This is a genomic window from Pseudomonas sp. NBRC 111139, from assembly GCF_001753955.1.
Lineage (GTDB): Bacteria > Pseudomonadota > Gammaproteobacteria > Pseudomonadales > Pseudomonadaceae > Aquipseudomonas > Aquipseudomonas alloputida.
The window spans coordinates 1-57,671 of sequence record NZ_BCBP01000046.1 but is presented as its reverse complement, the minus strand read 5'-3'; the positions used below and the strand labels follow the sequence as shown (position 1 = coordinate 57,671).

The 57,671-nt window shown below is 61.9% G+C and carries 51 protein-coding genes and 1 pseudogene (1 of these 52 running past the window's edge); 28 read left to right on the top strand and 24 right to left on the bottom strand.

The genetic code is table 11. The features are described from left to right. On the top strand, window positions 1-29 hold the final stretch of the coding sequence (locus BJQ17_RS18610) for a LuxR family transcriptional regulator (RefSeq protein ID WP_218188954.1). Its footprint begins 913 nt before the window's first position; 29 of the gene's 942 nt are visible here — the last part of the coding sequence; its start codon lies off the left edge, out of view; it ends in the stop codon at window positions 27-29. Between the two features lie 76 nt (window positions 30-105). Then, window positions 106-831, top strand: coding sequence for an HNH endonuclease (locus BJQ17_RS18605; RefSeq protein WP_070096434.1), 726 nt, complete (start codon window positions 106-108; stop codon window positions 829-831). Between the two features lie 113 nt (window positions 832-944). On the opposite strand, the gene BJQ17_RS18600 is transcribed toward BJQ17_RS18605, so the two are convergent. The 6 genes from BJQ17_RS18600 to BJQ17_RS18575 form a co-directional block, all read right to left on the bottom strand. After that, window positions 945-1,505, bottom strand: a complete 561-nt coding sequence (locus tag BJQ17_RS18600; RefSeq protein WP_070096433.1) for a hypothetical protein — start codon at window positions 1,503-1,505, stop codon at window positions 945-947. Window positions 1,506-1,630: 125 nt separating this feature from the next. Beyond that, window positions 1,631-2,842: a tyrosine-type recombinase/integrase gene (locus tag BJQ17_RS18595; RefSeq protein ID WP_070096448.1), complete on the bottom strand. Its 1,212-nt coding sequence runs from the start codon at window positions 2,840-2,842 to the stop codon at window positions 1,631-1,633. A gap of 308 nt (window positions 2,843-3,150) precedes the next feature. Further along, on the bottom strand, window positions 3,151-4,728 hold the full coding sequence (guaA, locus tag BJQ17_RS18590; RefSeq protein WP_003255024.1) for a glutamine-hydrolyzing GMP synthase: 1,578 nt from the start codon (window positions 4,726-4,728) through the stop codon (window positions 3,151-3,153). 78 nt (window positions 4,729-4,806) lie between these two features. Next, a complete protein-coding gene (guaB, locus tag BJQ17_RS18585) occupies window positions 4,807-6,276 on the bottom strand; it encodes an IMP dehydrogenase (RefSeq protein WP_003255025.1) in 1,470 nt (489 codons plus the stop codon). An 86-nt stretch (window positions 6,277-6,362) separates the two neighbouring features. Continuing rightward, a complete protein-coding gene (locus tag BJQ17_RS18580) occupies window positions 6,363-6,920 on the bottom strand; it encodes a sugar ABC transporter ATPase (protein ID WP_070096432.1) in 558 nt (185 codons plus the stop codon). A 47-nt stretch (window positions 6,921-6,967) separates the two neighbouring features. Further along, window positions 6,968-7,723, bottom strand: coding sequence for a sulfite exporter TauE/SafE family protein (locus BJQ17_RS18575; protein WP_003255029.1), 756 nt, complete (start codon window positions 7,721-7,723; stop codon window positions 6,968-6,970). A gap of 97 nt (window positions 7,724-7,820) precedes the next feature. Here BJQ17_RS18575 and BJQ17_RS18570 point away from each other — a divergent pair, with 97 nt between their 5' ends. The 4 genes from BJQ17_RS18570 (at window position 7,821) to leuA (ending at window position 13,211) form a co-directional block, all read left to right on the top strand. Next, window positions 7,821-8,699 (top strand): LysR family transcriptional regulator, encoded by an 879-nt coding sequence (locus BJQ17_RS18570; protein ID WP_003255031.1) that lies wholly within the window; start codon window positions 7,821-7,823, stop codon window positions 8,697-8,699. 205 nt (window positions 8,700-8,904) lie between these two features. After that, a complete protein-coding gene (gene xseA, locus BJQ17_RS18565) occupies window positions 8,905-10,284 on the top strand; it encodes an exodeoxyribonuclease VII large subunit (protein WP_070096447.1) in 1,380 nt (459 codons plus the stop codon). 3 nt (window positions 10,285-10,287) lie between these two features. Continuing rightward, window positions 10,288-11,115, top strand: coding sequence for a M23 family metallopeptidase (locus tag BJQ17_RS18560; RefSeq protein ID WP_003255034.1), 828 nt, complete (start codon window positions 10,288-10,290; stop codon window positions 11,113-11,115). 422 nt (window positions 11,116-11,537) lie between these two features. Further along, on the top strand, window positions 11,538-13,211 hold the full coding sequence (gene leuA, locus BJQ17_RS18555; protein ID WP_003255035.1) for a 2-isopropylmalate synthase: 1,674 nt from the start codon (window positions 11,538-11,540) through the stop codon (window positions 13,209-13,211). A gap of 400 nt (window positions 13,212-13,611) precedes the next feature. Here the strand turns inward: leuA and BJQ17_RS18550 are convergent, their stop codons facing one another. Genes BJQ17_RS18550 through zwf form a run of 3 tightly spaced genes read right to left on the bottom strand, consistent with a single transcriptional unit; the run spans window position 13,612 to window position 16,479 of the window. After that, entirely contained in the window at window positions 13,612-14,292 is a 681-nt protein-coding gene (locus BJQ17_RS18550; protein ID WP_003255037.1) for a bifunctional 4-hydroxy-2-oxoglutarate aldolase/2-dehydro-3-deoxy-phosphogluconate aldolase, read from the bottom strand. A gap of 17 nt (window positions 14,293-14,309) precedes the next feature. Continuing rightward, window positions 14,310-15,023, bottom strand: a complete 714-nt coding sequence (gene pgl, locus BJQ17_RS18545; RefSeq protein WP_019750580.1) for a 6-phosphogluconolactonase — start codon at window positions 15,021-15,023, stop codon at window positions 14,310-14,312. Further along, window positions 15,010-16,479 (bottom strand): glucose-6-phosphate dehydrogenase, encoded by a 1,470-nt coding sequence (zwf, locus tag BJQ17_RS18540; protein ID WP_010952201.1) that lies wholly within the window; start codon window positions 16,477-16,479, stop codon window positions 15,010-15,012. Before zwf ends, pgl begins: the two co-directional genes overlap by 14 nt. Window positions 16,480-16,690: 211 nt before the next feature. Here zwf and hexR point away from each other — a divergent pair, with 211 nt between their 5' ends. Next, window positions 16,691-17,554 carry a DNA-binding transcriptional regulator HexR gene (gene hexR, locus BJQ17_RS18535; RefSeq protein WP_169774905.1) on the top strand — a complete coding sequence of 288 codons (864 nt, stop codon included), beginning with the start codon at window positions 16,691-16,693 and terminating at the stop codon, window positions 17,552-17,554. On the opposite strand, the gene BJQ17_RS18530 is transcribed toward hexR, so the two are convergent. The 12 genes from BJQ17_RS18530 to BJQ17_RS31235 form a co-directional block, all read right to left on the bottom strand. Then, window positions 17,547-18,401: a D-hexose-6-phosphate mutarotase gene (locus tag BJQ17_RS18530; RefSeq protein WP_070096431.1), complete on the bottom strand. Its 855-nt coding sequence runs from the start codon at window positions 18,399-18,401 to the stop codon at window positions 17,547-17,549. The genes hexR and BJQ17_RS18530 overlap by 8 nt on opposite strands. 117 nt (window positions 18,402-18,518) lie before the next feature. Beyond that, entirely contained in the window at window positions 18,519-19,862 is a 1,344-nt protein-coding gene (locus BJQ17_RS18525; protein WP_070096430.1) for a carbohydrate porin, read from the bottom strand. A 40-nt stretch (window positions 19,863-19,902) separates the two neighbouring features. Then, window positions 19,903-21,057 carry an ABC transporter ATP-binding protein gene (locus BJQ17_RS18520; protein WP_004575642.1) on the bottom strand — a complete coding sequence of 385 codons (1,155 nt, stop codon included), beginning with the start codon at window positions 21,055-21,057 and terminating at the stop codon, window positions 19,903-19,905. 3 nt (window positions 21,058-21,060) lie between these two features. Further along, the gene (locus BJQ17_RS18515; protein WP_070096429.1) at window positions 21,061-21,906 is read right to left on the bottom strand and encodes a carbohydrate ABC transporter permease; all 846 of its coding nucleotides are present in this window, start codon (window positions 21,904-21,906) and stop codon (window positions 21,061-21,063) included. Continuing rightward, a complete protein-coding gene (locus BJQ17_RS18510; RefSeq protein ID WP_003255050.1) occupies window positions 21,899-22,807 on the bottom strand; it encodes a carbohydrate ABC transporter permease in 909 nt (302 codons plus the stop codon). Before BJQ17_RS18510 ends, BJQ17_RS18515 begins: the two co-directional genes overlap by 8 nt. A 133-nt stretch (window positions 22,808-22,940) precedes the next feature. Beyond that, on the bottom strand, window positions 22,941-24,227 hold the full coding sequence (locus BJQ17_RS18505) for an ABC transporter substrate-binding protein (RefSeq protein ID WP_003255052.1): 1,287 nt from the start codon (window positions 24,225-24,227) through the stop codon (window positions 22,941-22,943). 107 nt (window positions 24,228-24,334) lie between these two features. Beyond that, window positions 24,335-25,588, bottom strand: a complete 1,254-nt coding sequence (locus BJQ17_RS18500; RefSeq protein WP_070096428.1) for an AGE family epimerase/isomerase — start codon at window positions 25,586-25,588, stop codon at window positions 24,335-24,337. A 215-nt stretch (window positions 25,589-25,803) separates the two neighbouring features. Continuing rightward, a complete protein-coding gene (locus tag BJQ17_RS18495; protein WP_004575644.1) occupies window positions 25,804-27,258 on the bottom strand; it encodes an ATP-binding protein in 1,455 nt (484 codons plus the stop codon). Further along, window positions 27,239-27,964, bottom strand: coding sequence for a two-component system response regulator GltR (gltR, locus tag BJQ17_RS18490; protein ID WP_003255055.1), 726 nt, complete (start codon window positions 27,962-27,964; stop codon window positions 27,239-27,241). Before gltR ends, BJQ17_RS18495 begins: the two co-directional genes overlap by 20 nt. 78 nt (window positions 27,965-28,042) lie before the next feature. Next, a complete protein-coding gene (locus BJQ17_RS18485; RefSeq protein ID WP_004575645.1) occupies window positions 28,043-29,002 on the bottom strand; it encodes a glucokinase in 960 nt (319 codons plus the stop codon). Further along, window positions 28,999-30,825, bottom strand: coding sequence for a phosphogluconate dehydratase (edd, locus tag BJQ17_RS18480; RefSeq protein WP_003255057.1), 1,827 nt, complete (start codon window positions 30,823-30,825; stop codon window positions 28,999-29,001). The genes BJQ17_RS18485 and edd overlap by 4 nt, the downstream gene beginning before the upstream one ends. A 77-nt stretch (window positions 30,826-30,902) precedes the next feature. Then, window positions 30,903-31,091, bottom strand: coding sequence for a hypothetical protein (locus BJQ17_RS31235; protein WP_127644126.1), 189 nt, complete (start codon window positions 31,089-31,091; stop codon window positions 30,903-30,905). Between BJQ17_RS31235 and gap the strand changes: the two genes are divergently transcribed. From gap to BJQ17_RS18450, 6 genes are all read left to right on the top strand, one after another. After that, window positions 31,090-32,091, top strand: a complete 1,002-nt coding sequence (gene gap, locus BJQ17_RS18475) for a type I glyceraldehyde-3-phosphate dehydrogenase (RefSeq protein WP_070096427.1) — start codon at window positions 31,090-31,092, stop codon at window positions 32,089-32,091. The genes BJQ17_RS31235 and gap overlap by 2 nt on opposite strands. A 392-nt stretch (window positions 32,092-32,483) precedes the next feature. After that, window positions 32,484-32,996, top strand: a complete 513-nt coding sequence (locus BJQ17_RS18470; protein ID WP_003255059.1) for an RNA polymerase sigma factor — start codon at window positions 32,484-32,486, stop codon at window positions 32,994-32,996. Between the two features lie 88 nt (window positions 32,997-33,084). Further along, window positions 33,085-34,047 (top strand): FecR domain-containing protein, encoded by a 963-nt coding sequence (locus tag BJQ17_RS18465; protein WP_070096426.1) that lies wholly within the window; start codon window positions 33,085-33,087, stop codon window positions 34,045-34,047. A gap of 124 nt (window positions 34,048-34,171) precedes the next feature. Then, entirely contained in the window at window positions 34,172-36,760 is a 2,589-nt protein-coding gene (locus BJQ17_RS18460; RefSeq protein ID WP_070096425.1) for a TonB-dependent receptor, read from the top strand. A gap of 140 nt (window positions 36,761-36,900) precedes the next feature. Further along, entirely contained in the window at window positions 36,901-37,494 is a 594-nt protein-coding gene (locus BJQ17_RS18455) for a biliverdin-producing heme oxygenase (protein ID WP_003255063.1), read from the top strand. 54 nt (window positions 37,495-37,548) lie between these two features. Further along, entirely contained in the window at window positions 37,549-37,962 is a 414-nt protein-coding gene (locus tag BJQ17_RS18450) for a YbaN family protein (RefSeq protein ID WP_003255065.1), read from the top strand. Here the strand turns inward: BJQ17_RS18450 and arcD (BJQ17_RS18445) are convergent. Next, window positions 37,942-39,369 (bottom strand): arginine-ornithine antiporter, encoded by a 1,428-nt coding sequence (arcD, locus tag BJQ17_RS18445; RefSeq protein WP_003255067.1) that lies wholly within the window; start codon window positions 39,367-39,369, stop codon window positions 37,942-37,944. The two genes, BJQ17_RS18450 and arcD (BJQ17_RS18445), sit on opposite strands and share 21 nt — an antisense overlap. Window positions 39,370-39,805: 436 nt before the next feature. On the opposite strand from arcD (BJQ17_RS18445), the gene arcD (BJQ17_RS18440) reads away from it, so the two are divergent. The 7 genes from arcD (BJQ17_RS18440) to gltS all read left to right on the top strand — a co-directional run bounded on the left by arcD (BJQ17_RS18440) (window position 39,806) and on the right by gltS (window position 48,132). After that, the gene (arcD, locus tag BJQ17_RS18440) at window positions 39,806-41,233 is read left to right on the top strand and encodes an arginine-ornithine antiporter (protein WP_070096424.1); all 1,428 of its coding nucleotides are present in this window, start codon (window positions 39,806-39,808) and stop codon (window positions 41,231-41,233) included. 33 nt (window positions 41,234-41,266) lie between these two features. Then, entirely contained in the window at window positions 41,267-42,520 is a 1,254-nt protein-coding gene (arcA, locus tag BJQ17_RS18435; RefSeq protein ID WP_003255072.1) for an arginine deiminase, read from the top strand. Window positions 42,521-42,589: 69 nt separating this feature from the next. Beyond that, the gene (locus tag BJQ17_RS18430; RefSeq protein WP_003255074.1) at window positions 42,590-43,600 is read left to right on the top strand and encodes an ornithine carbamoyltransferase; all 1,011 of its coding nucleotides are present in this window, start codon (window positions 42,590-42,592) and stop codon (window positions 43,598-43,600) included. 183 nt (window positions 43,601-43,783) lie between these two features. After that, window positions 43,784-44,713, top strand: a complete 930-nt coding sequence (gene arcC, locus BJQ17_RS18425) for a carbamate kinase (protein ID WP_070096423.1) — start codon at window positions 43,784-43,786, stop codon at window positions 44,711-44,713. A gap of 56 nt (window positions 44,714-44,769) precedes the next feature. Beyond that, complete coding sequence (locus tag BJQ17_RS18420; protein WP_003255077.1) at window positions 44,770-45,138, top strand: DUF5064 family protein; 369 nt, start codon at window positions 44,770-44,772, stop codon at window positions 45,136-45,138. A gap of 152 nt (window positions 45,139-45,290) precedes the next feature. Next, the gene (locus BJQ17_RS18415; RefSeq protein ID WP_003255078.1) at window positions 45,291-46,799 is read left to right on the top strand and encodes a sigma-54-dependent transcriptional regulator; all 1,509 of its coding nucleotides are present in this window, start codon (window positions 45,291-45,293) and stop codon (window positions 46,797-46,799) included. A gap of 127 nt (window positions 46,800-46,926) precedes the next feature. Next, window positions 46,927-48,132, top strand: coding sequence for a sodium/glutamate symporter (gene gltS, locus BJQ17_RS18410; protein ID WP_003255079.1), 1,206 nt, complete (start codon window positions 46,927-46,929; stop codon window positions 48,130-48,132). A gap of 61 nt (window positions 48,133-48,193) precedes the next feature. On the opposite strand, the gene BJQ17_RS18405 is transcribed toward gltS, so the two are convergent. Together BJQ17_RS18405 and BJQ17_RS18400 are read right to left on the bottom strand one after the other, a co-directional pair. After that, complete coding sequence (locus BJQ17_RS18405; protein WP_003255080.1) at window positions 48,194-48,835, bottom strand: DUF1109 domain-containing protein; 642 nt, start codon at window positions 48,833-48,835, stop codon at window positions 48,194-48,196. After that, window positions 48,825-49,409, bottom strand: coding sequence for a sigma-70 family RNA polymerase sigma factor (locus BJQ17_RS18400; protein WP_003255081.1), 585 nt, complete (start codon window positions 49,407-49,409; stop codon window positions 48,825-48,827). Before BJQ17_RS18400 ends, BJQ17_RS18405 begins: the two co-directional genes overlap by 11 nt. A 224-nt stretch (window positions 49,410-49,633) precedes the next feature. Here BJQ17_RS18400 and BJQ17_RS18395 point away from each other — a divergent pair, with 224 nt between their 5' ends. The 8 genes and pseudogenes from BJQ17_RS18395 to gcvT form a co-directional block, all read left to right on the top strand. Then, a complete protein-coding gene (locus tag BJQ17_RS18395) occupies window positions 49,634-49,921 on the top strand; it encodes a DUF2282 domain-containing protein (RefSeq protein ID WP_003255083.1) in 288 nt (95 codons plus the stop codon). A 16-nt stretch (window positions 49,922-49,937) separates the two neighbouring features. Continuing rightward, window positions 49,938-50,771, top strand: a complete 834-nt coding sequence (locus BJQ17_RS18390; protein ID WP_004575649.1) for a DUF692 domain-containing protein — start codon at window positions 49,938-49,940, stop codon at window positions 50,769-50,771. Continuing rightward, window positions 50,768-51,541 carry a DNA-binding domain-containing protein gene (locus tag BJQ17_RS18385; protein WP_070096422.1) on the top strand — a complete coding sequence of 258 codons (774 nt, stop codon included), beginning with the start codon at window positions 50,768-50,770 and terminating at the stop codon, window positions 51,539-51,541. The genes BJQ17_RS18390 and BJQ17_RS18385 overlap by 4 nt, the downstream gene beginning before the upstream one ends. Further along, complete coding sequence (locus tag BJQ17_RS18380) at window positions 51,534-52,001, top strand: DoxX family protein (protein WP_004575651.1); 468 nt, start codon at window positions 51,534-51,536, stop codon at window positions 51,999-52,001. The genes BJQ17_RS18385 and BJQ17_RS18380 overlap by 8 nt, the downstream gene beginning before the upstream one ends. 302 nt (window positions 52,002-52,303) lie before the next feature. After that, window positions 52,304-52,687, top strand: coding sequence for a glycine cleavage system protein GcvH (gcvH, locus tag BJQ17_RS18375; protein WP_003255087.1), 384 nt, complete (start codon window positions 52,304-52,306; stop codon window positions 52,685-52,687). 11 nt (window positions 52,688-52,698) lie between these two features. Next, window positions 52,699-55,554 carry an aminomethyl-transferring glycine dehydrogenase gene (gcvP, locus tag BJQ17_RS18370; protein ID WP_003255089.1) on the top strand — a complete coding sequence of 952 codons (2,856 nt, stop codon included), beginning with the start codon at window positions 52,699-52,701 and terminating at the stop codon, window positions 55,552-55,554. Window positions 55,555-55,704: 150 nt separating this feature from the next. After that, window positions 55,705-57,081: an L-serine ammonia-lyase gene (locus tag BJQ17_RS18365; RefSeq protein WP_004575653.1), complete on the top strand. Its 1,377-nt coding sequence runs from the start codon at window positions 55,705-55,707 to the stop codon at window positions 57,079-57,081. A 27-nt stretch (window positions 57,082-57,108) separates the two neighbouring features. Continuing rightward, window positions 57,109-57,671: pseudogene (gene gcvT / locus BJQ17_RS18360) on the top strand (glycine cleavage system aminomethyltransferase GcvT); the annotation flags it as partial.

The window sequence follows — 57,671 nt, the reverse complement described above, 5'->3', positions numbered from 1 at the left end:
CTGATAGCTTTCGACTTCCGACAGCGTGAGCACGCCTAAGCGTCTGGCACTGCCTTGCGCCGATTTATTATTAAAAATTAAGTTCAACCAACCCTTGGAAATTACATGGCATTCAAACCAAAAGTTGCGGATCTTCTGGCCTATCGCTCAGGTTACATCTGTAACAATCCAGATTGCAATGTGCTCACAATCGGCCCTGCATCTTCCGACCCACATCTAAAAACCAAGAAGGGAGAGGCCGCACATATTTTGGGAGAGAAGCCCGGCGCAGCACGCTATAAAGTCATGGACAAAGAAATTATTGAAAGTGATAAAAATGGAATTTGGCTTTGCGTCGCATGCCATACCTTAATCGATAAGAACAATGGAATAGATTACCACGAGGACGAACTTTTTAAATGGAAGCAGAGCCACGAGGAACTGATGGAGGTTTTGTTAAGGACACATCGCAGCCCCCTCCCGCTAGTGCGAAGATTCAGCTTGAGCAAGAAAATTGCGCAGGATATCGTCGACACTCTCGCTCATAAAGGCGTGATGTTTCAGCCAGCTGCCATGGAAAATACAGCGTTCGCTCTCAAGTCAATTGACCAGATCAGGTTAAAGCTAATGCGACATTTGCGCGACATTGATCTTGACAAGCGACTTAAAGATATCTGCAATAATTTGATTAACGCTTTCCGGGAAGTCATGAACGAAAACTCGAAAGATCCAAGCGGTCTGTTTTCTTACCTTGAAGTACTTCGAATAAAGGTTGGGAGATTACTGTACCAGCTACAGCAGGAATATGGCTGCCAGATCAGCGGACACATCGTAAGTATTGTTCGTCCATAAGTGGCAGATCCCTGCCCCCTAATACTCCAGATAGCTCGATCAGCGGGCGCCTGATAGACGACCGCTGATCGATTTTACTTCCAGTCGCACAAAGCGCTAATCATGCACATACATTAAATTTCAGAAACCATTTCGCCAACGATAAAATCGCCACTGATAAGCACTTCTAAAAGTGTTCCACGCTTTTCATGGCTTGCCAAATGAGGATCTTGGTCGATTCGAGCACCCTTCCAATACTGGCGGTAATAATACCCAAACTCATTCATATCCCTAGGAAACTCTTGATCAAGCCACGTCATATCAAGAATTTGAACCTCACCTTCCGTATGGATTTCAAATATTCTTGCTGGCGTATTATTTTGACTGCGTAGCTTATATTTTCTAGCATCATCGATTGTTTTGACAGCAAAAAAACAATTAAGCCTAGATTTGTTTTCTAAGTGATAAAGTTCCGGATCATGCAACCTAAAAAGCTCTAGGAAAAACTCTCTATAATGAGGCGGTGGCAGGTTTTCCACCAAACGAGGTAAACCGGGACCAATTTCATCAGCGCCAATCAGCTTAAAAAAGGGCTGGTAAACCTCCCCGAATCTTGATCGATTATTCCCGTCAAGTTTGATCTCCATGCCGGTCTTTAGAAGACCAGCGTTGTCAACATGATAGTACGTAGCCATCGGTGAAGCTTCCTAGCTTATGAATGGTCACGCTAGCATAAAGCCATCATTAGCGCGACGGCTCTAGATCAGAAGCACACTTCAGCGTTTCATCTGGGTGCCCCTCAGTGTTCGGCGGCGGGAAGCTACCCATTTGTTTTCCGAGGTTTACTAAGCGTCCATTCATCAATCATATCCGCCCAATCTTGCAACATCGCTCGGCGCTGATCCCGGTACTCAGCCTTGTTGTAGACGGCGCGCACACCTTTCTGCTCGTGCGCGAGACATTTCTCGATCCAGTCGGAGTTGTAGCCCGCCTCATGCAACAGCGTGCTGGCCGTGCGTCGCAAGTCGTGGGGGCCGAATTTGCCTAGTGGCACCCCTTCCTTTTGGGCAAGGCGATAAGTAAGCGTCAGTACCTGGTTGATCGTGGCTGCACTCATTGGCAAGTCGGAGTCGTAGCGTGACGGCAGAACGTACTCAGAACCTCCTGCCAGGGTCTTCAACGCAATGAAGAAATCCAATGCTTGCCGTGACAGAAACACCAAATGAGGGTTTCGGCGCTTCATCCGTTCTTTGGGGATCGTCCATAGCGCCTCGCTGAAATTGATTTCACTCCACGTTGCGTTGGTCAGCTCGCTCTTGCGCACCAACGTCAGCAGCAGAAGCTTGGCTGCGGCGCGAACCGACGTCGCGGTACCAATCCTGTCCATGTACTGATACATCAGCGCAATTTCATCAGGCGTCAACGCCCGGTCGCGTGGCTCGAATTTAGCGATGCTGGCAGACCTTACTAGATCCGCGGGGTTTTCAACCTTCTGACCACGCTCAATGGCCCAACGAAAGACCTGCAGCACAATCTCACGCGAATGGACGGCGGTTGCAGGCGCCCCCCGCTCCACTATCGCATCAGTCAGCGCTCGCAGATCCTCATGAGTGATTTCAGCCAGCTTCTGATTGCCAAACTTCGGCTTCAATTCGCGCTCGTAGACTGAACGGCGCATATCTCGTGTCGAGTCCGCCATCTGATAGCCGCGCAGCCATTTTTCAGCCCAATCATCAAAGGTCTCAGCACCTTTGGTGCGCGCCTTCGCACGCGCCTTTTCCTTAGCAGGCGACTTGCCTGCGGCAATCATCTTCTTCGCCTCCCCTAGCCGCTCGCGTGCCTCGGCCAAGGTGATCCCACCTAAGCCATAACGACCGAAGGTGACGGTCTCCTGCCGGCCATTGATGGAGTAGTTGTAGCGAAAGGAGATAGAGCCAGCCGGGGTGACGGCGACGTACAAACCGTCACGATCAATCACCTTGTAAAGCTTGTCTTGCGGCTTGAGGTTTCTGAGCTTGGTATCAGTGAGCATGACTTCCATTTATTCCATGAAAAAATACCATGCTCTGAAAAGCGCGGAAGAATGGGGCTTAACCCCAGTAAAACCGGGCCTCTTGGCCACCTCGATACCATGCCCATCCTGAAACAAGGGACATGGCATCAAGCGTCATGCATGGCATCGGATGCAGTTGGTACCCCGTACCATGCCATAAAAAAACCATGCTTGGCGATGCAGAACGCTACCTGAACGTGCCAGACCCAAAAAAGCCAAAAGCCCGCAATTACGCGGGCTTCAGGGCATTTTTTGCTAGATCGTGCCGGGCAGTGCCGGACGTGGGATCATTCCCACTCGATAGTGGCAGGCGGCTTGCTCGACACGTCGTAGGTAACGCGCGAGATACCGTCGATTTCGTTGATGATACGACCGCTGACGGTTTCCAGCAGCTCGTACGGCAGGTGTGCCCAACGCGCGGTCATGAAGTCCACGGTCTCGACGGCACGCAGGGCCACAACCCAGGCGTAGCGACGGCCGTCGCCAACGACGCCGACCGACTTGACCGGCTGGAACACCACGAATGCCTGGCTGGTCTTGTGGTACCAGTCGGCCTTGCGCAGCTCTTCGATGAAGATGTGGTCGGCGCGACGCAGGATGTCGGCGTATTCCTTCTTCACTTCACCAAGGATACGCACGCCCAGGCCCGGGCCCGGGAACGGGTGGCGGTAGACCATGTCGTACGGCAGGCCCAGCTCCAGGCCGATCTTGCGCACTTCGTCCTTGAACAGCTCACGCAGCGGCTCGACCAGCTTGAGGTTCATCTCCTCCGGCAGGCCACCAACGTTGTGGTGCGACTTGATCACGTGGGCCTTGCCGCTCTTGGCGCCAGCCGACTCGATCACGTCCGGGTAGATGGTGCCCTGGGCGAGGAACTGGATGTTCTCCAGCTTGCTGGCTTCGGCATCGAACACGTCGATGAAGGTGCGGCCGATGATCTTGCGCTTCTTCTCAGGGTCGGCTTCGCCGGCCAGGTTGTCGAGGAACTGCTTTTCAGCGTCGGCGCGGATCACCTTGACGCCCATGTTCTCTTTGAACATGGCCATCACCTGGTCGCCTTCGTGCAGGCGCAGCAGGCCGTTGTCGACGAATACGCAGGTCAGCTGGTCGCCGATGGCGCGGTGCAGCAGCGCGGCAACCACCGAGCTGTCAACGCCGCCGGACAGGCCCAGCAGGACGTTGGCCGAACCGACTTGCGCACGCACCTGGGCGATGGCGTCTTCGACGATGTTGGACGCCGTCCACAGGGCTTCACAGCCGCAGATGTCCTGCACGAAGCGGGACAGGATGCGACCCCCTTGCTTGGTGTGGGTCACTTCAGGGTGGAACTGCACGCCGTAGTAGCCGCGGACGTCGTCGTACATGCCAGCGATCGGGCAGCTTGGGGTGCTGGCCAGAATGTTGAAGTTGCCAGGCATCTGGGTGACCTTGTCACCGTGGCTCATCCACACGTCCAGGCCCAGCACGCCGTCGTCGTCAACGTGGTCTTCGATGCCGTCGAGCAGGCGGCTCTTGCCGACAACGTCCACGCGGGCATAACCGAACTCACGCAGGTCGGAACCTTCTACCTTGCCGCCCATCTGCTCGGCCATGGTCTGCATGCCGTAGCAAATACCCAGCACAGGCACATTCAGGTCAAACACGGCTTGCGGAGCGCGCGGGCTGTTGGCTTCGTGGACCGACTCGGGGCCGCCGGCAAGGATGATGCCGCGCGGGTTGAATTCGCGGATCGCTTCATCGTCCATGTCGAACGGGTGCAGTTCGCAGTACACGCCGATTTCGCGCACGCGGCGGGCGATCAGCTGGGTGTACTGGGAACCGAAATCGAGGATCAGGATGCGGTGAGCGTGAATGTCGAGGGCCATGACTCAATCTCGTCAGTGGAAATCGGAAACGACGCGGGGCTGTCATGACAGCCCCGCTTTATGTTGTAGCTGGAAGCCTCAGCCTACGCGGTAGTTAGGGGCTTCTTTGGTGATTTGCACGTCGTGCACGTGGGATTCGGCCATGCCGGCACCGGTGATGCGCACGAACTCCGGCTTGGTGCGCATTTCTTCGATGGTTGCGCTGCCGGTGTAGCCCATGGACGAACGCAGGCCGCCCATCAGCTGGTGGATGATCGCGGCCAGGGCGCCTTTGTAAGGAACGCGGCCTTCGATGCCTTCCGGTACCAGCTTCTCGGCGCCGGCCGAGGAGTCCTGGAAGTAACGGTCGGACGAGCCTTGCGCCTGTGCCATGGCACCCAGCGAGCCCATGCCGCGGTAGGCCTTGTAGGAACGACCCTGGAACAGCTCGACCTCACCCGGGGCCTCTTCGGTACCGGCGAACATCGAACCCATCATCACGCAGGACGCACCGGCAACGATGGCCTTGGACAGGTCACCGGAGAAGCGGATACCGCCGTCAGCGATCAGTGGCACGCCAGTGCCTTCCAGTGCTGCGGCAACGTTGGCGATGGCGCTGATTTGCGGCACGCCGACACCGGCAACGATACGGGTGGTGCAGATAGAGCCAGGGCCGATACCGACCTTGACCGCATCAGCACCCGCTTCGGCCAGGGCCTTGGCGGCAGCGCCGGTGGCGATGTTGCCGCCGATCACCTGCACTTGCGGGTAGGTTTCTTTCACCCAGCGTACGCGGTCGATCACACCTTTGGAGTGGCCGTGGGCAGTGTCGACGACGACGACATCAACGCCAGCTGCCACCAGCGCAGCAACGCGCTCGCCGGTGTCCTTGCCGGTGCCGACGGCGGCGCCGACGCGCAGGCGACCTTGGTCGTCCTTGCTGGCCAGCGGGTAAGCCTTGGCTTTTTCGATGTCCTTGACGGTCATCATGCCCTTGAGGTTGAACTTGTCGTCAACGATCAGGACTTTTTCCAGGCGATGCTTGTGCAGCAGCTCGCGAACTTCGTTTTTATCGGCGCCTTCGCGGACGGTGACCAGGCGCTCTTTCGGCGTCATCACGTCGCGAACCTTGGCGTCCAGGCGATTTTCGAAGCGCACGTCACGGGAGGTGACGATGCCGACCAGGTCGCCGTTCGCCAGTACCGGCACGCCGGAGATGTTGTTCAGGCGGGTCAGCTCGAACAGGTCGCGCACAGTGGCATCGGCGTCGATGGTGATCGGGTCCTTGACCACGCCAGCCTCGAACTTCTTGACCTTGCGCACTTCGCCGGCCTGTTGTTCGATGGTCATGTTCTTGTGGATGATGCCGATACCGCCTTCCTGAGCCATGGCAATGGCCAGACGCGCTTCGGTCACGGTATCCATGGCAGCGGAAACCAGCGGAATGTTCAGCTCGATGCCACGGGTCAAACGGGTCTTGAGACTGACTTCATTGGGCAGTACCTCGGAATAGCCAGGTACAAGGAGGATATCGTCGAAGGTCAGGGCTTCTTGGCTGATACGCAGCATCGCGGGGGCTCCCGGGCGGGAAAAATGGAAGCGCGCCATTATACTCATGCATGGCGCGCCGCTCAATGCAAAATAAGGGCCTTCGGTCAGGCTTGTGGCAGTTTTACCTGCACCACGGCCACCGGCTGGTCGAGCCAGTCGGCGAAGCTGTCGAGAAAGGCCTGGGTGAACCCGGCCTCGCCCCAGTTGTTGAAGATGAACCCCAGGTTGGAAAAGGCACATGGCTGCAGGTAAATGAAGCCATTGATGTCATCTTCGAAGCCGCACAGTGGGCAGGTAAAGTTGTCGCTCACTGCCGGCATCCACTCTTCCAGGCTTTCGAACAACGGCTCGCCTACCTCGCGCCGGCACTCCGGGCAACCGGCTTCTTCGAGGAAGCCTTCGGTGGGGGTATAGATGCAGCGCTTGAGCATCATTTCCAGGCCGTTGACCGGTTCGCCGAAGGGCAGTTTTTCCGGGTGCAGGGCCACTTTGCGCGCCCCTGCCGCCAGGGCATGGCCCATGCGGTTACCGGTGCGGCCACAGGTGGTCAGCTGCTCCTCGACGACCTTTTCGCGCACCAGCCAGCGCAGGATGGCGCGGGCACGGGCTTCATGCACCGGGACGGTAGACAGCTTTGGAACGATGATGCTCTGGGTGTTCATGAACGGGACAAGCCTGAGAAACGCCGGTAATGACGCAATTCTACCGCTCAGGCGCTCAGGTAGCGACCAATCAACGCCAGCCCACTGGCCAGCACCAGCCAGGTGACCAGCCGTACGAACGCTTCACGGGATAACCGGTGGGTCAACCGACGCCCTACCCACAGGCCAATGAACATGACAGGCAGCAGGCAGGCGGCGAGCAGCAGCAGGCTTTGGTCGGCATAGACACCGGCGATCAGGAACAGCGACAGACGCACTATCGTACTGCAACTGATCAGCGCGCTCTGGGTGGCGCGTACCTGTTCCTTCACCTCCAGCCGTGCGCTCAGGTAAAGGGCATAAAGAAACCCGCCGCTGCCGAACAAAGCCCCGAACAACCCGCCTGCCGTGCCCATCGGCACCGCCCAGAAGCCGGACAGGCTGGCTGGCCTCACTTTCACTGCCAGCCCGTAAAGTGCATAGGCAGTCACGAATACCCCCATCAACAGCAGCAACAGGTCGGACTTCAGTTGCAGCAGGAACACCACGCCCAACGTACAACCCAAGGCCATGAAGGGCAGCAGCCGCAGCAATTCACTGCGTACCACATCCCGGCGCGACGGCAGCAGGTTGCCGAACGCGGCCACGAAATCCAGCAGCACCAGCAACGGGATGATGCGTGACAACGGCATGAAGTGAATCAGCACCGGCCCCGCCACGAGTGCAGTACCGAAGCCGGCGATGCCGAAGACGATGTAGGCCGCAGCGATGGCGAACAGGATCGGCAGCCAGTCAAGGCCGGAAAACGACAGTTGGGCAAGCATGGCAGCAGTTCCTGGGAAGACAGGCAAAGGTTAGCCAGCCATGAGCCATGCCGACTAATATGCCTTTATCCCAAAAGCCATCTCAAAAAGGCATGACATGACGTCGATCCGACAGTTGCGTTACTTCGTGGAAATCGCCGAGTGTGGCAGTTTCAGCAGTGCAGCCGAGCGACTGTACGTTGCCCAGTCGGCCCTTAGCCGGCAGATCAAGGAGCTGGAGCAGCAACTGGGCACGCCGCTGTTCGAACGCACGGCGCGCCTGCCTCGCCTGACGCTGGCCGGTCAGGCCTTTCTTGAACGGGCGCGACGCTTGCTGGCTGACCTGGCACAGGCGGAGCGGGTTACCCGTGACATTGGCCAAGGGTTGCAAGGCAGCTTGCGCCTGAACCATTCCAGCACCGTGCCGCTGACCGGCGGGCTTCTGGCTCGCCTGGGGAACTACCTGAAGCACAACCCAGGGGTTTCGCTGGAGATTGCGCAGCAGTCGTCGGAGGCACAACTGGAAGACATTGCTGCCGGACGGCTGGATATCGGCCTGTTGCGCTTGCCGGTGCTGCGCCAGCATGAAGGCGTGGTGCTGCATGAACTGTTCGACGAACCCTTGTTGCTGGCGGTCGCCGCTGGGCACCCCTTGGCGGGTACTCGGCACGTGCAACTGGAACAATTGAAGGAAGAACGCTTCATTTCCATCCCGCACCGGGATCGCGGTGGTTTGAGCTACCTGTCTGCCTCGTTGTGCATGGGGGCAGGGTTCTTCCCGCAGGCGGCGCAGGTACTGTCGCGCAAGACTACGCAGTTGCAGCTGATACAGGCGGGGTTTGGGGTGGCGTTGTTGCCGCGGTGCATGTGCGAGATTGCCCCGGCTTCAGTCAGCTTCGTAGCGCTGGAGGGTGATTGCCAGAGCACGGTGGCACTGGCCTGTCGCCGTGATGCGGGGCAACTGGTGCGGCAGTTCGTGGCGACGATGCAGGGCTGAAGGCACCGGTTGCGGTCTTGTGGGAGCGGCCTTGCGTCGCGAAAGGGCTGCGATGCGGCCCCAGGTTTTCAGCTTCGCCGCATGAAGTGCCGGGGCCGCGTTGCGGCCCTTTCGCGACGCAAGGGCGCTCCCACAAGGATTGGGTCAAGGCTGACAGTAGGGGCAAGACAGACAACCGGGGCCGATGTCATTTATGATGCCTGCCATGATCAAAGACCCTTTCGAACGACTCGGGCTGGACCGCGAGGTCCTTACCGTCAGCCAACTCAACGGCCGCGCCCGCGTGCTGCTGGAAGACGTTTTCCGCAGCGTGTGGGTGGAAGGCGAAATCTCCAACCTCGCCCGCCCGGCGTCCGGCCACATGTACTTCACCCTCAAGGACAGCGGCGCCCAGGTGCGTTGCGCGTTGTTCCGGCAGAACGCCACGCGGGTACGCCAGGCACTGCGAGACGGCCTGGCGGTGCGGGTGCGCGGCAAGGTTTCGCTGTTCGAGGGACGTGGCGACTACCAGCTGATTCTCGACACCGTCGAGCCAGCCGGTGATGGCGCGCTGCGCCTGGCTTTCGAGGCCCTGAAGGAAAAGCTCGGTGCCGAGGGACTGTTCAGCACCGAACGAAAGAAGCCACTGCCGGCTCACCCGCAGCGCATCGGCATCATCACCTCGCCCACTGGCGCGGTGATCCGCGACATCATCAGTGTGTTCGGCCGCCGTGCCCCGCAGGTGGAGCTGAACCTGATCCCTACGGCGGTACAGGGCCGCGAAGCCATCGCGCAGATCGTATGCGCCATCCGCCTGGCCGACAGCCTCGGCTTCGATGCGCTGATTCTGGCGCGTGGTGGTGGTTCGCTGGAAGACCTGTGGTGTTTCAACGAGGAAGCCGTGGCGCGTGCCGTGGCCGCCTGCGTCACGCCAATTGTCAGCGCCGTGGGCCATGAAACCGACGTGTCGATCAGCGACTTCGTGGCTGACGTGCGCGCGCCCACCCCGTCGGCTGCCGCCGAGCTGCTGGCCCCTGACAACAGCGGCCTTCGGCAACGCCTGGATGGCCTGCAACGGCGCCTGCTGCTGCGCATGCAGAACCGCCTGACCCACGACCGCCTGCGCCTGGAGTCACTCACCCGCCGCCTGCGTCATCCAGGCGAGCGTTTGCGCCAGCAGGCTCAACGCCTGGACGACCTGGACATGCGCCTGCGTCGCGCGTTCATGCTCAACCTCAACCAGCGCCGCGAACGCCTGGCACGCCTGGACGCCCGCCTGGCCGCGCAGCATCCGGGGCGTAACCTGAAACTGCTGAACCAGCGCCTGGACAGCCTGGCCGAGCGCCTGCCACGGGCCATGCGTGAGGTGCTCAAGGACCGTCGCCAGCGGTTCCAGGCCCAGTTGCAGACACTGCAGGTGGTCAGTCCGCTGGCCACCCTGGCCCGCGGATACAGCATTTTGCTGGATGAACAAGGCCAGGCCATTCGCAGCGCCCAACAGACCCGCAACGGCCAACGCCTGACCGCCCGCCTGAACGAAGGCGAGCTGCTGGTGCGGGTCGAAGACAACCACCTGACCCCGGTCACCCTCTCACTACTGGACTGACACATGCCCCGCGTGCTCGCGCCCCTGCTTGCCCTTTCCCTGTTGCTGCTGGCCGGCGGCGCCCAGGCCAGCTACATCACCCGCACACTGAACAAACCGGTACCCGGCGGTGTGGCAGTCGTCGACCTGGGCCCCGCCGCCAACGCACCCAGCGCCCGTTTCGACGGCAAACCGGTGCTGGTGGTGAAGGAGCAGGACAACTGGCTGGCCATCGTCGGCATCCCGCTGACCCAGAAGCCCGGTACCGCAGTGCTGAACCAGGGCGGGCGCACCCTGCCTTTCAGCGTAGGCAGCAAGAAGTACCCTGAGCAGCGCATCACCCTGAAGAACACGCGCCAGGTCAACCCGAACCCGGCCGACCTCAAGCGCATCGACCGCGAACTGGCCGAGCAGATCAAGGCCTACCGCAGCTTCAGCCCTAACCTGCCGAGCAACCTGGTTCTCGACAAGCCGGTCAACGGCCCGCTGTCGAGCAAGTTCGGCGTGCGCCGCTTCTTCAACGGCGAAGAACGCAACCCGCATGCGGGGCTGGATTTTGCGGTGCCGGCAGGCACGCCGATCAAGACACCCGCCAACGGAAAAGTGATTCTGGTGGGGGACTATTTCTTCAACGGCCGCACGGTGTTCGTCGACCATGGGCAGGGCTTTATCAGCATGTTCTGCCACATGTCGAAAATCGATGTGCAGGTGGGCCAGCAACTGCGTCGTGGCGAGGTGGTCGGGCGCGTGGGCTCGACCGGGCGGGCTACCGGGCCGCACATGCACTGGAACGTCAGCCTGAACGATGCGCGGGTGGACCCGGCGATTTTCATTGGGGCGTTCCAGCCCTGAACGGTGCGCTGCCTGGGCCGGCCCATTCGCGGGTAAACCCGCTCCTACAAGGGGCGGCGTACCTGTAGGCGCGGGGTTACCCACGAATGGGCCAGCACCGCTGGCATTTCTTCCATTGTGTTGCGCCATCGAAAAATACCGCGCAAAAGCAACGAAGCACTCAGCCCAATCAAGCCATAAAATCTCGCCTAATGGCTTTTTTTAAGCATTTCTCTCAATTTTCCCCGAACGCTTGCCATCCCCCACCCCACTGGTTAAGTTTGAAGGCATGAAAACCTTCAGCACCCTCATCCTGCTCCGACAACATCGCAGCCTCTGCCTGGTCAGCGCCCGACTACCAGGCTGAATCGCGTCGCCTCGCCTCTTCATATCGTTATCGCTCGGCAGGCCCGATCTCGGCCGCACACAAAAGGATTGCTTCCATGACCATGCTCAAAGACCCTTCGAAGAAATACCGCGCTTTCCCGACCATCGACCTGCCTGACCGTACCTGGCCGTCGAAGACCATCACCCAGGCACCTATCTGGTGCAGTTCCGACCTGCGTGACGGCAACCAGTCGCTGATAGAGCCGATGGACTCGGAGAAGAAACTGCGCTTCTGGAAGACCTTGGTGCAGGTTGGCGTGAAGGAGATCGAAGCCTCGTTCCCGTCTGCCTCGCAAACCGATTTCGACTTCGTGCGCACCCTGATCCAGGACGGCCACATCCCGGATGACACCACCATCCAGGTGCTCACCCAGGCACGTGAAGACCTGATTGCCCGCACCTTCGAATCGCTGCGCGGTGCGAAGAAGGCCATCGTCCACCTGTACAACGCCACCAGCCCGTCGTTCCGCCGCATCGTCTTCAATCAGGACAAGCAAGGCGTGAAGGACATCGCGGTGAACGCGGCCAAGCTGTTCGTCAAGTACGCCGCCCAGCAGCCGGAAACCCAGTGGACCTTCCAGTACTCGCCAGAAACCTTCAGCGCCACTGAAATGGAGTTCGCCAAGGAAGTCTGCGACGCGGTCATCGAGGTGTGGAACCCTACCCCTGAACACAAGATCATCCTCAACCTGCCGGCCACCGTGGAAGTGTCCACGCCAAATATCTACGCCGACCAGATCGAGTGGTTCTGCCGCAACGTCAGCCGCCGCGACAGCGTGATCATCAGCCTGCACTGCCACAACGACCGCGGCACCGGCATCGCTGCCACCGAACTGGGCCTCATGGCCGGCGCCGACCGTGCCGAAGGCTGCCTGTTCGGCAACGGCGAGCGTACCGGTAACGTCGACCTGGTGACCTTGGCACTGAACCTCTACACCCAGGGCATCGACCCGTTGCTGGACTTCTCCGACATCGACGGTGTGCGCAAGGTGGTCGAAGAGTGCAACCAGTTGCCGGTGCACCCACGTCACCCGTATGTGGGCGACCTGGTCCATACCGCGTTCTCCGGCTCGCACCAGGACGCCATCCGCAAGGGGTTCGCCAAGCAGCAGGATGGGGAACTGTGGGAGGTGCCTTACCTGCCGATCGACCCGGCCGACATCGGCCGCAGCTACGAAGCGGTAATCCGCGTCAACAGCCAGTCGGGCAAAGGCGGTATCACCTACCTGCTCGAGCAGGAATATGGCATCAGCCTGCCGCGTCGCATGCAGATCGAATTCAGCCAGGTGGTGCAGGGTGAGACTGACCGCCTGGGTCTGGAAATGACCGCCCAGCAGATCTACAGCCTGCTGCACAAGGAATACCTCCAGGCCAACGCGCCATACGCACTGGTCAGCCATCGCCTGCAGGAAGAAAACGGCCACAGCGCCGTGGAAGTGGAAGTTGCCGGTGAAGGCGAAACCACCCTGCACTGGCGCGGCAAGGGCAACGGCGCCCTGGAAGCACTGGTGGCCGGCCTGCCGATTGCCGTGGAGATCATGGACTACAACGAGCACGCCATTGGCGCTGGCACCAATGCCAAGGCCGCGGCCTACATTGAACTGCGTGTAGCCGGTGGCCGTCCGGTGCATGGCGTGGGTATCGATGAGAACATCACCACGGCCAGCTTCAAGGCCCTGTTCAGCGCGCTGAACCGCTCGCTGAGCCAGCAGGAAGCCAAGGCGGCCTGAAGCCTGGAATGAGGGATGAGAAAGCCCGCATCGTTTGATGCGGGCTTTTTTGTTGGCCTGCACTGGCCCTTTCGCGGGTAAACCCGCTCCTACAACGGCCTGTGTCCAATCACCAATGTGTGTCCACCACCGATCAGGTGTAGGAGCGGGTTTACCCGCGAATACGGAGGCCACGGCAACGGTGAACGGCCAGGGATATTGGCCAGCAGGCCCGGCCCATTCGCCGGTGACCCCGCTCCTACAACGTCCTGTGTCCACCCCCCGGTGTATGTCCACCGCAGATCGGTGCGTAGGAGCGGGTTTACCCGCGAAAGGGCCAGCACAACCACTGCAAATACCCCAGGCAAAAAAAAGGGGCGCCGACCAAGCGCCCCACAAGCCGTAAAGCACACAACAGTTTTCAGTTGGCGTCCAGCAGTGCCATCGCCTCGGCACTGCACGCTTCGATCCGCGCCCAGTCACCGTTCTTGATCCAGCTGCTGTCGAGCATCCAGGTTCCCCCCACGCACATCACGTTTGGCAGTGCCATGTAGTTGCGCACGTTGGCCGGGTTTACACCACCGGTAGGACAAAAACGAATATCGCCGAACGGGCCACCAAAGGCCTTGATCGCCGCTACGCCGCCGCTGATTTCCGCCGGGAACAACTTGAACCGGCGGTAGCCCAGGGCATAGCCCATCATGATTTCGGACGGCGTGCTGATGCCCGGCAACAGCGGGATTTCACTGTCCACGCCAGCCTCGAGAATGTCCTGGGTAATACCTGGGGTAACGACGAACTGCGCGCCCGCAGCTTCAACCGCCGCGAACATGCTGCGGTCGAGCACGGTACCGGCGCCGACACACAGCTCCGGGCGCTGCTCACGCAGCACCTGAATGGCCTTGAGGCCATGCTGTGAGCGCAGGGTCACTTCCAGGGTACGGATACCGCCAGCGGCCAGGGCGTCAGCCAGCGGCAGGATGTCTTCCTCACGAGCAATGGTGATTACCGGCAGGATGCGCGCCTTTTTGCAAATGGCGTCGATCCGCGCGGCTTTATCAGCCATCGAGAGCTTGGGCTGTGGGCGTTCAAGGGTGGTCATGACTGTGGATCCTTGGCTCATGGGCACCAGTAGATGTCCAGGGGGTCGTGAAGAAAAGCGCGAATCGGCATTTCAGTAAGGTCGTTGCCCGCCAGCGCGGCGCGCAGGGTAGCGAGTTTGCTCTGGCCTTGCACAGACAGCGCGATGAAGGCCGCGCTGGCCAGCAGCGAACGGGTCATCGACAGGCGCTGGTGCGGCACGCTTGGCGCCAGCAATGGCAGGCAGCGGCGTGGGCCGGCCGGGTCCAGGCCTGCTTCCAGGTTAGGACTGGCGGGGAACAGCGAGGCGGTATGGCCATCATCGCCCATACCCAGCACCAGCACGTCGATCGGCGGTAGCTCGGCCAAGGCCTGGTCAGCTTTGAGCGCAGCTGCATCAAGGTTCTCCGCCTGCTGGTACAGGCCAACGAAGCGGGCCTTGGCCGCTGCGCCCTTCAACAGGTGGCGAGCCAGCAGGCCGGCATTGCTGTCAGCGTGCTCCACTGGCACCCAGCGCTCATCAGCCAGGCTGACGATGACCTTGGCCCAGTCCAGCTGCTCGCTGGCCAGCTTCTCCAGGAACGGCACCGGGCTGCGGCCGCCAGACAACACCACACAGGCCTGCCCCTTGGCGGCAATCGCGGCGCGCAGGCGCTCAGCCACATCATGAGCCAAGGACACGGACAGTGCCTTGGCATCCGCCAGTTCATGAGCCTTCACGGCCGCTGGCAGTTTCAATTCAGATATCCCCATACCACGCCCTCCCATCGCGTGTGATCAGTGCAATCGAGCTCATCGGCCCCCAGGAGCCCGCCGCGTATGGCTTGGGCGCATCGCCCGCATTACGCCAGCCGGCGATCAACTGGTCGCACCACTTCCAGGCATACTCGATTTCGTCCTTGCGCACGAACAGGTTCTGGTTGCCGCGCATCACTTCGAGCAACAGCCGCTCGTAGGCATCCGGAATTCTTGCACTGCGCCAGGCATCGGAAAAATTCAGCTGCAATGGGCCACTGCGCAGTTGCATGCCCTTGTCCAGGCCCTGCTCCTTGGTCATCACCCGTAAAGAAATGCCTTCGTCCGGTTGCAGGCGGATGATCAGCTTGTTACCGATCTGCAAACGCTGTTCCGGGGCGAAGATGTAATGCGGCGTTTCCTTGAAGTGAATGACGATCTGCGACAGTTTTTGCGGCATGCGCTTGCCGGTTCGCAGGTAGAACGGCACGCCCGACCAGCGCCAGTTACGGATGTCGGCGCGCAGGGCGACGAAGGTTTCGGTGTCGCTCTGGGCGTTGGCGTTGTCTTCTTCCAGGTAACCAGGTACCGGCTTGCCTTCGCTGTAGCCGGCAATGTACTGGCCGCGCACCACACTGGTGCTCAAACCGTCACCAGTGATCGGTGCCAGGGCTTTAAGCACTTTCACCTTCTCGTCGCGGATGGCATCGGCGGACAGTTCGCTGGGCGGGTCCATGGCGATCAGGCACAGCAACTGCAGCAGGTGGTTCTGGATCATGTCGCGCAGTTGGCCGGCCTTGTCGAAATAACCCCAACGGCCCTCGATACCGACCTTTTCCGCGACGGTAATCTCCACATGGGAGATGGAGTTCTGGTTCCACTGGGTTTCGAACAGGCTATTGGCGAAGCGCAGGGCAATCAGGTTCTGCACCGTCTCTTTGCCCAGGTAGTGGTCAATGCGGTAAACCCGGCTTTCAGGGAAAAACCGCGCAACGGCATCGTTGACCCGGCGCGACGACTCCAGGTCGTGGCCAATCGGTTTCTCGAGCACTACCCGGGTGCGCGCAGCCAGCCCGACCTTGTCGAGGTTTTCGCAGATGGCCCCATACACCGCCGCCGCCGTGGCGAAGTAGGCAATCAGCGGCAGCTCGCCCGGCAGTTGCTCGGCCAGGGCCTGATAGCCCTCGGGCTGAAGGAAGTCCAGATGCTGGTAATTCAGGCGGGCGAGGAAGCGACCCAGCGCGGCAGGCTCGATATCTGCCTCGGGCACGTGCCGGCGCAGGTGGGCTTCGATGCTGTCCAGGTGCTCCTGCGCACTGCCGACCTCACGGGCGAGGGCCAGCAGGCGAGTGTCCGGGTGCAACAGGTTGGCCCGGTCGAGCTGGTAGAGCGCAGGAAACAGCTTGCGCAATGCCAGGTCGCCGAGGGCGCCAAACAGGGCAAAGGTGCAAGGTTCGACACTGATTGCAGCCATGATGTTGGTTCTTTCCTAAAGTTGGTCTAGGAATACCGCTTTCACACACGGTTTTCAAGGGATAATGTAGTAAAAACCACAACATTACACACAAGTGTTACAGACAAGTGGTGCGCCAACCGCACCGACAGTACGATAGACGACCGTGCAAAAAGCCTGCTGCTCCCACAGCCGGCTGTCTTCCCGACCCAAGGACACACCCATGGACCGCGTGCGAAACCTCCTGGAACAGATCCAGGGCCGCCTCGACGAGCTGAACAAGGCCGAACGCAAAGTCGCCGAAGTCATCCTGCTCAACCCGCAACAAGCCACCCGTTTCAGCATCGCTGCGCTGGCCCAGGCGGCCAAGGTCAGCGAACCGACCGTCAACCGCTTCTGCCGCTCGTTCGGCGTCAGCGGCTACCCCGAGCTCAAGCTGCAACTGGCGCAGAGCCTGGCCAGTGGTGCTGCGTATGTCAGCCGCGCAGTGGAGGCCGACGATGACCCGGCCGCCTATACCCAGAAGATCTTCGCCAGCGCCATCGCCTCGCTTGACAGCGCCTGCCAGCAACTGGACCCGCAACAGGTCAGCCGCGCTGTGGACATGATGATCCAGGCCCGGCAGATCCACTTCTTCGGCCTCGGTGCCTCGGCCCCGGTGGCCCTGGATGCGCAGCACAAGTTCTTCCGCTTCAACCTGGCCGTGTCGGCCCACGCCGATGTGCTGATGCAGCGCATGCTGGCCTCGGTCGCCCACACCGGCGATCTGTTCGTGATCATTTCCTACACCGGGCGCACCCGCGAACTGGTCGAAGTGGCGCGCCTGGCACGTGAAAACGGCGCTTCGGTGCTGGGCCTCACCGCCGCAGGCTCGCCACTGGCCAATGCCTGCAGCCTGAGCCTGCACATTCCGCTGCCGGAAGATACCGACATCTACATGCCAATGACCTCGCGGATCATCCAGCTGACCGTGCTCGATGTACTGGCCACCGGCATGACCTTGCGCCGCGGCGTGGACTTCCAGCCTCACCTGCGCAAGATCAAGGAAAGCCTCAACGCCAGCCGCTACCCGATCGAGGACGACGAACTCAACTGAGCCGGTGCGCCTGCAAACGCAGGTGCGCACGCTGCCCAGGCGCCAGGCTCAGGCCTTCACCACTGCCGCTGGTCGCCTCGACGCAGACAAAACGCTGCGACTCGCGGCCAGTCACCCCCATCAGCGGGCGATTGCCAGGGTGCCAGACCACGGTGTCGTCGCTGTCACCGGTGTCGATGCACAGCTCGCGCTGCCAGGCCGGGTCCTGCAATTGCACCCGTGGCGTACCGGGGTAGACCTTCTGGCAGCCGCCCTTGAGCTTCAGCGCGCCATCTTCACGGCAAGCCTGACGGTTGAGGCGGTCGTAACCCTCGATTTCTTCCAGACCAGACAGCGCTATCTCGGACACGTCACTGATGCGCCAGTACGCCAGCAGTGCATGGCTCAACTGGCAGGGTTCGCTGTCCTGATGCTCGGTGCTCAGGCTCAGTTCCATGCGGCTACCCAGCCGGGCGTGCAGGTCGACCTGCCAGTCGCACAGGTCCAGCCGCCATTTCAGGGTCACGCCCTCCTCGTCCTCACGGCTGTCCACCAGCTTCCAGTCCAGCAGCCGCGCCCAACCGTGGGCCGGCCACAGGTCTTCGCTGGGATGACGGCCATACCAGGGCCAGCACACCGGCACACCCCCCCGGATCGCCCCAACCTGCGGCCACTGTTCGGCGCACCACAGCCACGGCCGTTCACCCGCTGGTTGAAAGTGCAACAACTGCGCGCCCTGGCGGCTGAACACCGCCTGGCAACGGGGGTGATCGATGATCAGGACATCGCGCTGCTGATAACGCTCCCACTCGAATGTCGGCCGGGGCCGCTGCGAGGAAAAGAAGCGATGGAGCGGATGTTCGGGCATGGTTCAGAGCTCTTGTTGTTTGAGATAGCGCTGTCTCGGCCTATCCCCAACACCCACTGCAGACCAGTGGGTGCCGGGAACCGAAAATGGATTGGCGTAAATTTACAACAAGTTGCCTCAGAATGACGACTGAATCTTCAAGCCAGCGACCAGCGCGTTATCCACCTCGTCCACCCCGCCAGGGCTCTTGATGTACTGCAGGTTGGGCCTCACGGTCAGCCAGTTGGTGACGTGGAAGCCGTAGTAGAGCTCTGCGTTGTATTCGGTACGCTGCAGCGGTACGAAACCAGGGTTGTCGTAATCGTTGATGCCGCTCTGTGCGTTGAGCAGTTCGGCGCGCTTCTTCACGTCGTCATTCACATGAATTCGCGCCACGCCGAAGCCGATATCATCCTTGGGCCGAGCGTCGAAAGCGCCTTTGTAGACCAGCCCCACCTGCTGGTAGTTGTCGACCACGTTGGTGGCCTTGTCGTGCACGGTGAAGTTGGCGAACAGGCTGAGGCCCCGGTTGACGTCGCCGCCATGGGCAGTGACCTGCTGCTGCGCCACCACCCACCATCCGTGCTTGCTGGAATGCGACTTGAAGGCCTCATCGGTCAGCGCCTGCGGGTTGCCGTTGACGTCGTCGTACACATCGTCAGCCTTGGCCGTGCTGTAGTAGTAACCCAGGCGGTACTCGCCCGGCAGGCCATTGACCTTGGGCGACCACACCGCTTCCACCGGCAGGATCGCACCCTTGGTACCGCTACCGCTCAGCTTGAAGCCGTTGCCGGTTTCCAGGTTGGAGGGGTTCTGCTCGAAGGCCCCGACCTGCACGAAGAACGCCGGGGTGATGTTGTACTTCACCCGCAGCGCCCACTGGCTGACCGGCCAGTTGTACCAGATGCCGCCCACCCAGTTGCCCACCTGCGAGCCGCAGAAGGCCAGGTTCTGGAAGTCGCAAGGGAAGCTGTTGAAGTCCTCCCCCTCGCCAAAACGGCCAAATTTCACGTCCAGCGCGCCGTCAAAGTACTTCTGCTTGATCCACATCTGGGTCAGTCGCCAGGTCTGGCCACGGCCCCACACCTCCTGCACCGAGCTGAACTGCCCGGCGCGCGGGTCGCTGATGCGGTCGTTGGACAGGTTGCGACCGCTTCGCTCGGTGATTGCCAGCTTGAACTCGGCATCATGCCAGCCCAGTATCTTCTGCAAGTCCAGATGCGCGCCGAGGGCGAACTGGTCGCTGTAGCGTGCCGTCTTGTCGTCGTTGTAGCCGCCATGCAGGTTGCCAGCCACCTCACCCACATAATCGAGGGTGAAGTCATAGCCCTTGTCCAGCAGCTCGGTCCGGGTGCCGCCCCAGTCGCCGGTCATCCATTTGGATTCGCTGGAAAAAGCCTCGGCAGCCTGTGTACCGCTGCTGCCTACAATTGCAAGCAGGGCCAGCGATCCCAGTGTCTTGATGCGTTTGCGCTGTTCCATCCCTTTGCGTCCTCTTTTTCTTATTGATGGTGTAGACGATTCAACGGCCTTTGAAGTGAGCCACGTTGTCCTTTGCGGTTGCGCCAGTACCGGCCAGGTGCAGGCGCTCGCCATTGGCAGCGTCGAACAGCAGCACCCGGGCCGGGTCGAATTGCAGGTTGAGGGTGTCACCCACCCGGCACGCCACATCTGGCGCCAGGCGGCAGCACACCTTGGTCTGGTTGAGCGTGACGAACACCAGCAGGTCCGGCCCGGTGGGCTCTGTGACCTGCACCTCGGCGCGGATAGCCGGCAAACCATTGCCGTCAGCAGCGCCCAGGGCAATCTGCTCAGGGCGGATGCCGAGGATGATCTCGCGCCCCTCAAGCGCGTCAGCAGCCCCCCCCAAGGGCAGCTCGCAGCGCGCCTGGCCGCTGTCGAGCAACGCCAGCAAGCGGCCGTCCTGCCTGGCCAGACGCACCGGAATGAAGTTCATTGGTGGCGAACCGATAAAGCTGGCCACGAACTGGTTGGCCGGGTCGTTGTAGATCTGCTGCGGGGTGCCGAACTGCTGGATGATGCCGTCCTTCATCACCGCCACCTTGTCGCCCAGGGTCATGGCCTCGATCTGGTCATGGGTGACGTACACCGTGGTGGTCTTCAGGCGCTGGTGCATCAACTTCATTTCGGTGCGCATTTCGACCCGCAGCTTGGCATCGAGGTTGGACAGGGGTTCATCGAACAGGTAGATCTTGGGTCGCCGCGCCAGTGCCCGGCCCATGGCCACGCGCTGCTGCTGGCCGCCGGACAGCTGCGCCGGCTTGCGCGCCAGCAAGTGTTCGATCTGCAGCAACTTGGCCACCCGCGCCACTTCCTCATCGATGGCGGCCTGGGGCAGCTTGCGGATCTTCAGGCCGAATTCGATGTTCTCGCGCACGCTCATGGTGGGGTACAGCGCATAGGACTGGAACACCATGGCGATATCGCGGTCCTTGGGGCTCATGCCACTGACGTCCTGCTCGTCAATGAGGATGGCGCCGCCGGTGATCTGCTCCAGGCCGGCGATACAGTTCATCAAGGTCGACTTGCCGCAGCCCGACGGGCCCACCAGGATCAGGAACTCGCCATCCTTGATCGACAGCTGGATGTCCTTGAGGGTATCCGGCAGGCCGCTGCCGTAGGTCTTGTTCACATTGCGAAGTTCGAGCGTTGCCATGGCTTACCCCTTGACCGCGCCGGCCGTCAGCCCGCGCACGAAATATTTGCCTGCCACCACGTAGACCAGCAGGGTTGGCAGGCCAGCGATCATCGCTGCCGCCATATCGACGTTGTATTCCTTGGCCCCGGTGCTGGTATTGACCAGATTGTTCAGGGCTACGGTAATCGGTTGCGAGTCGCCGCTGGAGAACACCACGCCGAACAGGAAGTCGTTCCAAATCTGGGTGAACTGCCAGATCAGGCAGACCATGATGATCGGCGTGGACATCGGCAGGATGATGCGGCGGAAGATGGTGAAGAACCCGGCGCCGTCCAACCGTGCGGCCTTGACCAATGCGTCGGGGATGCTCACGTAGAAGTTGCGGAAGAACAGCGTGGTGAAGGCCAGGCCGTAGACCACATGCACCAGCACCAGGCCACCGGTGGTGCTGGCCAGGCCAAGCTTGCCGAGGGTGAACGAGGCCGGCAGCAGCACAGTCTGGAACGGCAGGAAACAGCCGAACAGCAGCAGGCCGAAGAACAGTTGCGAACCTCGGAAGCGCCACATCGACAGCACATAGCCGTTCAGTGCACCAATCGCGGTGGAGATCAGCACCGCGGGCACGGTGATCATGATCGAGTTCCAGAAGTAACCGCTGACCGCTCCCCAGGCCTTGACCCAGCCTATGCCGGTAATCACTGCAGGCCAGCTCAGCAGGTTGCCGGTGCTGATGTCTTCGGGGGTCTTGAAGCTGGTCAGCAGCATCACCACCAGCGGTACCAGATACAGCAGCACGGCGATCAGCAACATGGCATGGATGGCCATGCGGCTGAGGCTGAGCACCGGCTTGTCGACAGGACTATGCATGGCGTTTGCTCCGCAGCTCCGAGTACAGGTAAGGCACGAGGATCGCCAGGATTGCCCCGAGCATCAGGATGGCGCTGGCCGAGCCCATGCCCATCTGGCCGCGGCTGAAGGTGAACGAGTACATGAACATTGCCGGCAGGTCGGAGGAGTAACCCGGGCCGCCGGCCGTCATTGCCGCCACCAGGTCGAAGCTCTTGATGGCAATGTGCGAGAGGATCATCAGTGCACTGAAGAAGACCGGGCGCAGGCTGGGCAGCACCACGGTCCAGTAGATACGCGGCAGGCTGGCACCATCCATCTGCGCAGCGCGGATGATCGACGGGTCAACGCCACGCAAGCCGGCAAGGAACATGGCCATGATGAAGCCCGAAGCCTGCCACACGGCCGCGATCACCAGGCAATACACCACCCGGTCGGGATCGATCAGCCAGTCCAGGCGAAAACCCTCCCAGCCCCAGTCGCGCAGCAGCTTGTCCAGGCCCATGCCGGGGTTGAGCAGCCACTTCCAGGCCGTGCCGGTGACGATCATCGACAGTGCCATGGGGTACAGGTAGATAGTGCGGATGAAGCCCTCGCGACGGATGCGCTGGTCGAGCAACACTGCCAGCAACACACCGATGGCCAGGCTGATGGCGATGAACAGGCCGCCGAACAGAAGCAGGTTCTTGCTCGCCACCCACCAGCGGTCGTTGTCGAACAGACGGGCGTATTGCGCAAGGCCCGCCCACTTGTAGGTAGGCAGAAAGGTCGAGGTGGTGAAGGACAGCACGAAGGTCCAGAGGATGTAGCCGTAGAAACCCACCAGGACGATGAACATGCTGGGTGCCAGCACCAGCTTGGGCAGCCAGCGCTGAAGCGCGTCCAGGGGTGAGGCCCGCAGTTGGGCGGTGGTCGTAGTCATGTCTTGGATCCCGAGGTAGTGGCGGTGCTACGCACCGCTTCGCGGGCAAGCCCGCTCCCACAGGTCCGGCGTCATGACCAGGAACAGTGGTGAGCAGGGCCCATCTGGGAGCGGGCGTGCCCGCGAACAGCCGTTACTGGGCAGCCTTGATCGCCGCCGCCAGCTTCTTCGCCGCATCGGCCGGGTCGGCCTTGGGGTCGTTGATGTAGTTGGTCACCACATCGAAGAACGCGCCCTGCACGGCCAGCGTGGTGGCCATGTTGTGCGCCATGCTCGGTTGCAGGCCGCCGGTCTTGGCATCGGCAAGGAAGTCCTTGGCGGAGGTTTGCGCGCAGGCATCAAAACCGTGCTTGCCCATGTCGGCGAGCATGTCGTTACGCACCGGGATCGACCCTTTGTTGGTGCTGAAGACCTTCTGGAAGTCCTCCCCCAGCACTTTGCGCGCGATGTCCTGCTGCCCGGCAGAGGTGCCGGCGTTGTTCTGTTTGAACACCACCAGCGAGTCGATGTTGTACAGGAAGGCCTTGTCGGTACCGGGGAACGGCACGCACTGGTAATCCTTGCCGGCGGTTTTCTTCGCCAGGGTCCATTCGCTCTTGGCCCAGTCGCCCATGATCTGCATGCCGGCCTTGCCGTTGATGACCTTGGCGGCTTCCAGGTTCCAGTCCTGGCCCTTGCCGTCCGGGTCCATGTAGGTGGCGACCTTCTTCAGCTCGGTCAGCGCCTTGACCATCTGCGGCCCGGTCAGCGTTGCGCTGTCGAGGTCGACCATGGCCTTCTTGTAGCCGTCGGCGCCCATCACTGCCAGCACCACGCTTTCGAACACGGTGCTGTCCTGCCACGGCTGGCCACCATGAGCCAGCGGGATGAAGCCGGCCGCCTTGAGCTTGTCGGCGGCGGCGTAGAATTCGTCGAGGGTGGTAGGCGCCTTGTCGATGCCGGCTTTTTTGAACACCTCGGGGTTGATCCACAACCAGTTGATGCGGTGGATGTTCACCGGTACGGCAACGTAGTCACCGTCGTACTTCACGGTGTCGGCCACTTTCTTGTCGAGCAGCGAGTCCCACTTTTCGGCCTTGGCCACATCCTTGAGCACATCGGCGTCGAGCAAGCCGGTGGCCGCCCAGTCCTGGATGTCGGGGCCTTTGATCTGCGCGACACCGGGCGGGTTGCCTGCGACGGCGCGGCTTTTCAGCACGGTCATGGCCGTGGCACCACCACCACCGGCAACAGCGCCGTCCTTCCAGGTGAAGCCGTCTTTCTCGACCTGCGCCTTGAGCACATCGACCGCCGCCTTTTCACCGCCAGAGGTCCACCAGTGCACGACCTCGACACTGCCTTTGGATTCGGCAGCCGAAGCCCCCAAAGGAAGTAAAGAAGCCAGAGAGATTGCGGCAGCGAGACGGAGCGTGGAATTCATCGGAGCACCTTTCTTGTTGTTATGCCGTGCAAGTCGATCGCTTGCGTAGCATGAAGTCTAAACAGCGTGCCCGCCTCGTCAGGTAACGAAGCGATGCGTGAATGTCATCATCTGGTTACATAGCTGGAGCTGGCCAGGTTGCTGGCCAGGCTGGGTGCCAGCGGCAAGCCTGGCAGCAGCAGCGCCTGGTAGGCGTGGTAGAGGTCGGGCTTGCCCGGCCAGATGGTCCCCGCTGGCCGGTTGCGGGCATCGAGTTCGTGGTGCCAGCTGCCAGCGACAGGGTCGATGAAATGGTTGGCGATAAAGTCCCAGCAGTTGCGGTACCACTGCTCGTACTGGGCTTCGCCGGTGCGCTGCAACAAGGCTGCTGCGGCGGCGCAAGCTTCGGCGTGCACCCAGTGCAGGCGTGCATGCACCACCGGGCGATTGGCCCAGTCCAGGGTGTAGACGAAACCTGCAGCGCCATCGACGTTCCAGGCATGCTGGCAGGCGGCATCGAACAATCTGCAGGCACTGTCTGGAAGCCACTGCGGGGCGAGCAACCCGGCCCGTTGCAGGCTGGCCTCCAGGTGCAACAGTAGCCGTGCCCATTCCATGGCATGCCCGGGCGTAGTGCCATAGGGCCGGAAGTGGTCAGCGGGGTGCTCGCGGTTGTAATCCGGCAGCGGCTGCCAATGGGCGTCAAAATGTTCGATGACCCGATAACCGTTGGCGGCGGCATGGGTATGGATAATGCGCTCAGCAATGCGCAAGGCGCGTTGCAGCCAAAGGCTGTTGCCGGTGGCATCGGCCAGGGCCAGGAAGGCCTCGGTCGCGTGCATGTTGCTGTTGGCGCCACGGTACGGCTCAGGCAGTTGCCATGCGCGAGAGAAGGTCTCTCGAAGGGCACCCTTGGCTTCGCTCCAGAAGTGCGTTTCGAGCACCTCGGTTGCATCGGCCAGCAACAGCTGGGCATCGGCTGCACCGGCCACCACTGCAGAGCTGGCGGCAAGGGCGACGAAGGCATGCAGGTAGGCAGCCTTGCCGCTGTCTTCCTGGCCGCCGGGGTGGGCGAACCAGCCACCGTAGCTGGCGTCCTGCATGGCCCCACGCAGGGCGGCCACACCGTGTTCGGCATAGGCCAGGCTGCCGGGAATGCCCTGCAGATGGGCCAGGGCGAAGCAGTGGGTCATTCGCGCGGTATTCATGGTTTCGGCGCAGGCGCCGGGAGTGAGCTGGCCTTTGGCATCCAGGTTGCCGAAGCCGTCGGGCAGTTTCGCGGCTTTGGCGAATGCCAGCAGGCGCTGCGCTTCGGCCAGGCGCCAGGCGGCGTGGGCCGGGGCATTGAGCCAGCTGTGAGCGGACAGGTTGAGGGAAATCATGGGCCAGCTTGATCCTTGCCAGTCGTTTGCGAATTCTAGCCAGCGGGGTCATGGCGGATGTCACGAAGGACGACGGGATTGTCACCGGGCAGTGACATTTTGGGTGCCTGTGCGGGCCTCTTCGCGGGTGAACCCGCTCCTACGACGTAAACCTGACTCGGTCGTTGCAGGAGCGGGTTCACCCGCGAAGAGGCCCGCACAGGCACCCCAAAAACTCAATCCATACCCCGCGGCAGATACAGGGTCACCCGCAGCCCGCCCTCACGCAGGTTCAGCAAGCTCACCTCGCCCCCATGGCTATGGGCGATGTTGCGCGCAATGCCCAACCCCAGCCCATAGCCCTGCTGCTGCCCGGCCAGACGGAAATGCGGCTCGAACACCTGTTCCAGCTGCTGTTGCGGCACCCCGGGCCCCTGGTCATCCACCTGCAGCACAAAGCCCTCTGCCCCGTCGATGATGCGCAGCCGCGCCCGTTCGCCGTACTTGATGGCGTTGTCGATCAGGTTGCCGATGCAGCGACGCAACGCCAGCGGCTTGCCCGGGTAAGGCGCCAGCGCCTGGCCCTCGACGGTGATGCGACCATCGCCCAGGTAAGGCTCGGCCAGAATCTCCAGCACCTGGTTAAGGTCGACCGGCTCGATGTTTTCGTGGATGTCGGTGTCCTTTACACACTGCAAGGCGCCTTTGACCAGCAACTCCAGCTCGTCCAGGTCCTGGCTGAACTTGGCCTGCAGGCGCTCGTCCTCCAGCAGTTCGACGCGCAGGCGCAGGCGCGTGATCGGCGTGCGCAGGTCGTGGGAAATGGCGCTGAACAGCTGGCTGCGTTCGGTCAGGTAACGGCTGATACGCTCGCGCATGCTGTTGAATGCCCGACTCACCTCGACCACTTCGCTGCCGCCAGCTTCAGCCACTGGCGCCACATCGGCACCCAGCGACATCTCTCGGGCGGCCCGCGCCAGGCGCTTCAGTGGCCAGCTTTGCCAATGCACCAGCAAGCCGATGAACAGCAACAGCAAGGCCGTGGTCAGCACGATGAAGCCGATCTGCTGGCGCGGCAGGCGTTCGGCTTCCAGCCCCGTGTACGGTTCGGGCAACAGTGAGGCGATGTACAACCATTCGCCCTCGCCCAAGCGGATCTGCGTGACCAGTACCGGGGGTTTCAGCGGCTCCAGGGTCAGCGAATAATGGGCCCATGAGCGCGGCAGCTCGTCGAGTTTGAGGCCGCTGTTGAAGATGCGCAGGTCGTCAGGCCCGACAAACTCCACGGAAATTTCCATCTGCGAACCCAGGCGCTCGTGCAGCACCTGCTGGAATTCATCGATCACCGCCTGCTTGCGAGGGGTGACGGGCAGTGCCTGCATGTCCAGCGGCGTGGCGTTGAGCGACACGAAGAAACGCGTGCCACCCATGCTGCGCAATTGGTCGAGCACCAGCGGCCGATAGGCCACCGGCAGCGAGCGGAAGTAACTGACGCTGGCACTCATGGAATGGGCCAGGCTGCTGGCGCTGGCACGCAGCCCCTGAAGCTGGCTGGCCCGCAGCTGGGACACCCAGATGATGCTGGACAACCCCTGGGCCAGCAGGACAACCAGCAAGGTCAGCAGCAGCATGCGCCCCAGCAAGGAGCGCGGCAGCAGGCGCCAGCGCCGCTCAGGGCGCACAGCAGACATGCGCCGCCAACAAGTAGCCACTGCCACGCACGGTGCGGATCAGCCGGGGAGGTTTGTCGGTATCGCGCAGGCGCTGGCGCAGACGGCTGACCGCCATGTCGACGATACGGTCCAGCGGCATCGGTTCGCGGCCACGGGTGGCGTTGCCGATGGTGTCGCGGTCGAGGATTTGCTGCGGGTGATCGAGGAACAGTTTGAGCAGGGCAAAGTCGGCGCCAGAGAGGATCACCTCCTCTCCATCACGGTGGAACAGGCGGTGGCTGACCGTGTCCAGGCGCCAGTCGTCGAAGGCCAATACGGCACTGCCCGGCGCCGCCTGGCCGAACTCGGAGCGGCGCAACAAAGCCTTGATTCGCGCTTGCAATTCGCGGGGGCTGAACGGCTTGCCCAGATAGTCGTCAGCGCCCAGCTCCAGGCCGATGACCCGGTCGGCCTCGTCGGAGCTGGCGGTGAGCATGATGATAGGTACGCGCGCCTGGCGTGGGTGCTGGCGTACCCAGCGGCACAAGCTGAAGCCGTCTTCGTCGGGCAACATGACGTCAAGAATGACCAGGTCGCAGGGCGTGGTTTCCAGCGCGTGGCGAAAGCCCTTGCCGTCAGCCTCGGCATGTACCTGGAAGCCGGAGCGGCTCAGGTAGGTTTGCAGCAGTTCACGGATTTCCTGGTCGTCGTCGACCATCAGGATCGATTTGCCGGCAGTGCTCAAGGTGGTCCTTCCTCTTGTTGATTGCAGGTCTTTTTGCCTGCTGTCGGGTAGTGCCATTGGCGCCGCAAAGCGGCTCCATCAGTGATCCAACGCCTGCTGCAACGCTACCCCTGCCCCCTCCAATCCGGAAAATTCCGCCGTCACCAGCCACACCGGCACCCCGGTAAAATAGCCACTCATACACCCCTTGTCGGCAAAACTCGCGGCAAACCCGCTACGCAGGAACAGCTCGGCAAAGCGCGGAATCACACCGCCCACAATATAGACCCCGCCTCGCGCGCCCAGCGTCAGCACATTGTTACCCGCCACTCGCCCAAGGAAACGACAGAACTGCTCGACCACCGCCAGCGCCCGTGGCTCACCGCCCAGTGCGGCATCGGTGATATGCGCCGGGGTCTTGTGCCTGGGCGTGTCGCCGTCCAGCGCACAGATCGCCTGGTACAGCCGCACCAGGCCACCCCCACTGAGCACGGCCTCGGCGCTGACATGGCCGATCTGACTGTGGATCTGCTGGTGGATTGCCGCTTCGCGAGCATTGCCTACCGGCAAGTCAACATGCCCGCCTTCACCCGGCAGGGCCTTCCAGTGCTGTTCGCCCAGACGCAGCAGCGAGCCCACACCCAGGCCAGTACCTGGCCCGATCACCAGTGCCGGCCTCGAGGGGTCGGCCTGGCCGGGGCACACCTCGCGGAACTCGCCTTCGCGCAGACGCGTCATGCCCAGCGCCATCGCGGTGAAATCATTGATCAGCAACAGTCGCTCGACCTGCAAGGTCTTGCAAAATGCCGTGCGGCTCAGGCGCCAGTGGTTGTTGGTGAAGCGAAATTCATCGCCATCGACCGGGCCGGCCACCGCCAGGCACACCGCCGCCAGGCCACCGCGGGCGATACCTTGGCTTTCCAGGTAGGCCTCGATGGCCTGCTCGGGGTTGGTGTAGTCCGCGGTGGCGAAAACATTTACTTCATGCAGCTGGTTGTCACGCCACAACGCAAAACGGGCATTGGTGCCGCCAATATCACCAACCAGCAGGTGCTTCATTTGAGGTGCTCCAGGGCCGAGGTAAAGGCACTGGCGCCCTGCTCTGCCGGGCTGAACGCCATGCGCATGAAGCCGAACAGCTCGCGCCCACACCCCAGGTCGTTGCCCTGGGGGGCTGGCGGCAGCTCACGGCTGGCCAGTTCTTCGGCCGACACCATGATCCGCAACGTGCCTTCGACTCCGTCGACCCGCACGATATCACCATCGCGCACCCGCGCCAGCGGGCCGCCGTCGTAAGCCTCCGGGCAAACGTGGATGGCCGCGGGGATCTTGCCCGAGGCACCGGACATACGCCCGTCGGTAACCAGCGCCACCTTGTAGCCACGGTCCTGCAATACACCGAGGAACGGGGTGAGTTTGTGCAGTTCCGGCATGCCATTGCAACGCGGACCCTGGAAGCGCACCACCGCGACAAAGTCACGCTCCAGCTCACCGGCCTTGAACGCGTCGGCCAGCGACTGCTGGTCCTGGAACACCCGCGCCGGGGCCTCGACCACCTGGTGCTCGGGGGCAACGGCAGACACTTTCATCACGCCACGGCCCAGGTTGCCCTCCATCACACGCAGGCCGCCTTCGGCCGAGAATGGTCGCGACACCGGGCGCAGGATGCTTTCGTCCAGGCTGTGTTGCGGCCCTTCGCGCCACACCAGCTTGCCATTGTCGAGGAAGGGTTCCTGGGTGTAGCGGCGCAGGCCATGGCCGGCCACGGTGTTCACATCTTCGTGCAGCAGGCCGGCATCGAGCAGTTCACGAATCAGGAAGGCCATGCCGCCGGCAGCCTGGAAGTGGTTGATGTCGGCCTTGCCGTTGGGGTACACGTGCGACAGGGTCGGCACCACTTCGGAGAGGTCGGCCATGTCCTGCCAGGTCAGCTGGATACCGGCAGCCTGGGCAATCGCCGGGATGTGCAGGGTGTGGTTGGTCGAGCCGCCAGTCGCGTGCAGCGCGACGATGGAATTGACCAGCGCCTTCTCGTCGACGATTTCGCCCAGCGGCATGAAGCTGCCGCTGGCCTTGGTCATGCGCGTCACCTGCTGCGCAGCCTCGGCGGTGAGTGCGTCACGCAGCGGCGTGTACGGGTTGACGAACGAGGCGCCCGGCAGGTGCAGCCCCATCACTTCCATCACCAGTTGGTTGGTGTTGGCGGTGCCGTAGAAGGTGCAGGTGCCGGGGCTGTGGTAGGAATTCATCTCGGACTCCAACAGCTCTTCGCGGCTGGCCTTGCCTTCGGCATAGCGCTGGCGCACATCGGCCTTCTGCTTGTTGGAGATGCCGGAAACCATAGGCCCACCCGGGACGAAGATGGTCGGCAGGTGGCCAAAGCGCAGCGCGCCCATCATCAGCCCGGGGACGATCTTGTCGCAGATGCCCAGCATGAGTGCTGCGTCGAACATGTTGTGCGACAGCGCTACCGCCGTGGACATCGCGATCACTTCACGGCTGGCGATCGCCAGCTCCATGCCCGGCTCGCCCTGGGTCACCCCGTCGCACATGGCCGGCACGCCACCGGCGAACTGGCCGACCGAGCCGACCTCGCGCAGGGCCTGCTTGATCTGCTCGGGGAAGTGCAAGTAAGGCTGGTGGGCAGACAACATGTCGTTGTAGGCCGAGACGATGGCCACGTTGGCCGCGTTCATCAGGCGCAGAGTCTGCTTGTCTTCGCTGCCGCAACCGGCCACGCCGTGGGCGAAGTTGGCGCACTGCAGGCTGGCACGCATGGGGCCTTCACTGGCCGCACCGCGAATCAGTTGCAGGTAGCGTTCGCGGGTGGCGCGGCTGCGTTCGACCAGCCGCTGGGTGACCTCAAGGATGCGCGGATGCATGTACTGGACTCCAGGCTAATTGTAAGGGCGGTTTACCGGGCATTTCCCCTCCAAACGATTGCGGCCTAGGCTCATGGTTAGGAGCCCGCTGCATCGGTGGAGGCACGTTGCCCAACCACTCGTTGTATATTTAAACAAAATACTGCCACTAAAAAGGCTTGTTTTCTATCAGCCAGTGAATAATCTTGTAATTCCAACAACAAAACCGTTTCAGTGAAGCTCCTTTGTGCCACAGGTTTCACTCGAACTGCCAGAGGTACTGCCATGACCCTTCGCATCGCCATCAATGGATTCGGCCGAATCGGGCGCAACGTCCTGCGCGCACTGTATACCCAAGGCTACCGCCAGGACCTGCAGGTCGTCGCCATCAACGACCTGGGCGACAGCACCATGAATGCCCACCTGCTCAAGTACGACAGTGTCCACGGCATATTCGACGCGACCGTCGAGGCCGACCACGAAAGCCTGACGGTCAACGGTGACCGTATCGCGGTCAGTGCCATTCGCAATCCGGCCGAACTGCCCTGGAAGGCCGAGGCGATCGACGTGGTGTTCGAGTGCACCGGGCTGTTCACCGACCGCGCCAAAGCCGCTGCGCACCTGGCTGCCGGGGCGGGCAAGGTGATTGTCTCGGCTCCGGCCAAGGGTGCCGATGCCACTGTGGTGTACGGGGTCAACCACGACATCCTGCGGGCCTCGCACCAGGTCATTTCCAATGCTTCCTGCACCACCAACTGCCTGGCGCCGATCGCCCAGGTGCTGCACCGGGAGTTCGGCATCGAGCAAGGCCTGATGACCACCATTCACGCCTACACCAACGACCAGGTGCTGACTGACGTTTACCACAGCGACCCGTACCGTGCGCGTTCAGCCACCCAGTCGATGATCCCGAGCAAGACCGGTGCCGCCGAGGCCGTGGGCCTGGTGCTGCCGGAGCTGGCCGGCAAGCTGACCGGCATGGCGGTGCGGGTGCCCGTCATCAACGTGTCGTTGGTGGACCTCACCGTCAACCTCAAGCGCGAGGCCACGGCCGAGCAGGTCAACCAGCTGTTCCTCGAGGCCAGCAAGCATTCCAAGGTATTGGGCTACAACGCCCTGCCATTGGTTTCCTGCGATTTCAACCACAACCCGCTGTCGTCGATCTTCGATGCCAACCATACCCGGGCCAACGGGCGGATGCTCAAGGTGCTGGCCTGGTATGACAACGAGTGGGGGTTCAGCAACCGGATGCTGGATAACTGCCTGGCGCTGCACCGGGCTGGCTGACGCGACCCGTGTGGGGGCAACTGCCCTGCTCAATTTCTAAAAGCTGGCGCGATCCCTGTGGGAGCGGCCTTGCGTCGCGATAGGGCCGTGCAGCGGCCCCAGGATCTCCGCATCATGCATAGATTGCTGGGGCCGCTTTGCGGCCCTATCGCGACACAAGGCCGCTCCGACAAGGGTTGCTCAGGCCTCGTGGCAAACGTGGTCGTCGACCAAGGTATAACGCACCGTGACCGATGAATGGTTGGGGCAGGCTCAAGGTTGCAGGCCGCTCCCACAAAAAAGCACACGGCATCCCGCGACTACAATCTTTACCTTTTCCTGATAATTCCACACTTGACCTGCAGCACGGATGATAAGCATTATCATTAACCTTTCGTCGGCCAGGTCCCCCCGTGAGTCAGTCCCGGTTCAATTCCGTCTTCCTCGTTCAGCGCCTCACCCTGCTGCGTACCCTGCAGCGCATGGTCGGTAACCCCAGCACGGCCGAAGACCTGCTGCAGGAAACCTACCTGCGGGTGTCCCGCGCGCTGGGCGAGCGGCCCATAGAGCACATCGAGCCGTTTGTGTTTCAGACCGCGCGCAACCTGGCGTTGGACCACCTGCGTGCACGCCGGGTGCAGGCACGCATGCTGGTCGACGACGTGCCCGACGAAGTGCTGCACAGTGTCGCCGCGCCCGCCACCAGCAGCGAGGATGCCGCGCACGCCGAGCAGTTGCTCAAGCACCTCAGCGTCAGCCTCAATCAACTGAGCGAGCGCCAACAACGCATTTTCATCCTAAGCCGCCTGCATGGCGCCACCTATCTGGAAATCGCCGAACAACTGAGTGTTTCGCCCAGCACGGTACAAAAGGAACTGAAACTGATCATGGCAATCTGCATGGGTGTTGCCGAACGACTCAAGTAAGCTGACCGCAGGCGAACGGCAACGCAAAGCCCTTGCCACACCCCGCCTTAGTCTTGATCATTCGCAAAAAACCATTCAAGGATTCACCGTGACCGACAGCCCCGCCCCTCGCCCGTCACCTGCCAGGCCTATTGCCCGTGCTCGTGCCATGGACGAGGCGCTGGACTGGCTGGTGCGCCTGCAATGCGCAGATGCCGAGGACACCCGGGCCTTTGAAGCCTGGCTGAGCGCCGCGCCCGAAAACGCCGAGGCCTATGTCGAGGCTGAGGCACTGTGGAACGGTGCGCCGTTGCATCAGGTGGCCACGCACATGCACCAGCGGCAACGCCGCTCATTACGCGGGCGCCTGCGCAGTCACTGGAAACCCCTGGCCACCGCGGCGATGCTGCTGGTCGGGCTGTTCACCGTCGGTAACCTGCCCATGCGCCTGCAGGCCGACCACCTTACGGTGGTCGGCGAGCGCCAGCGCTTGCAACTGGAAGACGGCGCAAAAGTGCTGCTCAACACCAATTCAGCGTTTGCCAGCGAACGCCAGGACGGCCGCCAGGTCGCCCGCCTGCTACAGGGCGAGGCTTACTTCCAGGTCCCCGAGGGCGCTCAGTTGCCGCTGGAGGTTGAAGCCGGGCCGTTGCGCGCACAGGTGCGCGACACCGACTTTGCCGTGCGCTACCTTGACGGCGAGGCCCAGGTACGGGTGCAACGCGGTGATGTCGACCTGCAGGGGGATCGTGACCAGCGCATCCGCTTGACTGCCGGCGACAGCATCAGCGTCGGCCCCCAGGGCTTTGGCCAGCGCCAGCGCCCCGACATGCACAAGGACCTGGCCTGGATCGACGGCCGTCTGGTGTTCGAGAACTGCCCGTTGAGCCAGGTACTGGCCGAAGTGCAGCGCTACTACCCGGGCTGGATCATCAACCGCAATGCGCAGCTGGAGAACGTTGCCGTCACCGGTAACTACCGCCTCGACCAGCCGCTGGAAACCCTGCGCGCACTGGCCCACATCACCTCGGCACAACTGCATGAGTACCCGGCGCTGGTCATCCTGAACTGACCCCTGAATTATTTTTACGCGATCGCACTTGCCCGCCCGTCTCGTTATAGCAATGCAACTGATTCTTGTTTAAAGCAAGAGCAGCCATCACCTATAACAGCCCGCGCGTCTGGGAGCGCTTCCGATGTCCACTGGTCCTACCCGCTCGTCCAACCTTCCCCGCCGTACAGGACAACTGTCCCTGTTGACCCTTGCTCTGCTCGCCAGCGGCGCCTGCAGCCTGCCGGCGCTGGCCGCCGAGCCGGCCCAGGCCAGCAGCCCGCGCATGGGCGACTACCGCTTCAGCATCGACCAGCAGCCGCTGGTGTCGGCGATCAACGCCTTCAGCCAGGTCACCGGCTGGCAGGTCGGTTTCAGCGCCGAGCTGGCCGACGGCGTGGCTTCGCCAGGCGTACAAGGTTCGCTGCCGCCAGATGCTGCCCTCAAGCGCCTGTTGCGGGGCACCGGGCTGAGCTTTCGCAAGATCAGCAACGGCAATGTGGTACTGGAGCGCCAAACCGCAAGCAACGTGATCGCCCTGCAGCAGGTGACCGTCAGCGCCACCCGCAGCGCACAGGACGTCAGCCAGGTGCCGAGCACTGTCAGCGTGCAGACCCGTGAGCAACTGGACCGGCAGAACGTGAACAATATCCAGGATCTGGTGCGCTACGAGCCGGGGGTGTCGGTATCCGGAACCGGCCAACGCAGCGGGCTGAACGGCTACAACATCCGTGGTATCGACGGCGAGCGGATCCTCACCCAAGTCGACGGCGTGTCGATCCCCGACAGCTTCTTCTACGGCCCTTACGCCCAGACCCAGCGCAACTACGTCGACCCGGAAATCGTCAAGCGTGTGGAAATCCTCCGCGGCCCGGCCTCGGTGTTGTATGGCAGCAACGCCATCGGCGGTGCGGTGAGCTACTTCACCCTCGACCCGGACGACATCATCAAGCCCGGTAAAGACGTGGGTGCACGCCTGAAAACCGGCTACAGCTCGGCCGACGAAAGCTGGCTGACCTCCGCCACCGTCGCCGGCCGCCAGGGTGATTTCGACGGCCTGCTGCACCTGAGCCAGCGCAACGGCCACGAGACCGAAACCCACGGCAGCCACAGTGGCGACGGCCTGTCGCGCACCGAAGCCAACCCGATGGACGTGCGCACCACCAACGTGCTGGCCAAGCTGGGCTGGAACTACGCCGACGACGCGCGTCTGGGGTTCACCTACGAGCGCTACAAAGATGACCGCGACCAGAACATCCTCAGCGCGGTGGGTGGGCCGTTCATCCCCGGCTTTGGTGGCATGAACTCGTACCGCATGCGCCAAGGCAACGACACGATCACCCGTGAACGCTTCGGCCTCAATCATGAATTCGACCTCGATAGCGTGGTCGCAGATCACGTCAAATGGAGCCTCAACTACCAGATCGCGAAGACCGACCAACGTACCGATGAGCTGTATGTCGCCTCGGGACGCCAAGTGCTTCGGGACCGGCAGACTACCTACAAGGATCGCCAGTGGGTATTCGACGCCCAATTGGACAAGGCCTTCAGCATTGGCCAAACCGACCACCTGTTTACCTACGGCACCACATTCAAACAGGAGAAAGTAACGGGTTCACGTAGCGGCACCGGCACTTGCCTGAACATCGGGGGTACCTGTACAGCCATCGGACAGGACAGCGCGCGTGACGGCCAGGCCTTGGTCAGCGACTTCCCGGACCCGACCGTGAATACCTACAGCCTGTTCGCGCAGGATGAAATCCGCTGGAACAACTGGACCTTCATGCCCGGCGCGCGCTACGACTACACCCGTATGGAGCCCAAATTCACCGAGGAATTCCTGCGTGGCCTGGAGTCCAGCGGTACAGCGCCTACCTCCCAGGACGATTCGGACAAGAAGTGGCACCGCGTCTCGCCCAAGTTCGGCCTGACCTACGCCTTCAACGACAATTACACCTGGTACGGCCAATATGCAGAGGGCTTCCGCACGCCGACCGCCAAAGCCATGTATGGCCGCTTCCAGAACCTGGACCAAGGCTACCGCGTGGAGGGCAACCCGAACCTTGAGCCTGAAAAGAGCAAAAGCTACGAAACCGGCCTGCGTGGCAACTTCGACGCCGGCAACTTCGACGTGGCAGTGTTCTACAACAAGTACCGTGATTTCATCGACGAAGATGCCGTGCAAAGCGCCAACCTGGAACAGACCTTCCAGGCCAACAACATCAAGCACGCCACCATCAAGGGTGCCGAATTCAAGGGCCGCCTGAACCTCGACCACTTCGGCGCACCGCAGGGCCTCTATACCCAAACCTCGATTGCCTACACCTATGGTCGTAACGATGACACCGGTCAACCGCTGAACAGTGTCAACCCGCTCAAGGGCGTATTCGGCCTGGGCTACGAGCAGCAGAACTACGGTGGCTTGCTGAGCTGGACGCTGGTCAAGCGCAAGACCCGTGTCGACGACAGCACCTTTTATTCGCCTGACGGTTCTACCTCGAAGTTCCGCACCCCGGGCTACGGTGTGCTGGACCTGACCGGCTACTACAAGGTCACCGACGACGTCACCATCAACGCCGGGCTGTACAACCTTACCGACAAGAAGTACTGGCAGTGGGATTCGGTGCGCAGCTACGACGGCCAGGGTGAGGCGGCTGTGACCCAGCCAGCCAACATCGACCGCCTGACCATGCCGGGGCGCAACTTCGGTATCAATGTGGTTTGGGATATCTGAGGCGTTACGTCTGTACCGGCCTCTTTGCGGGTAAACCCGCGAAGAGGCCGGTACTGGCAACACAAATACCGGCTTTTTTTACTGTCCCGCTCCCGCTGTTTCGTCTTGTATCTAGACGCCCTCTTTCCAAGGACTGCCCCATGACCGAACGCCCATCCCTGCGCTCCCAACGCCTGAACCAGATCACCCACGCCCCGCACGCCGAGCTGGATGCCCTGGTCAAATCCCACGCGCCTTTCGACAGCCGCGAAAGTTTCGCCCGCTTCGTCGTCGCGCAGTACCTGTTCCAGTCCGAGCTGCAGGCCCTGTACAACGACCCTCAGCTGATCGCCATCGTCCCTGATCTGGCTGAGCGCTGCCGTGCCGACCAGGCCCGCCTGGACCTTGCCGACCTCGACACCGAAGTACCGGCCGCCGTACCGGGTGCCGTGGGCAAGCTGAGCCTGGGCGAGGCAATGGGCTGGATCTTCGTCTCCGAAGGCTCCAAACTGGGCGCTGCGTTTCTGATCAAGCGTGCCGTGGCCCTGGAACTGTCCGACAGCTTCGGTGCCCGTCACCTGGGGGAGCCCGCCGGTGGCCGTGCCGAAGGCTGGAAGCAGTTCACCCGCATCCTCGATGGCCTGGCGCTCTCGCCGGAAGAGGAAGCGGCTGCCGAGCGCGGTGCAGTGGCCGCTTTCGAGCGCTTCACCGAGCTGCTCAAGCACGCCTACGCTGCGGATGCCGCGCTGGTCTGATACGCCGAAGCCGGCCACCCCTCCGGTGGCCGAACCGTTTTATGCAGTGAGAACATGACCCGACCAGCCCGCTCGAAACTCGCCCGCCTGTTGTATGGAATCCTGGCCTACGTGAGCCTCGGGGTGGGCCTGGTCGCCATTGTGATTCCTGGCTTGCCGACCACCGAGTTCATCCTGCTGGCCGCCTGGGCCGCCACGCGCAGCTCACCGCGCCTGTCGGCATGGCTGGAGAACCACCGGCTGTTCGGGCCAATTCTGCATAACTGGCGCAACGGCAAAGTGATCCAGCGCCGGGCCAAGGTCAGCGCAACCATCAGCATGCTGCTGTGCGCGGGCCTGATGCTGACCTTTCTGGAACATCACTGGCCGGTATTCCTGGCAATCGCCGGCATGACCCTGGGCAACCTGTGGATCTGGTCACGCCCGGAACACGCCTGCCCTGCCCCGTCACAAGCTCAGCAGCCCTGAATACAAGGCGTAGGCCGCCAGCGCGGCACCCACCAGCACGGCGGCGAAAATCAGCTTTTCCCAGGCCGTGAACAACGTCTGCCCCTGCTCATGCTTGGCCCTCGCGAACAAGATGACGCCGGGGGCGTACAGCAGCGCCGAAAGCAGCAGGTACTTGAGCCCGCCGGCATACAGCAGCCACACGGCATACAGCAGGGCAACCAGCGCCACCAGCAGGTCCTTGCGCCGCAACCTCGGCTGCCCGGCATAGGTTTCTGCGCGCATCGCCAGCAGCACGGCATACGCCGCAGACCACAGGTAGGGCACCAGGATCATCGACGAGGCCAGGTAGATCAGACTGGTGTACGTACCGGCGGAGAACAGCGTAATCAGCAGGAAACCCTGAATCATGCAGTTGGTCAGCCACAGAGCGTTAGCCGGCACATGGTTGGCGTTTTCCTTGGCCAGAAAGCGCGGCATGGTCTTGTCCCGCGCCGTGGCGTAGAGGATTTCGGCACACAACAACGCCCATGAAAGCAAGGCGCCAAGCAGCGAGACCGCCAGGCCGAGGCTGATCAGCAAGGCGCCCCAAGGGCCGACGATATGCTCCAGCACCGAGGCCAGTGAGGGGTTCTGCAGCCCGGCCAGTTCCGGTTGGGTCATGATGCCCAGCGACAGCACGTTGACCAGCACCAGCAGCGCCAGCACACCCAGAAAACCGATGACCGTGGCCTTGCCCACGTCTGACCGACGCTGGGCACGCCCGGAATACACGCTGGCGCCCTCTATGCCGATGAACACGAATACGGTCACAAGCATCATATTGCGCACCTGCTCCAGCACGCTGCCGAATTGTGGGTTGCTCAAGCCCCAGATATCCCGGGTGAAGATATCGGCGCGGAAGGCAAATGCAGCGATCACCACGAAAATCAGCAAAGGCACCACTTTGGCGACGGTGGTGACCTGGTTGATGAAGGCCGCCTCCTTGATGCCGCGCAGTACCAGGAAGTGCACCGACCACAGCAGCAACGAGGCACATCCGATGGCGATGGGCGTGTTGCCTTCGCCGAACACCGGGAAGTAGAAACCCAGGGTGCTGAACAGCAGTACGAAGTAGCCGACATTGCCCAGCCAGGCGCTGATCCAGTAGCCCCAGGCCGAGGAAAAGCCCATGTACTCGCCAAAGCCGGCCTTGGCGTAGGCATATACCCCTGAGTCCAGTTCCGGCTTGCGGTTGGCCAGGGTCTGGAACACGAAAGCCAGGGCCAACATGCCGACAGCGGTGATCCCCCAGCCGATCAGCACTGCACCCACATCAGCACGCGCGGCCATGTTCTGCGGTAGCGAGAAGATCCCGCCGCCAATCATCGACCCGACCACCAGCGCGATCAGCGCGCCCAGGCGCAGCTTCTGTCCCGGTTCGCTCATGAGCCTCCCTTTCTTCCAGCCCTGTCATGCGTTTGAAACAGCCTTGCTGGCTATATAAATACCGTTACTTATACTGAAGCCGTGCGCCCAACCTATATCACTAATAACTGCTTTGTCTATGTACCTGCTCCCTCAAAACTAGCAGCAGTCCAGCAACTAGAAAAGAAACTGATAAAACTCGAAATTCTTGTGAAAAATTTGCTAAAGCGGCAAAAGCGGCTAATTTCAAGCTTCGCAGGCTGAACAGAGCGTTTGCTCTAGAAGGACATGGAGGTGCCAGCACACAAGGCCTGCAGCTCAAGCTGTCGGCACTCTCCAGGAGCACCCGTGAAGGAAATTTCCTACCTTCACGTCGCCTTAAACTGACGTAAGTCAGGTCAAGGCAACGGCGTCGGATCTATTCTGTCGTCAACTTTCTCCTGGCAGGAGTTGTTAAATGTCTGATTCATCCGGAAAACTAAAGCTCGGCGCATTAGTTGCACTTGTCGTCGGTTCGATGATTGGCGGCGGGATCTTCTCGCTGCCGCAAAACATGGCCGCCAGCGCAGGGGTTGGGGCCGTGCTGATCGGTTGGGGGATCACCGCGGTCGGCATGCTGACCCTGGCTTTCGTGTTCCAGACCCTGGCCAACCGCAAGCCTGACCTGGATGGCGGGGTGTATGCCTATGCCAAGGCCGGCTTCGGCGACTACATGGGCTTTTCCTCGGCCTGGGGCTACTGGATCAGTGCCTGGCTGGGCAACGTCGGCTACTTCGTACTGCTGTTCAGCACCCTGGGTTACTTCTTCCCGATCTTCGGTGAAGGCAACACCCCAGCCGCCATCATTGGCGCATCGATCCTGTTGTGGGCGGTGCACTTTCTGGTACTGCGCGGCATCAAGGAGGCAGCCTTCATCAACCTGGTCACCACTGTGGCCAAAGTGGTGCCGCTGGTGCTGTTCGCCCTGATCTGCCTGTTCGCCTTCAGGCTCGACATCTTCACCGCCGATATCTGGGCCGTAGGCACGCCAGAGCTTGGCAGCGTCATGAACCAAGTGCGCAACATGATGCTGGTTACCGTGTGGGTATTCATCGGCATCGAGGGCGCGAGCATCTTCTCGGCGCGGGCGGAAAAACGCACCGACGTGGGCAAGGCAACGGTGATCGGCTTCGTGACCGTGCTGCTGTTCCTGGTGTTGGTCAACGTGCTGTCGCTGGGCATCATGACTCAACCGGAACTGGCCAAGCTGCAGAACCCATCGATGGCTGCCGTGCTGGAGCATGTGGTCGGCCACTGGGGGGCGGTGCTGATCAGCGTCGGCCTGGTCATCTCGCTGCTCGGGGCGCTGCTGTCGTGGGTGCTGTTGTGCGCCGAGATCATGTTCGCCGCAGCCAAGGACCACACCATGCCGGAGTTCCTGCGCCGCGAGAACGCCAAACAGGTACCGGCCAACGCCCTGTGGCTGACCAACGCCATGGTGCAGATCTTTCTGGTCATCACGCTGTTCTCAAGCAGCACCTACCTGTCTCTGATCTACCTCGCCACCTCGATGACCCTGGTGCCCTACCTGTGGTCGGCCGCCTATGCGTTCTTGCTGGCACTGCGCAGCGAAACCTACGAACAGGCCCTGGCCGAACGCAAGAAGGACCTGATCATCGGTGGCATCGCCCTGTTGTACGCCATCTGGCTGCTGTACGCCGGCGGCGTGAAATACCTGCTGCTCTCTGCCCTGCTCTACGCACCTGGCGCCATCCTGTTCGCCAAGGCCAAGCGTGAGGTGGGCAAACCGGTCTTCACCAACGTGGAAAAACTGATCTTCGCAGCCGTGGTCATTGGCGCCCTGGTGGCAGCCTTTGGCCTGTATGACGGCTTCCTGACCCTTTGACCCACGTCTTCGCTCAATTGGAGGAATGAAACCATGTCCGCTGAAAAACAGAAGTACGGTGTCCACTCCGAAGCCGGCAAACTGCGCAAAGTGATGGTTTGCGCACCGGGCCTGGCGCACAAGCGCCTGACGCCGAGCAACTGTGACGAACTGCTGTTCGACGATGTGATCTGGGTCGACCAGGCCAAGCGTGACCATTTCGACTTCGTCACCAAGATGCGCGAGCGTGGTGTGGATGTGCTGGAGATGCACAACCTGCTGACCGATATCGTGCAGAACAAAGAGGCGCTCAAGTGGATCCTCGACCGCAAGATCACCCCTGATACCGTCGGCGTAGGCCTGACCAACGAAGTGCGCAGCTGGCTCGAAGGCCTGGAGCCACGCCACCTGGCCGAATTCCTGATCGGCGGCGTGGCAGGCCAGGACCTGCCGCAGAGCGAAGGCGCCGAAGTCGTGAAGATGTACAACGACTACCTGGGCCACTCCAGCTTCATCCTGCCACCCCTGCCCAACACCCAATTCACCCGCGACACCACCTGCTGGATCTACGGCGGCGTGACGCTGAACCCGATGTACTGGCCGGCGCGTCGCCAGGAAACCCTGTTGACCACCGCCATCTACAAGTTCCACAAGGCGTTCACCGAGGCCGACTTCCAGGTGTGGTATGGCGACCCGGACAAGGACCATGGCAATGCCACCCTCGAAGGCGGTGATGTGATGCCGATCGGCAATGGCATCGTGCTCATCGGCATGGGTGAGCGCACCTCGCGCCAGGCCATCGGCCAGCTCGCGCAAAACCTGTTCGCCAAGGGCGCCGTCAAGGAAGTGATCGTCGCCGGCCTGCCAAAGTCCCGCGCCGCCATGCACCTGGACACTGTCTTCAGCTTCTGCGACCGCGACCTGGTCACGGTCTTCCCGGAAGTGGTGAAAGAGATTGTGCCATTCATCATCCGCCCGGACGAAAGCAAGCCTTACGGCATGGATGTACGCCGCATCAACAAGTCGTTCATCGAAGTGGTGGGCGAGCAACTGGGTGTCAAGCTGCGCGTGGTCGAGACCGGCGGCAACAGCTTCGCCGCCGAGCGCGAACAGTGGGATGACGGTAACAACGTGGTGGCCATCGAGCCGGGCGTGGTCATTGGCTACGACCGCAACACCTACACCAACACCCTGCTGCGCAAGGCCGGCATCGAGGTCATCACCATCAGCGCCGGCGAACTGGGCCGGGGCCGTGGCGGCGGCCACTGCATGACCTGCCCTATCGTGCGCGACCCGATCGACTACTAACGACCATTACGCCCGGCCGCACCCATGAAGTGGCGGCCGGGACATCACCGAACTCAAGGAGAAACTGTCATGGCGTTCAACATTCACAACCGCAACTTGCTCAGCCTGGAACACCACACCACCCGCGAGTTGCGCTACCTGCTGGACCTGTCCCGCGACCTCAAGCGCGCCAAGTACACGGGCACCGAGCAGCAGCACCTGAAGGGCAACAACATCGCCCTGATCTTCGAAAAAACCTCCACCCGTACCCGTTGTGCCTTCGAAGTCGCAGCCTATGACCAAGGCGCCAACGTCACCTACATCGACCCCAACTCCTCGCAGATCGGCCACAAGGAAAGCATGAAGGACACCGCCCGTGTGCTCGGGCGCATGTATGACGCCATCGAGTACCGTGGCTTCAAGCAGGAAATCGTCGAAGAGCTGGCCAAGTTCGCCGGCGTGCCGGTGTTCAACGGCCTGACCGACGAATATCACCCCACCCAGATGATCGCCGACGTGCTGACCATGCGTGAGCACAGCGACAAGCCGCTGCACGACATCAGCTACGCCTACCTGGGCGATGCCCGCAACAACATGGGCAACTCGCTGCTGCTGATCGGCGCCAAGCTGGGCATGGATGTGCGCATCGCCGCGCCCAAGGCACTGTGGCCGCACGACGACCTGGTCGAGCGCTGCAAGCAGTACGCTGAAGAAAGCGGCGCACGCATTACCCTCACCGAAGACCCGAAAGCCGCGGTCAAGGGTGTCGACTTTGTGCATACCGACGTGTGGGTATCGATGGGCGAGCCGATCGAAGCCTGGGGTGAGCGCATCAAGCAGCTCAAGCCTTATCAGGTGAATGCCGAACTGATGAAGTCCACCGGCAACCCGCGGACCAAGTTCATGCACTGCCTGCCGGCATTCCACAACTCCGACACCAAGGTAGGCAAGCAGATCGCCGAACAATACCCGGACCTGGCCAACGGCATCGAAGTGACCGATGACGTGTTCGAATCGCCAGCGTGCATCGCCTTTGAGCAGGCGGAAAACCGCATGCACACGATCAAGGCGATCCTGGTATCGACCCTGGCTGATCTGTAAGGGCTGTCTCGATAGCGCGGCCACCCCGCCCTTGTGTGTGTGTAGGAGCGGGTTCACCCGCGAAGGCGTCGGCAGCTCCAACAGCCTTACCTGGGCTGACGCATTCGCGGGTAAACCCGCTCCTACACCGGGGAGCGGTGCCGTCCGAGCGCAGCGTCCCCTCTTTCATCAAAGGACATTACCATGCGTATCGTTGTTGCATTGGGCGGCAACGCCCTGCTTCGTCGCGGCGAGCCCATGACCGCTGACAACCAGCGCGCCAATATCCGCACCGCCACCGAACAGATCGCCAAGATTCACCCTGGCAACGAGCTGGTCATCGCCCACGGCAACGGCCCGCAAGTGGGTCTGCTGTCGCTTCAGGCCCTGTCGTACAAGCCAGACGAGGCCTACCCGCTGGACGTGCTGGGTGCCGAGACCGAGGGCATGATCGGTTACATGATCGAACAGGAACTGGGCAACCTGCTGGACTTTGAAGTGCCGTTCGCCACCCTCCTGACCCAGGTGGAAGTGGACGCCAACGACCCTGCCTTCAAGGACCCGACCAAGTTCATCGGCCCGGTCTACAGCAAGGAAGAGGCCGAGCGCCTGGCCAAGGAAAAGGGCTGGATGGTCAAGGCCGACGGCGACAAGTACCGCCGCGTGGTAGCCAGCCCGAAACCCAAGCGCATCTTCGAAATTCGCCCGATCAAGTGGCTGCTGGAAAAAAGCAGCATCGTGATTTGCGCAGGCGGTGGCGGCATCCCCACCCTGTACGATGAAAACGGCAAGCTCAAAGGCATCGAGGCAGTGATCGACAAAGACCTGTGCTCGGCGCTGCTGGCCGAGCAATTGGAAGCCGACCTTCTGATTATCGCCACCGACGTCGATGCAGCCTACATTGACTGGGGCAAACCGACGCAGAAGGCCATCGCCCAGGCCCACCCGGACGCGTTGGAAACGCTGGGGTTTGCCGCCGGCTCCATGGGGCCGAAGGTGCAGGCTGCCTGCGACTTTGCCCGCAACACCGGCAAGGTGGCGGTGATCAGTTCGCTGGAGAACATCGAAGGCATCGTCAAAGGCAAAGCCGGCACTCGGGTTTCCACCGAGAAGCCGGGGATCAGCTACCGTTGAATGCAGTCGGCGGGCTTACGCGGCCCGCCATTTTCGACCTTCCAAAGGAGATAGCCATGGCCCAGTATCAGCCTGGTCATGTACACATCGAGCGCTCTGCGCTGAACAACGCCGACCACAGCTATGACCTGAACATCGAGTACGAAGCTGTGTCGGACCCCAAGGAAGGCAGAGGCATTCAGTTCCACATGCATGGCAGCATCGAAGGCAAAACGGTGGAAGAAAAGTTCTTCCTGGCCAAGGACCAGGCCTTGCCCAGCTTCCTCATGCTGCTGACCCGCAAGGCGCAGTCGTATCTGGCGCCGCCGAAAAAATTCGAGACCCTGAGTTCGCCGCACAAGCTCTATGACCATATGTTTGCGGACATCCGCGAAAAGCTCGACGTGAAATCGGGCGACCCGATCAAACCTGAACATCTGGAGTGACCCTTTTCGCGAGCAAGCCCGCCCCCGCATGGACAGCAGCAACCCTGTGGCAGTGGGAGCGGGCGCGACCGCGAATGCGCCACCGCCGACCTTGGGCCTGAACCCCGTCTCAGGGCATACTGGCGGCCTCCGTTGCCAACTGTTCGAACCCCATGCGCATCCACGTCAGCTTCATCGACCGCGTCGGCATCACCCAGGAAGTCCTCGCCCTGCTCGGTGCCCGCAACCTCAACCTGGACGCCGTGGAGATGGTCCCGCCGAACGTCTACATCGACGCCCCCACCCTCAGCCCCGCCGTACTTGAAGAACTGCACGACGCGCTGTTCGAAGTACACGGCGTGCAATCGGTGGACGTGGTCGACATCCTCCCCGGCCAGCGCCGCCACCTGCAGCTCGATGCCCTGCTGGCCGCCATGAGCGACCCGGTGCTGGCGGTGGACAGCGCAGGCCTGGTGCTGTTGGCCAACCCGGCGCTGATCGAACTGTGCGGCCGCGAATCTGCCGGGCGCTCGGTGGGTGAGCTGTTTGGCGATCCCGCGCTGCTGCAAGCGCTGCTGGATAACAACTTCCACCTGCCCATGCGCGAAATGCAGCTGAACGGCCATAGCCTGCTGCTGGACGCCATGCCGATTACCAACGCCGGTGGCCTGCTGACGCTGTACCCCCCCTCGCGCATGGGCGAACGCCTGTCGGCCTTGCACCACGACCACGCCGAAGGCTTCGATGCCTTGCTTGGCGAGTCGCCGGCCATCCGCACCCTCAAGGCCCGCGCCTTACGCGTGGCTGCGCTCGATGCGCCGCTGCTGGTGCATGGCGAGACCGGCACCGGCAAAGAACTGGTCGCCCGCGCCTGCCATGCCGTCAGCAGCCGCCATGCGGCCCCGTTCCTGGCGCTGAACTGCGCCGCGCTGCCCGAGAGCCTGGCCGAAAGCGAGCTGTTCGGCTACGCGCCCGGGGCCTTTACCGGCGCGCAACGAGGTGGCAAGCCTGGGCTGATGGAACTGGCCAACCAGGGCACCGTGTTTCTCGATGAAATTGGTGAAATGTCGCCCTACCTGCAGGCCAAGCTGCTGCGTTTTCTCAGCGATGGCAGCTTCCGCCGGGTGGGTGGCGACCGTGAGGTGAAGGTGGATGTGCGCATCATCAGCGCCACCCACCGCGATCTGGAGCGCATGGTCGCCGAAGGCAGCTTTCGCGAAGACCTGTTCTACCGCCTGAACGTGCTTAACCTGGAGGTACCGCCGCTTCGCGACCGTGGCCAGGACATCCTGATGCTGGCGCACTTCTTCATGCAGCAGGCGTGCACGCAGATCCAGCGCCCAGCCTGTCGGCTGACCCCCTCCACCCATTCGGCACTGCTGGCCAACCCTTGGCCGGGCAATGTGCGCCAATTGCAGAACGTGATCTTTCGCGCCGCGGCTATCTGCGAGGGCAACCTGGTGGATATCGGCGACCTGGACATCGCCGGCACCTCGGTGGCACGCGGGCAAGATGGCGAAGTGGCCAGCCTGGAACAGGCTGTAGGTGATTTCGAGCGCGAGCTGTTACAGCGCTTGTATGCCAGCTACCCGTCAACACGGCAACTGGCCGGGCGCTTGCAAACTTCGCACACGGCTATCGCGCAGAGGCTGCGTAAATATGGAATACCCGGGAAACCATGACGGCTGTGGTCAAAACCCATAATTGAATCGGACTTTTCCTAGCCGCTCAGCCACATGTGACTGGAGTGCTCCCCGTAGAATGGCGACATTGCAATTTTGCTTGTCACCCTGAACGAAGAGTACCCTGATGTTCGAACTCGATTTTTACGGGACACTGGTAGCCGCCTCGTTGGTACTGCTACTGGGACGCGGCCTGGTTGCACGCATTGGTTTCCTGCGCGCATACAATATCCCGGAGCCTGTTGCAGGCGGCCTGGTCGTTGCCCTGTTACTCCTGGCATTGCGCAGTTTCGATGTACACGTCCAATTCGATACCTCGTTGCAAACACCGTTGATGCTGGCATTCTTCGCTACCATCGGCTTGAGTGCAGACTTCGCAAGCCTGAAGAAGGGGGGACGCGTGGTCGCCGTATTCCTTTTGGTGGTGACGGGTTTGCTAATGGTTCAGAACGCCATGGGCATCGGCCTGGCAACAGCACTGGGGCTCGACCCGCTGATGGGCCTGCTGGCCGGTTCGATCAGCTTGTCGGGTGGCCACGGTACAGGCGCAGCCTGGGGCGCGACCTTCACTGAGCGGTTCGGCCTGGCTTCGGCTTCGGAACTGGCAATGGCCTCTGCCACTTTCGGCCTGGTGTTGGGCGGTTTGATCGGTGGGCCAGTCGCCCGGTTGCTAATCAAACGGGTCGAAACACCTGGCGTACAAGAAGAAGCACCGCAGTTACCCAAGGGCTTTGAACAACCCGACAAAGAGCGCCTGATCACATCGTTTTCATTTATAGAAACCTTGGCACTTATTGCGGTCAGCTTACTGACGGGCACATTACTTAATGGCTTGTTGAAAGGCACAGCATTCGAACTGCCGACCTTCGTTTGCGTACTCTTCGTCGGTGTAGTGTTGCGCAATGGGCTTCGGGCTTTAGGCGTTTACAAAGTATTCGAACGGGAAGTGTCGGTACTGGGCAATGTGAGTTTGTCCCTGTTCCTGGCCATTGCCTTGATGTCGCTCAAGTTGTGGGACCTGGCAGCCCTGGCGTTACCCTTCTTTACCTTGTTGGCCGCGCAGACACTGGTCATGGCGCTGTTCGCAATCTTCGTGACGTTCAAGGTAATGGGGCGCAACTACGATGCAGCAGTCCTGGCTGCTGGCCACTGTGGCTTCGGCCTGGGTGCAACACCGACAGCCATCGCCAACATGCAAGCGGTGACACAACGCTTTGGTGCCTCGCACCTTGCCTTCCTGGTGGTGCCGATGGTGGGGGCGTTCTTCATCGACATCATCAATGTCATCGTGATCAAGCTGTACCTGGCATTGCCCTGGTTTGTTGCGGGTTAAGCGATCTCACGCTCCCCTTGAATGACATCGTTCTGAGTGGCGTGGGGCCTGCCGGTACAGCCTACCAACGCAGCATGCGGGGGCCCCACCAGGCACCGAATACCGTCGGCACGAGCATGCCTAGGACATACCACACACCCCAGAACGGTACGCCCATTTCCGGACAATGCAGGCAGTAGGCAACCGTTGCGGTCGAGCCCGCCAGCAGGCCACCGGCAGCGCCCGCTTGCCGTAACCGGGTGGGCGCCAGACCTTTCAGCGCCCAGAACACGGTGACAAAGGCCGGCACCGACAGCAACGTGATATTCAGTGCGCAGGTACGCCATGTGCGCCCGAACAACAGGTCGGCGCGCGCCTCCACAGGCGCCCCGGCGATACTCACCGCCGCCCCGCACCAGACCAGCAGCAGTGGCAAGCCAAGCATCTTCCAGCCTGCAGCGCCCTTCCCTCCTGGCCTGGCCAAGCGGCTCGTCAACCACAGCCCGATCAACGCCAAGCTGGTTGGAAAGGCGACTTTGCCCCAGAACAACGGGGTTTGTGCGACCTCTGTGATATCACTGCGTACACCGTAAAGGGTAATTGTCAGCAGCAGTGCGGCGGTCAGCCCGCCCAGCACAGCCACTGCCATCCGATTGCAAACGGCGTGGCGCGGTACTGGCCCTTCGCCTGCAGCCAGCAAGGCGATCAAATCGTCAGTCTTCATGGTTGTTGGCTCCTCCAATCAGCCTGGATAGCGCTTTCAGACCTCGATGTATCCCCACCTTTACCGCTGAACTGGAAAGCCCGGTAAGTTGTGCCGTCTCCTCGACGGACAACCCCTCCAGCTTGACATGAACAATCGGCAGTCGTTGCCGCTCTGGCAGTTGCTTGAGCAGCTTGGTCAGGTCTCGGCTGGCCTCGGCTGATTCAACCTCCGAGACGGCAAACAGTTGCGCATCATCGTCCAGCACATCATGCCGGGCGTCGCGACGTGAAACACTTCGCAGATGATCCGCCAGCTTGTAACGGGCGATCGCCTGCACCCAGGCGGTCAACGGCTGCTGCGGCTGGTACGTGTGGCGCGCGTTATGCACCGCCAGCAGCACATCCTGCACCATGTCCTCTATCTCGGCCGGGCGCCTGCTCAGACGGCTGCGCAGAAACGCACGTACATGCAGCGCAAGCGTGCCAAGAAAATCCTGATAGGCCAGCTGGTCGCCTGTCAGCCCCCGAAGCAACAGTGCTTTCAACCGGGCCTCGCGAGCCTCGAGCTCATCCTGTGAGTTAGTTCGCTGCATGGGTCGCCTGGGTTACACCCTGAATACAATTGACTTGATTCATCCGCTCCCGGCGTGTGGCACGCAGGTGCTGCAAATATGCCATGCCCTTGGCTTCAACATCAGGTCGTGAAGACACGCCCTGAAAAAATTTCTTCCAAGGCTGTAACCCGTTTTACGCAAGGCACGAATTACTCCATGAGCCGCCGGTAAAGACCACGGCCACATTCTCAGGAGATTGACCCATGAAAACCCTCGCCCTCACCACTGCAGCACTCGCTCTCGCCTCGCTTGCAGGCGTTGCCATGGCGGCCGACAGCACGCAACCCGCAGGCAGTGGCGCTGCCATGGAGAAATGCTACGGCGTCGCCATGGCAGGAAAGAACGATTGCAAGGCCGGCGCCGGTACCAGCTGCGCCGGCAGTGCGAAGAAGGACTACGACGGCATGCACTGGAAAAACGTCCCCGCCGGCACCTGCACATCGATCAAGACACCTGCCGGCATGGGCTCGCTGACACCTCAAAAGTCTTGATCAGGGGAAACCGACCATGAACGCAGACGCACGAATGGGCGCCGGAATCAGCCTGAAGGCCGAGCACTACGACCAGGCGCTGGCGTGCAATCTCGAAGGGCTCTGGTTTGAGGTTCACCCGGAGAACTACATGGTCGGTGGCCCTCGCCTTGCCTGGCTGAACCGAATCGCAGCACTTCACCCGGTCTCATTGCATGGTGTAGCACTTTCGCTTGCGGCTGACGCGCCCCCCGATCAGGACCATTTGCAGCGTCTGCGCGCACTGTGCGATCAGATCGAACCGGTACTTGTGTCAGAGCACCTGGCCTGGTCCACCTGGCAGGGGCACTACCATCCAGACCTGCTGCCATTTCCCCGCAGCAAAGAAGCCCTGCAGCGCATCGCTGAAAACATCCAGCGATGCCAGGAGGTATTGGGCCGGCGTATATCCATCGAAAACCCCAGTCATTACTTGCAGCTGCAGGGCCATGACTGGGACGAGATCGACTTTCTTGACGAACTGACACGTCGCACCGGTTGTGGCCTGCTGCTGGACATCAACAACGTCTATGTGAGTGCTCACAATCTGGGGTTTTCGGCAACTGCCTACCTGGACCGCTTTCCAGCGCAAGCCATCACAGAAGTTCATCTGGCCGGGCACAGCGATGATGACCAAGGCAGCCTGTTGATCGACTCTCATGATGCACAGGTGGCCGAGCCTGTGTGGGCGCTGTACCGCCAACTGGTTTCCCGTGTCGGCCCGCGCCCGACACTTATTGAACGTGACGACAAGCTTCCCCCGTTCACCGAGCTGCTTGCTGAACGGTCCATCGCACAGTCGATCATGTCTTGCCCAGGTGTATTGCCATGAACCTTTCCCTTGGTCAGTTCCAGCAAGCGTTCATCGAGGCGCTCTATTCCCGTCCTGCTCCCGAGCTTTCAGGAGTGACCGAACAGGCGGCGTTCGCGGTCTATCGCAACACGGTGCTGGCCGGCTGCGTGGATGCGCTGCGCGCAAACTTTCCGAGCGTGTGCACACTCGTCGGGCGCGCCTGGATGGATGAGACCGCGGCAGTTTACGCGCGGCAATTCCCCCCCAGCGATCCCCGGCTGATCTGCTATGGCGCAACCTTCCCGGATTTCCTCGAAGACATTCAGTCACAGCACGCTGTGCCGTATCTGGCGGATGTCGCCCGCCTGGACCTGCATTGGACAGAAGCCTTCAGCGCGCCGTACGAAACGTGCCTGAACCTTGTCGAACTGGCAGGCATGACCCCCAGCGATCTTGATCACGGTTGCTTGCCCCCCCGTGCCAGTGCTCGCTGGTACTGGTGCGAAACGCATCCTGTGTACACCCTGTGGCGCTGCGCCCGCGAGCAGGTTGCCTGGCCCCATGACCAGCCATGGGTGGGCGAAGGGGTGCTGTTTGTCGGCACCGCTGATGGCGTATGCCACCAGCCACTGGGAAAAGGTGGCCATGCGTTTCTCAAGGCCTGTGCGGCCGGACAGTCGCTGATGCAGGCCTCGGAACTGGCGCGACACGCTGAAACCGACCTGGATTTCACCGAGATGCTCGGGCGCCTGATGACAGCCCAGGCTTTTCGCCCACTCGCCTTCACAGGAGAACACCCTCATGGCTAGTGCCGACTTCACGCCCCCGGCCAGCAGCCTGCGGCGCGCCTGGAACCACATTGCACAGAGCCTCGAGCACCGTTTGAGCGATGACCTGTTGTGCCTGGTCGCCCGGTTCGGGATCGCCTCGGTATTCTTTCTTTCCGGACGCACCAAAGTGGAGGGTTTCCTCACCCTTACACCCAGCACCTATGAGCTGTTCCGCACCGAGTACGCGCTGCCGCTACTCTCACCCTGGCTTGCAGCGCACCTGGCCGCCTACGCTGAGCACTTGTTCCCGCTATTGCTGGTGCTCGGGCTGATGACCCGGCTATCAGCGCTGGCACTGCTGGGCATGACGTTGGTGATCGAAGTGTTCGTCTACCCCGATGCGTGGCCCACCCACCTGACCTGGGCGGGGCTCTTGCTGCTCCTGGTCGCACGTGGCGCCGGCGCGTTTTCGCTGGATCATATGCTGAAAGTGAGATGACCGGAGGCCATTGGCACCTGGCCTGTCGGACACCATATGTATCGTTTTCAATACGTCGTAACGAAAACGATACACACCCTCCTCGACGCGGGTGCACAAGGGTTTGATGCTCAAACCCTTTTCCTCCCCTGAGCACCTGTAACGATATCATTCCATACAAAAAATACGGCTTCTCCTCTTATTTACGTAACATATTGATAAATAATAAGTTTTATAGGTTGGCCGCATTATTGCTAAGGGAATCCTACCCTAAGAGCGCGGCGCCACCGCGCCCCCAACGCCCTGCTTCCCGAGGATTCCCCATGAGCGAGTTGCGTTTCACTGAAGATCACGAATGGCTGCGCGTCGAAGCCGATGGCAGCGTCACCGTGGGCATCACCGCCTACGCCCAGAATGCCCTGGGCGACGTGGTTTTCGTGCAACTGCCAGAGTTGCAGCAGTATGAGAAAGGCAGCGAAGCGTCCACCGTCGAATCGGTCAAGGCCGCCAGCGGCGTGTACATGCCACTGACGGGTGAAGTGGTCGAGGTCAACGGCCAGCTTGAAGACAGCCCGGAACTGGTCAACGAAGACCCGATGGGCGAAGGCTGGTTCTTCCGCTTCATCCCTGCCGATGCAGAAGCCGTCACCGCTCTGCTCGACCAGGACGCCTACGACCGCCTGCTCAAAGCCAACGACGACGCCTGAGGAATCCCGCCATGACCATCAACCTCGGCACCGCCAACGAATTCATCGCCCGTCACATAGGCCCGCGCGCCGCTGACGAACAGGCCATGCTCACTGCACTGGGCTTCGACTCGCTGGACGCCATGACCGCTGCGGTCATCCCCGACAGCATCAAAGGCACCAGCGTGCTTGGCTCGCACGACGGCCAGAGCGAGGCCGACGCACTCGCCGCACTCAAGGCCATCGCCGGCAAGAACCAGCTGTTCAAAAGCTACATCGGCCAGGGCTACTACAACACCCACACCCCGGCACCGATCCTGCGCAACCTGCTGGAAAACCCGGCCTGGTACACCGCCTACACCCCGTATCAACCAGAAATTTCCCAAGGCCGCCTGGAAGCGCTGCTGAACTTCCAGACCCTGATCAGCGACCTCACCGGCCTGCCGATCGCCAACGCCTCCTTGCTCGACGAAGCCACGGCTGCGGCCGAGGCCATGACCTTCTGCAAGCGCCTGTCGAAGAACAAGTCCAGCCATGCCTTCTTCGCCTCCGTGCATTGTCACCCGCAAACCCTTGACGTGCTGCGCACCCGTGCCGAGCCGCTGGGTATCGAGGTTGTGGTTGGCGACGAACGCGAGTTGGGCGACGTCAGCGCCTTCTTCGGCGCCCTGCTGCAATACCCGGCCAGCAACGGTGAAGTGTTCGACTACCGCGAGGTCGTGCAGCGCTTCCACGCGGCCAACGCCCTGGTCGCCGTAGCAGCAGACCTGCTGGCCCTGACCCTGCTGACCCCACCGGGCGAGTTCGACGCCGACGTGGCCATCGGCAGCGCACAGCGCTTCGGCGTGCCACTGGGCTTCGGTGGCCCGCACGCGGCTTACTTCGCCACCCGCGACGCGTTCAAGCGCGACATGCCTGGCCGCTTGGTCGGCGTGTCGATCGATCGCTTCGGCAAAACCGCCCTGCGTCTGGCCATGCAGACCCGCGAGCAGCACATCCGCCGCGAAAAGGCCACCAGCAACATCTGCACCGCCCAGGTGCTGCTGGCCAACATCGCCAGCATGTTCGCCGTGTACCACGGCCCTGCCGGCCTCAAGCGCATTGCCGAGCGCACCCATGCCCTGACCGCGATCCTCGCCGCCGGCCTGAAGGCGCTGGGCGTACAAGTGGTGGGCGCCAGCGCTTTCGATACCCTGACCCTGGCCACCGGCACTGCCACCGCCAGCCTGCATGACAAGGCACGCGCCCAGGGCATCAACCTGCGCCAGATCGATGCCGCCCATGTGGGCCTGTCTCTGGACGAAACCAGCACTCAGGCTGACGTCGAATCGCTGTGGCAGCTGTTGGGGGGCGAGCAGGCACAGCCTGACTTCACCGCACTGGCCGCCAGCACCGGTTCCCTGCTGCCTGCCGCCCTGCTGCGCCAGTCGGCCATCCTCGAACACCCGGTGTTCAACCGCTACCACAGCGAAACCGAGCTGATGCGCTACCTGCGCCGCCTGGCCGACAAGGACCTGGCGCTGGACCGCAGCATGATTCCGCTGGGCTCGTGCACCATGAAGCTGAACGCCGCCAGCGAGATGATCCCGGTCACCTGGGCCGAGTTCGGCAACCTGCACCCATTCGCCCCGGCCGAGCAGAGCCAGGGCTACCTGCAGATGACCACCGAGCTGGAGGCCATGCTGTGCGCGGCCACTGGCTATGATGCCGTGTCGCTGCAGCCCAACGCCGGCTCGCAGGGCGAATACGCCGGGCTGTTGGCGATCCGCGCCTACCACCGCAGCCGGGGTGAAGGCCACCGCGATATCTGCCTGATCCCGTCGTCGGCCCATGGCACCAACCCGGCCACCGCACACATGGCTGGCATGCGTGTCGTGGTTACCGCCTGTGACGCCCGTGGCAACGTCGATGTCGAGGACCTGCGCGCCAAAGCCATCGAGCACCGCGAGCGCCTGGCCGCAATCATGATCACCTACCCGTCGACCCACGGCGTGTTCGAGGAAGCGATCGGCGAAATCTGCGCGATCATCCACGACAACGGTGGCCAGGTGTACATCGACGGCGCCAACATGAACGCCATGGTCGGACTGTGCGCACCCGGCAAGTTCGGCGGCGACGTTTCCCACCTGAACCTGCACAAGACCTTCTGCATCCCGCACGGTGGTGGTGGCCCGGGCGTAGGCCCGATTGGCGTCAAGTCGCACCTGGCGCCGTTCCTGCCAGGCCATGCACAGCTGGAAAACACCCAAGGCGCGGTATGCGCTGCGCCGTTCGGTAGCGCCAGCATCCTGCCCATCACATGGATGTATATCCGCATGATGGGCGGTGCCGGCCTCAAACGTGCCTCGCAGATGGCAATCCTCAACGCCAACTACATCGCCCGCCGCCTGGAAGAGCACTATCCTGTTCTGTATACCGGCGGTAACGGCCTTGTGGCTCACGAGTGCATTCTCGACCTGCGCCCACTGAAGGACACCAGCGGCATCAGTGTCGACGACGTGGCCAAGCGGTTGATCGACTTCGGCTTCCACGCCCCGACCATGTCCTTCCCGGTGGCTGGCACGCTGATGATCGAACCGACCGAAAGCGAGTCCAAAGAAGAACTGGACCGCTTCTGCAACGCGATGATCCAGATCCGCGAAGAAATCCGCGCGGTGGAGGACGGTAGCCTGGACAAGGACGACAACCCGCTGAAAAACGCACCGCACACTGCGGCTGAGCTGGTTGGCGAATGGACCCATGGCTACAGCCGCGAGCAGGCGGTATACCCCCTGGCGAGCCTGGTGGAAGGCAAGTACTGGCCGCCGGTCGGCCGGGTCGACAACGTGTTCGGCGACCGCAACCTGGTGTGCGCCTGCCCGTCGATCGAGAGCTATCAGGACGCCTGATAGCCCCTCCCCGCCACCTGGCTTGGGTGGCGGGCTCTGTGTAGGCGCGGGTTCACCCGCGAATGCGAGGGTGGCTATACCGCCGCATTCGCGGGTAAACCCGCGCCTACAGGGCTCAACGTCCGCCCAACAAACTGGCAGGAGGTCAACATGTCACTGAGCGTCTTCGACCTGTTCAAGATCGGCATCGGTCCCTCCAGCTCCCACACGGTCGGCCCGATGCGCGCCGCTGCGCGGTTTGCCGAAGGGCTGCGCCGTGACGGCCTGCTGGCCCGCACCGCCAGCGTCAAAGCCGAGCTGTATGGCTCACTGGGCGCCACAGGCAAAGGCCACGGCAGTGACAAAGCCGTGCTGCTGGGCCTTGAAGGCGAACACCCGGACATTATCGACACCGACAGCATTCCCGCCCGCCTGCAGGTCATCCGCGACAGCGGACGCATCAACCTGCTGGGCGAACACAGCATTGCGTTCATCGAAAAGCAGCACCTGGCGATGATCCGCAAGCCGTTGGACTACCACCCCAACGGCATGATCTTCCGCGCGTTCGACGACGCAGGCCTGCAAATCCGAAGCCGCGAGTATTACTCGGTAGGCGGTGGTTTCGTGGTCGACGAGGACGCTGCCGGCCATGACCGCATCGTCGAAGACACCACGGTGCTGGCCTATCCGTTCAAGACCGCCAAGGCGCTCCTCGGCCACTGCACCGCGCATGACCTGTCGGTGAGCCAGGTCATGCTGGCCAACGAGACCGCCTGGCGCCCTGAAGCAGAAACCCGAGCCGGGCTGCTGCGCATCTGGCAGGTGATGCAAGATTGCGTCGCGGCAGGTTGCCAGCATGAGGGCATATTACCGGGAGGGCTCAAGGTCAAACGCCGCGCACCGGCCCTGTACCGCCAACTGAGCGGCCACCCGGAAGCCAGCCTGCGTGATGCCCTGTCAGTGCTCGACTGGGTCAACCTCTACGCCTTGGCGGTGAACGAGGAAAACGCCTACGGCGGTCGTGTGGTCACCGCCCCTACCAATGGTGCAGCGGGCATCGTCCCGGCAGTCCTTCACTACTACATGCGCTTCGTCCCCGGTGCCAGCGAGGACGGGGTGGTGCGCTTTCTGCTCACCGCCGCAGCCATCGGCATCCTGTACAAGGAAAACGCCTCCATCTCCGGGGCCGAAGTGGGCTGTCAGGGCGAGGTCGGCGTTGCCTGTTCGATGGCCGCCGGGGCGCTGTGCGAAGTGATGGGCGGTAGCGTGCAGCAGGTGGAGAACGCAGCCGAAATAGGCATGGAACACAACCTGGGCCTGACCTGCGACCCGATCGGCGGCCTCGTACAGGTGCCCTGTATCGAGCGCAATGCCATGGGCTCGGTGAAGGCCATCAACGCGGTACGCATGGCCCTGCGCGGCGACGGGCAGCACTACGTGTCGCTGGACAAGGTCATCCGCACCATGCGCCAGACCGGCGCCGACATGAAAAGCAAATACAAAGAGACCGCCCGTGGCGGCCTGGCCGTCAACATCATCGAATGTTGACCCAACAATGACAGCAAGGAGTCATCGATGTCCGAAACACTGCTCAAGACCCCACTGCATGCCTTGCACCTGGAACTGGGTGCACGCATGGTGCCGTTCGCCGGCTACGACATGCCGGTGCAGTACCCGCTGGGCGTGCTCAAGGAACACCTGCACACCCGCGAGCAGGCCGGCCTGTTCGACGTCTCGCACATGGGCCAGATCGTTCTGCGTGGCGCTGACGCCGCCAAGGCGCTGGAAAGCCTGGTACCGGTGGACATCATCGACCTGCCGGTGGGCATGCAGCGTTATGCCATGTTCACCAATGAGCAAGGCGGCATTCTCGACGACCTGATGGTGGCCAACCTGGGCGAGGACACCCTGTTCCTGGTAGTCAACGCCGCCTGCAAGGAGCAGGACCTGGCTCACCTGCAATCCCACATTGGCAACCGTTGCGAGGTGCAGCCGCTGTTCGAGGAGCGTGCCCTGCTCGCCCTGCAAGGCCCGGCTGCAGTCAAGGTGCTGGAACGCCTGGCTCCAGAAGTGGCCGGCATGACCTTCATGCAGTTCCGCCGAGTAACACTGCTGGGTGTGGACTGCTTCGTCAGCCG

Bases quoted from the DNA above. Each gene is read 5' to 3' on its own strand.
- BJQ17_RS18405 (WP_003255080.1), bottom strand. From the start codon at position 48,835: ATGAAGACTGACGATTTGATCGCCTTGCTGGCTGCAGGCGAAGGGCCA.
- BJQ17_RS18450 (WP_003255065.1), top strand. From the start codon at position 37,549: ATGACCCGACCAGCCCGCTCGAAACTCGCCCGCCTGTTGTATGGAATC.
- BJQ17_RS18580 (WP_070096432.1), bottom strand. From the start codon at position 6,920: ATGAACACCCAGAGCATCATCGTTCCAAAGCTGTCTACCGTCCCGGTG.
- BJQ17_RS18575 (WP_003255029.1), bottom strand. From the start codon at position 7,723: ATGCTTGCCCAACTGTCGTTTTCCGGCCTTGACTGGCTGCCGATCCTG.
- BJQ17_RS18595 (WP_070096448.1), bottom strand. From the start codon at position 2,842: ATGCTCACTGATACCAAGCTCAGAAACCTCAAGCCGCAAGACAAGCTT.
- BJQ17_RS18560 (WP_003255034.1), top strand. From the start codon at position 10,288: ATGCCCCGCGTGCTCGCGCCCCTGCTTGCCCTTTCCCTGTTGCTGCTG.
- BJQ17_RS18455 (WP_003255063.1), top strand. From the start codon at position 36,901: ATGACCGAACGCCCATCCCTGCGCTCCCAACGCCTGAACCAGATCACC.
- arcD (WP_003255067.1), bottom strand. From the start codon at position 39,369: ATGAGCGAACCGGGACAGAAGCTGCGCCTGGGCGCGCTGATCGCGCTG.
- arcA (WP_003255072.1), top strand. From the start codon at position 41,267: ATGTCCGCTGAAAAACAGAAGTACGGTGTCCACTCCGAAGCCGGCAAA.
- BJQ17_RS18430 (WP_003255074.1), top strand. From the start codon at position 42,590: ATGGCGTTCAACATTCACAACCGCAACTTGCTCAGCCTGGAACACCAC.
- BJQ17_RS31235 (WP_127644126.1), bottom strand. From the start codon at position 31,091: ATGGCAGTACCTCTGGCAGTTCGAGTGAAACCTGTGGCACAAAGGAGC.
- BJQ17_RS18365 (WP_004575653.1), top strand. From the start codon at position 55,705: ATGTCACTGAGCGTCTTCGACCTGTTCAAGATCGGCATCGGTCCCTCC.
- BJQ17_RS18550 (WP_003255037.1), bottom strand. From the start codon at position 14,292: ATGACCACCCTTGAACGCCCACAGCCCAAGCTCTCGATGGCTGATAAA.
- arcD (WP_070096424.1), top strand. From the start codon at position 39,806: ATGTCTGATTCATCCGGAAAACTAAAGCTCGGCGCATTAGTTGCACTT.
- BJQ17_RS18520 (WP_004575642.1), bottom strand. From the start codon at position 21,057: ATGGCAACGCTCGAACTTCGCAATGTGAACAAGACCTACGGCAGCGGC.
- BJQ17_RS18390 (WP_004575649.1), top strand. From the start codon at position 49,938: ATGAACGCAGACGCACGAATGGGCGCCGGAATCAGCCTGAAGGCCGAG.
- gcvH (WP_003255087.1), top strand. From the start codon at position 52,304: ATGAGCGAGTTGCGTTTCACTGAAGATCACGAATGGCTGCGCGTCGAA.
- gcvP (WP_003255089.1), top strand. From the start codon at position 52,699: ATGACCATCAACCTCGGCACCGCCAACGAATTCATCGCCCGTCACATA.
- pgl (WP_019750580.1), bottom strand. From the start codon at position 15,023: ATGGGGATATCTGAATTGAAACTGCCAGCGGCCGTGAAGGCTCATGAA.
- BJQ17_RS18400 (WP_003255081.1), bottom strand. From the start codon at position 49,409: ATGCAGCGAACTAACTCACAGGATGAGCTCGAGGCTCGCGAGGCCCGG.
- xseA (WP_070096447.1), top strand. From the start codon at position 8,905: ATGATCAAAGACCCTTTCGAACGACTCGGGCTGGACCGCGAGGTCCTT.
- BJQ17_RS18510 (WP_003255050.1), bottom strand. From the start codon at position 22,807: ATGACTACGACCACCGCCCAACTGCGGGCCTCACCCCTGGACGCGCTT.
- BJQ17_RS18420 (WP_003255077.1), top strand. From the start codon at position 44,770: ATGGCCCAGTATCAGCCTGGTCATGTACACATCGAGCGCTCTGCGCTG.
- BJQ17_RS18415 (WP_003255078.1), top strand. From the start codon at position 45,291: ATGCGCATCCACGTCAGCTTCATCGACCGCGTCGGCATCACCCAGGAA.
- gap (WP_070096427.1), top strand. From the start codon at position 31,090: ATGACCCTTCGCATCGCCATCAATGGATTCGGCCGAATCGGGCGCAAC.
- gltS (WP_003255079.1), top strand. From the start codon at position 46,927: ATGTTCGAACTCGATTTTTACGGGACACTGGTAGCCGCCTCGTTGGTA.
- BJQ17_RS18605 (WP_070096434.1), top strand. From the start codon at position 106: ATGGCATTCAAACCAAAAGTTGCGGATCTTCTGGCCTATCGCTCAGGT.
- BJQ17_RS18495 (WP_004575644.1), bottom strand. From the start codon at position 27,258: ATGTCTGCTGTGCGCCCTGAGCGGCGCTGGCGCCTGCTGCCGCGCTCC.
- BJQ17_RS18505 (WP_003255052.1), bottom strand. From the start codon at position 24,227: ATGAATTCCACGCTCCGTCTCGCTGCCGCAATCTCTCTGGCTTCTTTA.
- BJQ17_RS18460 (WP_070096425.1), top strand. From the start codon at position 34,172: ATGTCCACTGGTCCTACCCGCTCGTCCAACCTTCCCCGCCGTACAGGA.
- zwf (WP_010952201.1), bottom strand. From the start codon at position 16,479: ATGGCTGCAATCAGTGTCGAACCTTGCACCTTTGCCCTGTTTGGCGCC.
- BJQ17_RS18500 (WP_070096428.1), bottom strand. From the start codon at position 25,588: ATGATTTCCCTCAACCTGTCCGCTCACAGCTGGCTCAATGCCCCGGCC.
- guaA (WP_003255024.1), bottom strand. From the start codon at position 4,728: ATGGCCCTCGACATTCACGCTCACCGCATCCTGATCCTCGATTTCGGT.
- BJQ17_RS18525 (WP_070096430.1), bottom strand. From the start codon at position 19,862: ATGGAACAGCGCAAACGCATCAAGACACTGGGATCGCTGGCCCTGCTT.
- guaB (WP_003255025.1), bottom strand. From the start codon at position 6,276: ATGCTGCGTATCAGCCAAGAAGCCCTGACCTTCGACGATATCCTCCTT.
- BJQ17_RS18530 (WP_070096431.1), bottom strand. From the start codon at position 18,401: ATGCCCGAACATCCGCTCCATCGCTTCTTTTCCTCGCAGCGGCCCCGG.
- arcC (WP_070096423.1), top strand. From the start codon at position 43,784: ATGCGTATCGTTGTTGCATTGGGCGGCAACGCCCTGCTTCGTCGCGGC.
- BJQ17_RS18570 (WP_003255031.1), top strand. From the start codon at position 7,821: ATGACGTCGATCCGACAGTTGCGTTACTTCGTGGAAATCGCCGAGTGT.
- BJQ17_RS18395 (WP_003255083.1), top strand. From the start codon at position 49,634: ATGAAAACCCTCGCCCTCACCACTGCAGCACTCGCTCTCGCCTCGCTT.
- BJQ17_RS18485 (WP_004575645.1), bottom strand. From the start codon at position 29,002: ATGAAGCACCTGCTGGTTGGTGATATTGGCGGCACCAATGCCCGTTTT.
- BJQ17_RS18600 (WP_070096433.1), bottom strand. From the start codon at position 1,505: ATGGCTACGTACTATCATGTTGACAACGCTGGTCTTCTAAAGACCGGC.
- edd (WP_003255057.1), bottom strand. From the start codon at position 30,825: ATGCATCCGCGCATCCTTGAGGTCACCCAGCGGCTGGTCGAACGCAGC.
- BJQ17_RS18385 (WP_070096422.1), top strand. From the start codon at position 50,768: ATGAACCTTTCCCTTGGTCAGTTCCAGCAAGCGTTCATCGAGGCGCTC.
- leuA (WP_003255035.1), top strand. From the start codon at position 11,538: ATGACCATGCTCAAAGACCCTTCGAAGAAATACCGCGCTTTCCCGACC.
- BJQ17_RS18515 (WP_070096429.1), bottom strand. From the start codon at position 21,906: ATGCATAGTCCTGTCGACAAGCCGGTGCTCAGCCTCAGCCGCATGGCC.
- BJQ17_RS18380 (WP_004575651.1), top strand. From the start codon at position 51,534: ATGGCTAGTGCCGACTTCACGCCCCCGGCCAGCAGCCTGCGGCGCGCC.